The following is a 57671-nucleotide window of genomic DNA, read 5'->3' as shown; positions in this document are numbered from 1 at the left end:
TCCAGGAAAGCGGCGCGTGTTTCGATCGGCAGCTGGCGGTAGCGGTCGAACGCATTCCAGGCGAGGTCGCAGGCGCGGGCGACGTCTTCCTCGGAGGAATTGCGGAATTCGGGCGTAAGGGTTGCCGATGTCGCGGGATTATACGCGATCAGCGTCTTCTGGCCGGGAGCCACGTCGCTATTGCCGATCAAGGCGGCCCCGGTGATGCGATCTGACATGAAATTGTCTCCGTCGATATTCTTCATTCTTGCCGGTAATGCGATCAGGGCTTTTGCGCAATCGCCTGAATGAGGCCGGCCCTGCCTTCGCGCAGATTGCGCCCGAGATTGCGGCCGGCAATGCCGAACTCGCTGCCCATGACGACGTGAAGGCCGAGCGCTGGAGCTTTCGCCGCTGCTGCCTGCGCGCGCTGGCGCGCCTCGAACCAGTCCGCACCGGCTTCCGTGCAATCCGTCCACGACGTGATGCGGAAGCCCTGTGAAACGAGCACGTCTCGCATCTCATCGGCGGTCACGACAAAACTCATCGCCGGTTGCTCGGCCCATGGTACCGGGAAATGCATGGGAGTGACTTCGCCGGCGACGACGTCATAGATCGCCAGCTTCCCGCCGGGTCGCAGGACGCGGAACGCCTCACGGTAGAAGCCGGCGCGATCCGCGATGTTCATCGCGACATGCTGCGTCCAGGCGAGATCGAACATGCCGTCGTCGAACGGCAGGGCAAGCGCATTTGCCTGCTTGTAGGCAACCTTTCCGGAAAGGCCGGTCCGCTCCGCCAGGAAGCTTGCCGCATCGACGAAAGACTGGCTGAGATCGATGCCCGTCACCTTGCAGCCGAACCGCGCCGCTAGATAGCGCGACGGTCCGCCGAGGCCCGAACCGATATCGAGCACCGCTGCCGAGCCGTCGATATCGAGAGCATCGGCAAGCTCGACCGTCGCCGCCAGGCCGCGGGAATGAAACTGGTCGAGCGGCGCGAGATCCTCAGGCGCCAGCACGCGGCGAGCAAGGCCATCGGCCGCAAGCGCTGCTTCCAGACGCTCCCTGAGGCTGCCGCGATCGTAATATTGCTGAATGGATTGGTTTTCGGCCATCGCCTGATCTTCCTGTCGCCATCATGCGGCCGTGCTGGCGAGGAGCCAAACATCGGCCAGGATGCCGATTTATAGCCGGGCGTGAGGCCGAGGCCTATCGGCATAAATGCCAATCTTGAGGTCATTTACGCCAGATGAAAGAGTGGCATATGAAGCGCCGTTGGCGGCAATTGCGGGGAGCGGCCAACGATGGCGCCGGCCGCTCCCTGTCTCCGAGCGACCCGCCGCCTGGCGCTCAAGGAGGAGGACATGATACGCCTCCAAGGCACATGACGGTATCAATCCGATGAAAGTCTGACGGCGCGTGGCCGAAGAGCCGCAGCAAAACGTTCCTGCGGCAACGGAGAATAGCGCTATTTCAAGGGCTTGGCCTGTGGACAAGTGGTGGAAAACCTGTGCAGCCATCAGGCCGGCAAAGCCGAAGTGTTCTCTTCTTGTTCCGTTGCGGCTTGCGCTCGGCCTGCGACTCGGGTCACATTGTCCTCAACCAAGCTTCGGCCTCCGCCGCAACTGACGCCGAAGATTTGGTACGGGCGCTCCCTTCTGGTCGAGCGCCCTCTTTTTTTTCGAAGAGGCTATTCTCTGCGAATGATCGCGCTTCGGATCAGTTGGTCGTGCTGTCGCACATCGGCACGGGGCGCGACGGCTGCGGCGGATGATCGGCCTTGTACTGGGCGATGATCGGCTCGAGCTTTTCCTTCGGCCAGAACTTCGGAGAGCCGATCGCTTTCAGGCAGGAGGCGTTCCAGTAGCTGCCGTTGGTGACCGGCGATTGGCCGGCTGCGACGGCTTGCGCCACGGCTTTGATGTCGCCTGAATCCGGGTAGATGTAGAGCGTCGTCGGGTTGCCATCGACCATGGACAGAACCTTCGGCGCATCGGATGGCGACCAGCTGGTGCAGCCGTCGCTGCGACCGCCCGCATAGGTCACGAGTTTGCCGAGCGGCGTATAGCCCTGGCTGTTGGCATAGGGGCTGTCGGGCTTCTTCTGCATGCAGATGCCGGAAACGAGGGCTGCCGCATGGCCGCCGATCGCCCGCTGTCTGGCATTGGCGGTCTCGCCAATCCCGTCGAACTGCACGAAGGAGCGGATGAAGGCCGCCTGGCGGTCGGCACTGGTGCGGTAATAGCCTTTGAAGGAGGTCTTGATCTCGCTCGTCAGATAGGCGCCCCCCGCGGTCAGGTTGGAATCCAGCGCGTTGCCGAAATTCTTGGCGCATTCCCGGCCATTGGAGAAATTCGCCACACCCTGGAGATTGCGCCCCCCACCGTGACCGGAAGAGATGACGCTGAACGACATGTCGCCCTCGCAGATCACATAGAACCGGCCGCTCGACTGGTCGCCCGGGTCGTTCGGCCGCGTAGCGTCCATCGCGAAATAGCAGCCGTTCCGGACTTTGCCTTCGGCCACCTTCGAGAAATAGAGACTGCGCGCGCGCTGGAGGACGGGCAGGGCGATCTGCCCGTCGTCGACGCCGACATGTACCATCAGCCAGTTCGGGATCGGCATCGTGGAGCCGGACGGCGCCGCCTGTGCGGAAGCCGCGATCGAGAGAAGCGCCAGACCGGAAAACCCAAGGAGTGAAAACCTTCTGGACACGGCGCATTCTCCTGGCAGTTTCGCGGCACTATTCGTTCGGCGCGGGTTGGTCGATCCCACCTAGCTTATAGATGATGGTTTAATAAGTTTTAACAGCCGGGCAACGATCTGCTGGTTGATTGTTACCGCCCGAGCTTCATGTGCCGGTTCACATCCTTGTAGAGGAGGTAGCGGAACTTACCGGGTCCGCCGGCATAGCAGGCCTGCGGGCAGAAGGCGCGCAGCCACATGAAGTCTCCGGCTTCGACCTCCACCCAGTCCTGATTGAGCCGGTAGACCGCCTTGCCTTCAAGCACATAAAGGCCGTGCTCCATGACATGGGTCTCCATGAAGGGAATGATCGCACCCGGCTCGAATGTGACGATCGTCACGTGCATGTCGTGGCGCAGATCGAGCGGATCGACGAAACGCGTGGTCGCCCACCGTCCCTCGGTGCCCGCCATCGGCGAGGGCGCGATATCCTGTTCGTTGGTGAAGATGGGTTCGGGAATGCTGAGACCTTCCACCTTCTCATAGGTTTTGCGGATCCAGTGGAAGCGTGCGGTTTCCTCGCCACGGTTTCGCAGCCGCCAGCCGCAGGAGGGCGGCAGGAAGGCATATCCGCCGGGACGGAGCACATGAGTTGCTCCCGCAAGCTCTACGCTGATCTCCCCCTCGACGACGAACAGCACGCCTTCGGCCATCGGATCGGCCTCTGGCTGGTCGCTGCCGCCTCCGGGGGCGACTTCCATGATATATTGCGAGAAAGTTTCAGCGAAGCCGGAAAGCGGGCGCGCAATCACCCAAAGGCGCGTCTTCTCCCAGAAGGGCAGGTAACTGGTGACGATATCCATCATGACGCCCTTGGGGATGACTGCGTAGGCTTCCGTGAAGACGGCGCGGCCGGACAGGAGCTCTGTCTGGGCAGGGTTGCCGCCACGCGGCGAGAAGTAGGTAGGGTTGGTCACTTTGCACTCCGCGAACTATTGTGCATATATCGATGGGTGCCCGACGATATCGGGGCAGAAACGGGCCGAGCAGCGTTGCAGACGGCCGTTTCAGGCGGTCTGGCCGGCCGCTCTGCGACCTTGAAGAGCAGAATAAAGCGCGCCGAAACAGTTGCTAAAATTTGAAAGTCTTTTGCATTTTTTCGGGGAAATCCTGATCTAGCGCCGCGCTTTCAGGCAAAGCACAATCCCTCTCAGCAGGAAAATTCCGGATTTCGGGTTTCTTGCGCCTGTATCCGGAGGAGATGCAGGCGGCCCCATGACATAGGGCAGCGCCGGGAGCGCTCGCCTCGGGAGGAATTATGTTCGAACGGCTTTTCAAATTGCAGGAGCACGGTACGACCGTGCGCACCGAACTCATCGCGGGCGTCACGACGTTCCTGACGATGTCCTATATCATCTTCGTCAACCCCGATATCCTGTCGAGCACCGGCATGGATCGCGATGCGATCTTCGTTGCCACCTGTCTGGCAGCTGCACTCGGCTCGATCGTCATGGCGCTGGTCGCCAACTGGCCGATCGGTATGGCGCCGGGCATGGGGCTCAACGCCTTCTTCGCCTTCACCGTGGTCGCCGCCCTCGGCTTTACCTGGCAGCAGGCGCTCGGCGCCGTCTTCATCTCGGGCATGATCTTCGTGCTCCTCACCGTCACAGGCGTGCGGCGTTGGCTGATCGATGGCATTCCGCATTCGCTGAGAAGCGCGATCGCCGCCGGTATCGGTCTGTTTCTGGCGATCATTGCGCTGAAGAGCGCCAATATCGTTGTCGATAATCCGGCGACACTCGTTGGCCTCGGCAATCTGCGCGAAACCGGCCCGCTACTGGCGATCTTCGGCTTCTTCGTGATTGCCGTGCTCGATGCGCTGAAGGTGCGCGGCGCAATCCTGATCGGCATTCTCGCCGTCACTGTCCTCTCCTGGATCTTCGGCGTCAGCGAGTTCAAGGGCATCGTCTCGATGCCGCCGTCGATGCTGCCGACATTCATGCAGCTCGATATCGTCGGTGCACTGCATGGTGGCCTGGTGCACGTCATCCTCGTCTTCGTACTCGTAGAGGTGTTCGATGCCACCGGCACGCTGATCGGCGTTGCCAAGCGCGCGAAGCTGATCGAAGAGGGCAGGCCGAACCGCCTGAGCCGGGCGCTGCTCGCCGATAGTGCCGCGATCGTCGCAGGCTCGCTGATGGGCACCAGCAGCACGACTGCCTATGTCGAAAGCGCCTCCGGCGTGCAGGCTGGCGGCCGCACCGGCCTGACGGCATTGGCCATCGCCGTGTTGTTCCTGGCAGCGCTCTTCATCTCGCCGCTCGCCGCTTCGGTGCCGAGCTACGCCACGGCCCCGGCTCTGCTCTATGTCGCCGGCCTGATGATGCGCGAGCTCACCGAGATCGACTGGGACGACCTGACGGAAGCGGCACCGGCAGCCCTGACGGCGCTTGCCATGCCCTTCACCTACTCGATCGCCAATGGTCTCGCTTTCGGCTTCATCAGCTACGTCGTGCTGAAGGTCGGCACCGGCCGCTGGTCGGTCCTGCATCCGGCGACGCAGATCGTCGCGGCGCTCTTCGTGGTGCGCTTCGCCTTCTTCGCTTAGCCGCGAAAGCCGCATGGAACCTGGCCGTTCGAGGGGACGGCCCGGCTTTTTGCGTTCCGGTTTCCCCGATGGCGGCTTTGTAAAGCCCAATCCTGCCCGCCATTCCCCCTCTAAAACTTGAAAGTCTCGAAGGATCTCGCTGCTTTTCAGGGGAATGGCCCTGTCCGATATTGGAGACAGGAGTGCTACGCTCGGGAGAAATCATGCAGTCTCATGCAACAGGAGCCGGCCGGCTCACGACCCATGTTCTGGATACGGTGCGCGGAAAGCCCGCCGACAGGCTGCGCATCGACCTCTACCGCATCGAGGACGAAACGGCGCATCGGTTGAAGTCGGTCAACACCAACGACGATGGGCGCTGCGATCAGCCGCTGCTGTCGGCGGAGGCGATGCGGGCCGGGACCTATGAGCTGAGGTTCCACGCCGGCGATTATTTCCGCGGCACGGATGGAACGGCCGAATTCCTCGACATCATCCCGATCCGCTTTGCCATCGCCGACGAACGCGCCCACTACCATGTGCCGCTGCTCGTCTCGCCCTTCAGCTATTCCACCTACCGCGGGAGCTAGTGATGACCGCTGTCACCATCCGTCAAGAGCTGCGCTTCATTCTTAATGGGCAGGACATTGCCCTCTCCGATGTCGCGCCGGACCAGACGCTGCTCGACTGGCTGCGCCTGTCGCGTTCGCTGAAGGGCACCAAAGAGGGCTGTGCCGAGGGCGATTGCGGCGCATGCACCGTGCTCGTCGGGCGGCTGACGCCCGCGGGCGGGCTTGTCTATGAGAGCGTCAATGCCTGCATCCGCTTCCTCGGATCGCTGGATGGCTGCCATGTGGTGACGGTCGAGCATCTCTCCGGCCGTGACGGACGGCTGCATCCGGTGCAGCAGGCGATGGTGGACTATCACGGCTCGCAATGCGGCTTCTGCACGCCGGGCTTCGTCATGTCGCTCTACGGGCTCTGGATGCAGACGCCGGAGCCATCCGACCGGCAGATCGAGATCGCCCTTCAGGGCAATCTCTGTCGCTGCACCGGCTACGAACCGATCCTGCGTGCCGCGCGCGCCATCTCCAGCTATGGCGGGACTGCCAGGGATCCACTGCTCGTCGAGCGCGCAACGATGATCGACCGCCTGCAGGCGCTGCGGGACGGTGCGCGCGTCGAAATCGAGAATGGCGGCGGAAAGCTGATCGTCCCTGCCGATCTCGACGACTTCGCCACGATTTTCGAAGCGTCTCCTGCTGCTACTGCCGTCGCCGGTTCCACCGATGTCGGCCTCTGGGTCACCAAGCATATGCGCCGGATCTCTCCGGTCATCTTCATTGCCGGGCTTCAGGAACTGAAGGCGGTCGCGGTGAAGGATGGCGTCATCTCGATAGGCGCCGGGGTCACCTATTCCGAGGCGATCGAGACGCTGTTGCAGCACATTCCGGCGCTCGGTGAACTGGTGAACCGCATCGGCGGCCAGCAGGTGCGCAACATGGGAACGATCGGCGGGAACATCGCCAACGGCTCGCCGATCGGCGACACGCCGCCGCCGCTGATCGCGCTGGGTGCGACGCTGACTTTGCGCAAGGGCGCTGAGCGCCGCACGATCTTGCTGCAGGATTTCTTCATCGCCTACGGCAAGCAGGATCGCCAGCCCGGTGAATTCGTCGAAGCGGTGCATGTGCCGGTGCCTGCGGCCGATGAGGCATTCGCGGTCTACAAAGTGACGAAGCGGCGTGACGAGGATATCACGGCGACGCTCGCGGCCTTCTCTCTCAAGCTTTCGAACGATGGCACGGTCGCGGGCATCCGGATCGCCTATGGCGGCATGGCCGCGACGCCGAAACGAGCCTTTGCCGTAGAGGAGGCGCTGCTCGGGCAGCCCTGGACAGAGGCCACCGTCGAACGCGCGATGGAACGCTATGCGGAGGATTATGCGCCGCTGAGCGACATGCGCGCCACCGCCGAATACCGGGCACTGGTCGCAAAAAACCTTCTTCTCAGATTCTACCTGGAAACGACATCGGGCGCCGAACTGGCGCAGGTGTCCAGATATGAGGCTGCGTGAGCCATGAACAAGCACACTGCCGACATCAAAGCCGAAACGATCACCGGCGGCGTCCATACCAGCCCGCGCCATGATTCCGCGCACAAGCACGTTGCCGGTACAGCGATCTACATCGACGACATCGCCGAACCCGCGGGCACGCTGCATGCCGGGCTCGGCCTGTCGAATGCTGCTCATGGCATCCTGAAGGAGGTCGATCTCTCGGCCGTCGCTGCCGCACCCGGCGTCGTCGCGGTGCTGACCCATGAGGATGTGCCGGGGGTCAACGACATCTCGCCGTCCTATATGAGCGACGATCCGGTACTTGCCGTTGGCAAGGTCGAGTTTCACGGCCAGCCGATCTTCTGTGTCATTGCCGAGACGCGCGAGCAGGCGCGCCGGGCAGCACGCCTGGCAAAGATCACCTATGAGGAGCTGCCGGCCGAGATCGACATATGGGACCTCGACGTATCAACCCATCGCCAGGTCGTCACACCGCTGACGCTGAAGCGCGGCGATGCTGCGGCCGGGCTCGAAAGCGCGCCGCGCCGCGTCAAGGGCCGCATGCGCCTTGGCGGGCAGGATCATTTCTATCTCGAGGGGCAGGTGTCGCTGGCGCTGTCCGGCGAGGATGACGAGATCATCGTCTATTGCTCGACACAGGGGCCGAGCGAAACCCAGCACATGGTTGCCCATGCGCTCGGCGTGCCGAGCAACGCCGTGACGATCGAGGTGCGCCGCATGGGCGGCGGCTTCGGCGGCAAGGAAACGCAGGCCAACCAGTGTGCGGCGCTCGCCGCGATCGCGGCGAAGAAGCTCGGCCGTCCGGTCAAGCTCCGCCTCGACCGCGACGAGGACATGACCGCGACGGGAAAGCGGCACGACTTCGCGATCGACTACGATGTCGGCTTCGACGACGAAGGCCGGATCCTGGCGATTGACTATACTTTCGCGCTGCGTGCCGGTTTCTCCGCCGATCTCTCTGGCCCGGTCGGCGACCGCGCGCTGTTCCACTGCGACAACGCCTATTTCTTCCCGGCGGTTCATGCGAAATCCGCGCCGCTCTATACGAATACGGTCTCCAACACCGCCTTCCGCGGCTTCGGCGGACCGCAGGGCATGGTCGGCGCCGAGCGCGTCATCGATGAGGTGGCCTTTGCCGTCGGCAAGGATCCGCTCGACATCCGCAAGCTGAATTTCTACGACGCCATGGGTGTCGAGGGTGAGCGCAATCTCACGCCCTATCACCAGAAGGTCGAGGATTGCATCATCCAGCGGATCGTCGCTGAACTTGAGGAGAGCGCCGACTATGCCGGCCGCCGCCAGGCGATCCAGGAGTTCAATGCCCGGAACCGCGTGGTCAAGCGCGGCATCGCGCTGACGCCCGTCAAGTTCGGTATCTCCTTCACCAAGACGGAATCGAACCAGGCCGGTGCACTGGTGCACGTCTATACCGATGGTTCCGTGCATATGAACCATGGCGGCACGGAGATGGGGCAGGGGCTTCATCTGAAGGTCGCACAGGTCGTGGCCGAGGAGTTCCAAATCGATCTCGACCGGGTGAAGATCACCGCGACAACGACGGCCAAGGTGCCGAACACGTCGCCGACCGCTGCTTCCTCCGGTGCCGACCTGAACGGCATGGCGGCGCAGAATGCGGCACGGCAGATCAAGGACCGGCTGATTGCGTTCGCCGCCGAAACCTACCAAGTGCCAGCCGAACAGGTGATCTTCCTGCCGAACCGGGTGCGCATTGGTGCGAACGAGATCGCCTTCAACGATCTGGTCAAGAAGGCCTATATGGCCCGCGTCCAGCTCTCCGCCGCAGGCTTCTACAAGACCCCGAAAATCCATTGGGACCGCGCCAAGGGCCGCGGCCATGCCTTCTATTACTATGCCTATGGCGCTGCCTGCTCGGAAGTGTCGATCGATACGCTGACCGGCGAATATGTCGTCGAGCGCACCGATATCCTCCACGATACCGGCCGCTCGCTGAACCCGATCATCGATATCGGCCAGATCGAGGGCGGTTTTGTTCAGGGCATGGGCTGGCTGACGACCGAGGAACTGTGGTGGGACGGCAAGGGGCGGCTTCGCACTCACGCGCCATCGACCTACAAGATTCCGCTCGCCTCCGACCGGCCGAAGATTTTCAACGTCGCGCTGACGGACTGGTCGCAGGCCTACGAGCCGACCGTCCATCGCTCGAAGGCCGTCGGCGAACCGCCCCTTCCGCTTGGCCTTTCCGTGCTGCATGCTCTCTCGGACGCGGTTGCGAGCGTTGCGGATCACAGGATCTGCCCGCGCCTCGACGCGCCGGCAACGCCCGAACGGGTGCTGATGGCGATCGAGCGGCTCAAAGCGGCGAACAGGGAGTGAGCGCATGCCTGCCGCGCGTGAAGACATCCGGGATTTCCTGCGCCGCGAACCGGCTTCGATCCTGATCGAGGTCGTTGGGGCCGCGGGTTCGACGCCGCGCGATACCGACGCGTGGATGCTGGTCTCAGAGCGGGCGATCTTCTCGACGATCGGCGGCGGCCAGCTTGAGCACATGGCGATCGACCAGGCGCGCCGGGCGCTGCGGCTGCAGACCGCCGCAGGCACGATGAATGTGCCGCTCGGCCCGGAGATAGGCCAGTGCTGCGGCGGCCGGGTCAACCTTGCGCTGACGGCGGTCGATGCCCGCCTCGCGCGTGATCTCGTTGCGCGCAGCGACCGGGAGATTGCTGCGCGCCCGCACGTCTATGTGTTCGGAGCGGGCCATGTCGGCGATGCGCTGGCTATGGCGCTATCGCTCGCGCCCCTGCGCGTCATTCTCGTCGACACCCGCGAAGATGAGCTGGCGGCCTCCTCCGTGCCGCGGATCGAGACCTGCCTGACGGCGATACCGGAGGCGGTCGTCCATGACGCCCCGGCCGGCAGCAGTTTCGTGATCCTGACCCATGATCATGCGCTGGATTTCCTGATCACCGCCGAAGCGCTCAGCCGCCCGGATGCCGCCTATGTCGGCATGATCGGCTCATCGACCAAGCGGGCGACCTTCCGCAGCTGGCTGTCGCGCGAGGTTGGTCATCCCGAACTGTTCGACAAGCTCGTCTGCCCGATCGGCGGAACCGTCGTTAAGGACAAGCGCCCGGCCGTCATCGCCACACTGGCGGCGGCGGAGATCATGACGGCGGCGCTGAACTGGTCGGCGAAACGCGATCAGTCGGCTTCGGCAACGGCGGGTTCGTCGTCCAGGAGCTTGCCGATCAGCCGCTGACAGCGGTCGGCCATGAAGTCGATCATCAGCCGCACCTTCGGATCCTGGAAGCGCTTGTGCGGATAGAGAGCGGCAAGCTGCACGGAGGCGGGCGGACTGTCCTTCAGGATCTCCACCAGCTTACCTTCTCTCAGATAGGCCTTCACCTCGAAGAGCGGCTTGTTGATGATGCCGCGTCCCTCGAGCGCCCATTGCGTAAGCACGTCGCCATCATCGCTGTCATAAGGGCCGCCGACTTCGAACTTGCGCAGGCCTTCGGCCGTCAGGAGCGTCCAGAAATATTCCTTCGAGCCCGGATAGCGCAGCAGCAGACAGTCGTGTTTGTCCGAGATCAGCGCATCCGCATTCCCGGGCATGCCGCGGCGCTCGATATAGTCGGGCGACGCACAGAGCACGCGCTGGCAATTGAGGATGCCGCGCATGCGCAGGTTCGAATCCTCGAGCACGCCGAGTTTGAAGGCGACATCGACGCCTTCGGCGAGGATGTCGACATTATGGTCCGAGAGGCGCACCCGCACTTCGATATCGGGATATTTGTCGTGGAACTCGGGGATTCCCGAGGCAATCAGCCGGCGGCCGATACCGAGCGGCGCGGTAATGCGCAGCGACCCCTTCGGATTGCGGGACAGGTCGGCAATGGCGCCTTCTGCCTCGTTGACGGCTTCGATGATCTTCACCGCCCCGTCATAGAAGACGCGGCCATGCTCCGTCGGCGACAGCTTTCGTGTCGTCCGGTTGAAGAGCCGGACGCCGAGATGGCTTTCCAGCTCCTTGATGCGGTTGCTGGCGACAGCAGGCGTGACGCGCTGGTCGCGCCCCGCAGCGGAAAGCGTACCGAGTTCGATCACGCGAACGAAGACGCGGATGTTATCGAGATAGGACATAGCGCTTTCTACCACATCATTTCATGGGACAGCGGCCGCGATCTTATAGATTTTTTTGAAAGTGTTCGAGGATTTCACGGGATTTCCGGGGAAGTCGCGCGATGGCAGAACCGTTCCCGATAACTGGGAGGTCTCCATGTACGAATATGCCATCGCCTGGGATTGGGTGACTTTCGCCGTCCGCTGGCTGCATGTGATAACGGCAATCGCCTGGATCGGCTCTTCCTTCTATTTCGTGGCGCTCGATCTCGGCCTGAAGATGCGTCCCGACCTGCCGCCCGGCGCCTTCGGTGAGGAATGGCAGGTCCACGGCGGCGGCTTCTATCACATCCAGAAATACCTGGTGGCGCCGGCCAACATGCCCGACCATCTCGTGTGGTTCAAATGGGAGAGCTACGTCACCTGGCTTTCGGGCTTCGGCATGCTCTGTCTCGTCTATTATGCGGGTGCCGATCTCTACATGATCGATCCCGCCGTGCTCGACGTGTCCAAGCCGGTGGCTATTGCCATCTCGCTTGGAACGATCGCCGGCGGCTGGATCATCTACGACCTGATCTGCAAGTCGCCCTTCGGCAACGACAATACGCGGCTGATGGTGGCGCTCTATTTCATCCTGGTTTTCGTCGCCTGGGGCTACACCCATCTCTTCACCGGCCGTGCCGCCTTCCTGCATCTCGGTGCCTTCACCGCCACGATCATGTCGGCCAACGTCTTCTTCATCATCATCCCGAACCAGAAGATCGTCGTCGCCGACCTGCTGGCCGGGCGCACGCCGGATCCCAAATACGGCAAGATCGCCAAGCAGCGCTCGACGCATAACAACTATCTGACGCTGCCCGTCTTGTTCCTGATGCTGTCGAACCACTATCCGCTGGCCTTCGGCACCGAGTTCAACTGGATCATCGCCTCTCTGGTCTTCCTGATGGGCGTCACCATCCGCCATTACTTCAACACCCGTCACGCCGATGCCGGCAATCCGACATGGACCTGGATCGTCACCGTCATCATCTTCATCTGCATCATGTGGCTGTCGACGGTGCCGAAGATCCTGACCGGCGATGCGGCGGAGGCGAAGATTTCGGCAGCCCAGCAGCCCTTCGTCACCGCCGAGGCCTTTCCGAAGGTGCGCGATACGGTGCTCGGGCGCTGTTCGATGTGCCATGCGCAGGAGCCGGGGTGGGAGGGTATCATCAAGCCGCCGAAGGGCGTGACCCTGGAAACTGACCGCGACATCGCGGCCCATGCCCGCGAGATCTACCTGCAGGCGGGCTGCTCGCATGCCATGCCGCCCGCGAATGTCACTCAGATCACCGACGACGAACGGCGCCTGCTTGTGTCCTGGTACGAGAGCGCCATCAACGGAGAGAAGACCCAATGACCGATATCCTGATCCGCGGCCGCGTGCTGACTTTCATCTCCGAGCCGCAGGGCATCGATGACGATGCCTCCTATCGTTATTTCGAAGATGGTGCGGTTCTGGTGCACGGCGGCAAGATCGTCACTTCGGGCGTCTATGGCGATGTTAAGAAACTCGCCGCTGCCGATATCAAGGTCGAGGATCACCGCCCGAACCTGATCCTGCCCGGTTTCATCGACACCCATCTGCATTTCCCGCAGACGCAGGCGATCGCCTCCTATGGCGCGCAGCTGCTTGAATGGCTGAACACCTATATCTTCGTCGAGGAGCAGAAGTTTGCCCGCCCCGCGCATGCCGCCGAAGTGGCCGGCCGCTTCATGGACGAGCTGCTGTCGAACGGCACGACGACCGCCGTCGCCTATTGCTCGGTCCATCCCGAAAGCGTCGATGCCTATTTCTCCGCCGCCGAACAGCGCGGCATGGGCGTCATCGGCGGCAAGGTGATGATGGACCGCAATGCGCCCGAAGCGCTGCGCGACACGCCTGAGCGTGGATATCACGAGAGCAAGCGGCTGATCGAGAAATGGCATGGGCGCGGTCGCGCCCGCTACGCGATCAGCCCGCGCTTCGCCATCACCTCGACGCCGGAGCAGATGGAGATGAGCAAGGCGCTGGTTTCCGAGCATCCGGATTGCTATGTCCAGACTCATCTCTCCGAAAACCTCGACGAGATCGCCTTCGCCACCTCGCTCTATCCGGCCGCAAAGGACTATACGGATATCTATGCGCGCTACGGCCTGTTGAACGAGCGCACGCTGCTCGGCCATTGCATCCACATGAGCGACAGGGAAATCTCGGTTCTCGCAGAGACCGGTGCCGTCGGCGTCTTCTGCCCGACATCGAACCTCTTCCTCGGATCCGGCCTGTTCGACAGCGCCGGTTTCGACAAGCTCGGCGTCCGCTGGTCGGTCGCGACCGATGTCGGCGCCGGCACCAGCTTCTCGATGCTGGAGACGATGGACGAGGCCTATAAAGTGCTTCACCTGCAGGGCCAGCGGCTGACGCCGCTCAACTCCTTTTACCGGATGACGCGCGGCAATGCCGTGGCGCTTGGTCTCGAGCAGGAGATCGGTTCGCTGGAACCGGGTGTGATGGCCGACATCCTCATCCTCGATTCCCGCGCCAAGTCGGCGATGGAATACCGGATGCGGACAGCGCGGTCGCTGATCGAGGAACTCTTTATCCTGCAGACGATGGGCGACGACCGCTGCGTCGCCGAGGTCTATGTTGCCGGCAAGGCTATGAAGAAGGCCCGTCGCGCGACGGCCGACAGACAGCTCGAAACCGCCTGATCTCTCGATCAGAATCCTGTCGCCGGCCTTCACGAAGGCCGGCGCTTTGCGTTTCGGTTCAGGGCCGTTTCGTGCGCCCGCCCATCGCCTTGGTCAGGCCCTCGGCCACGCTCTGCACCAATGGGCCGATGGCCGCGATCTTCTCATCAGGCAGCCGCACGGCCGGTCCCGAGATGGATATTCCGGCAACGGCCTCGCCATATTCGTCGAAGATCGGCGCGGCGACGCAGCGCATGCCGAGCGTGTGTTCCTCATCGTCGATGGACCAGCCGCGGGCGCGGATTTCCGCGATGTCGCCAAGCAGCTTCGGCAGGCTGTCGCGCGTCTTACCGGTGAAATGCTGCAGCGGCCGGCCGGCCAGCAGCGTCTCGATCCGCTCGTCCGTCCATGTCGAAAGGATTGCCTTGCCGATGCCCGAGGCGTGGATCGGCCCGCGCCGTCCCGGCCGGAAGAAGGCGCGCATCGGCGCGTGGCTTTCCACCTGCGAGATAAAGACCACATCGCCATCATCCTCGATCGCGATATTGGCGGTCTCGCCGCATTCATCCATCAGCTGCTTGAGGAACGGACGGCTGATCGTGCCGAGCTTGCGGAAGCGGAGATAGGCCGTGCCGATCTCGAAAGCCTTGACGCCGATCGTCCAGGCACCGGTCTCGCCATCATGCGTGACCATGCCGTGCTGCGCGAGTGACGTCAGCAGCCGGTGTACGGTAGAGGGCGCCATGCCGGATTGCTCTGCAAGATCGGTGAGGACAGCGCCTTCAGCCTCTGCCACCAGTTCCAGAAGCTTAAGGCTTCGGTCGAGCACCTGGACCGAGGAGGGAGCCGCGTTCTCGGACGGCTTGCGTCCCGGCCTGCCTCGCCCCTTTTCCTGATGCTCCGCCATGCCGTCATCTCCTGTCCCTTAGTGGTCATGACATAGCCGGACGCGATCGATTGTTCCAGATTCATTGAAAATGTTTATTTCCACATGATGGTATTGATTTCCATTTTTGAATTGCGCCGGATGCAGGATGCGTTAGCCTCATTCTCCAGATACGGAGGATTACCCAATGGCAAGAATGCGAGCTGTCGACGCAGCGGTACTGGTTCTGGAGAAGGAAGGCGTCGATTGCGCCTTCGGTGTTCCGGGCGCTGCGATCAACCCATTCTATTCGGCGCTGAAGGCGCGCGGTTCTGTCCGCCACATCCTGGCGCGGCACGTCGAGGGCGCAAGCCATATGGCGGAGGGCTATACCCGCGCCAGCGCCGGCAATATCGGCGTCTGCATCGGTACCTCGGGTCCGGCAGGCACCGACATGATCACCGGCCTCTACTCGGCCTCGGCCGACTCGATCCCGATCCTCTGCATCACCGGCCAGGCGCCGCGCGCCCGCCTCGACAAGGAGGATTTCCAGGCGGTCGATATTTCCAAGATCGCTGCCCCCGTCACCAAATGGGCAGTCACGGTCATGGAGCCGGCGCTGGTTCCCTTCGTCTTCCAGAAGGCGTTTCATATCATGCGCTCCGGCCGCCCCGGGCCTGTTCTGATCGATCTGCCGGTTGACGTTCAGCTGGCCGAGATCGAGTTCGACATCGACACCTATGCCTCGCTCGGCGCCTACAAGCCACAGGCCACCCGCGCCCAGGCCGAGAAGGCCCTGACGATGCTGAACGAGGCCCACCGCCCGCTGATCGTCGCCGGTGGCGGCATCATCAATGCCGATGCCTCCGATCTGCTGATCGAATTCGCGGAGATTACCGGTGTCCCCGTCATCCCGACACTGATGGGCTGGGGCACGATCCCCGACGATCATCCGCTGATGGCCGGCATGTGCGGGCTGCAGACATCGCACCGCTACGGCAACGCCTCGCTGCTCGCCTCCGACTTCGTGCTCGGTATCGGCAACCGCTGGGCTAACCGCCATACCGGCAATGTCGCGACCTACACCAAGGATCGCACCTTCGTGCATGTCGATATCGAGCCGACGCAGATCGGCCGCGTCTTCGCTCCCGATTTCGGCATTGTTTCGGATGCCGGTGCGGCGCTGAAGCTGCTGCTCGATGTTGCCACCGAATGGAAGGCCGCCGGCAAGCTCGCCGACTGGTCGGCATGGGCTGACGAGTGCCGCGACCGCAAGCGCACGATGCTGCGCAAGACGCATTTCGACCAGACGCCGCTGAAGCCGCAGCGCGTCTACGAAGAGATGAACAAGGCCTTCGGCCGCGATACCTGCTACGTCTCGACGATCGGGCTCAGCCAGATCGCCGGCGCCCAGTTCCTGCATGTCTACAAGCCTCGCAACTGGATCAATTGCGGCCAGGCCGGACCGCTCGGCTGGACGCTTCCGGCAGCCCTTGGCGTGCGCGCCGCAGATCCTGACAGGCCGATCGTTGCGCTCTCCGGCGACTACGATTTCCAGTTCATGATCGAGGAACTCGCCGTCGGCGCGCAGCACAAGCTGCCCTATCTGCATGTGGTCGTGAACAATTCCTATCTGGGCCTTATCCGCCAGGCGCAGCGCGGCTTCAATATGGATTTCGAGGTCAGCCTGGCCTTCGAGAATATCAATGCCTCCGGCGCGGCCGAACCCGGTTACGGCGTCGATCATGTCGCTGTTGCCGAAGGCCTCGGCTGCAAGGCGCTCCGCGTCCGCAGTCCCAACGAATTCCAGGAGGCATTCGCGACCGCCAAGCGGCTGATGGATGAGCACCAGGTGCCCGTCGTCATCGAGTTCATCCTCGAGCGCGTCACCAATATTGCCATGGGCGTCGATATCGATGCAGTCATTGAGTTCGAGGACCTTGCCGAGCGCGGCGAGGACGCCCCGACCGCGACGCTGGCGCTGCTGGACTAGGAGGAGAATACCATGCCGAAATTTGCCGCCAATCTGACCATGCTCTTCAACGAGGTGCCCTTCATGGAGCGCTTCGCACTGGCCGCCAAGGCCGGCTTCGAGGGCGTCGAATACCTGTTCCCCTACGAGTTCGACAAAGCCGCACTGCGCGCTGCGCTCGATCTCCACGGCCTGACGCAGGTGCTGCACAATCTGCCGGCCGGCAACTGGGCGGGCGGCGAGCGTGGCATCGCCATTCTGCCTGACAGGATCGACGAGTTCCGCCGCGGCGTTGCCGAAGCCATCGAATATTCCACGACGCTCGGCTGCCCGCAGGTCAATTGCCTCTCCGGCATCGCGCCCGTCGGCCTGCCGCACGAGGTGCTGCGGACGACCTTCGTCGCCAACCTGAAATACGCCGCCGCAGAACTCGGCAAGCACGGGATCCGGCTGCTCATCGAGCCGATCAACCGCTTCGATATTCCAGGCTTCTATCTCAATACGCCGGATCAGGCTGCGTCGTTGATCGCCGAAGTCGGCAGCGACAACCTGTTCATCCAGTACGACCTCTATCATCAGCAGCGGACCCAGGGAGAACTGATCGGCACCTTCACCAAGCATCAGGCGAAGATCGCCCATATTCAGTTGGCCGATAATCCCGGCCGTCATGAGCCGGGCACCGGCGAGATCGCCTATCCCTTCGTTTTCGAACAACTCGACGCCCTCGGCTATGGCGGCTGGATCGGCTGCGAATACAAGCCGCGCACGACGACCGAGGCCGGGCTCGGCTGGTTCACCGCAGCCTCGCGAGCGCCAGCCAGCGCAGACATTCTCAAGATCAGGAGCTAACACCATGGCAACAATCGGATTTATCGGCCTCGGCATCATGGGTACGCCCATGGCGCGCCACCTGCAGAATGCCGGCCACATCATCGTCACCTCGAAATTCGCCATCCCGCCGCGCCAGGAACTGCTCGACAACGGCCTGCAATTCGTCGAGACGCCGAAGGCGCTCGCTGAAAGCGTCGACACCATCATCCTGATGCTGCCCGATACGCCTGAGGTGAAGGACGTTCTTTTCGGCGAGAACGGCGTTTCCTACGGCCTTTCGGCCGGCAAGCTCGTCATCGACATGAGCTCGATCTCGCCGATCGAAACAAAGGAGTTCGCCCGCAAGGTGCGCGAGACCGGCGCCGAATATATCGATGCGCCCGTCTCGGGCGGCGAGGTCGGCGCGCGAAACGCATCGCTGTCGATCATGGCCGGTGGCTCCCAGGAAAGCTTCGACCGCGTGCTGCCGCTCCTGCAGCTGATGGGCAAGAACATCACGCTCGTTGGCGATTGCGGCGACGGCCAGGTGACCAAGGTCGCCAACCAGATCATCGTCGCGCTGACGATCGAGGCGGTCTCCGAAGCCCTGGTCTTCGCTTCGAAAGCCGGCGCCGATCCGGCCCGCGTGCGCTCGGCGCTGATGGGCGGCTTTGCCTCCTCGCGCATCCTCGAGGTCCACGGCGAACGGATGATCAACCGCACCTTCGAGCCGGGTTTCCGCATCTCGCTGCACCAGAAGGACCTGAACCTCGCGCTGCAGGGCGCCAAGACGCTCGGCATCTCGCTGCCCAATACCGCGGCGACGCAGGAACTCTTCAACCAGTGCGCCGCCAATGGCGACAGTGGCCTCGACCATTCCGGTCTGGTCACCGCGCTGGAGCGGATGGCCAACCACGCCGTCGCATGAGAATGGGGCCGGCCGGACGACAATTCCGGCCAGCCCTCCCAACATCAGGAGAGCCCCACATGCCGCCGATCGCTGATCCCCGCGCTTTTCTGGAAGGCCTCTTCCACGCCGCCGTCGCAGCGGCCGATCCGGACAAGGCGCTGGCCGGTTGCCTGCCTGACAAGCCGAAAGGCCGCACTGTGGTCATCGGCGCCGGCAAGGGCGCGGCACAGATGGCCCGCGCCTTCGAACGGCTGTGGGATGGCCCGCTCTCCGGCGTCGTCGTCACCCGCTACGGCTACGCCGTGGACTGTGAACGCATCGAAATCCTCGAAGCCGCCCATCCAGTACCGGACGAGAACGGCCTTGCCGCTTCCGCCAGGCTGATGGCGGCGGTGAGTGACCTGACCGGGGACGATCTCGTCGTCGCCCTCATCTGCGGCGGCGGCTCCGCACTGCTTCCGGCACCTGCCGGCGACCTGACGCTCGCCGACGAAATCGCCGTCAACAAGGCGCTGCTGGCCTCAGGTGCACCGATCGATGCGATGAACGCCGTCCGCAAGCAGGTCTCGCGCATCAAGGGCGGCAGGCTGGCGGCACTTGCCCATCCGGCCCGCGTCGTCTCTCTCGTCGTTTCCGACATTCCCGGCGACAACCTCGCCCTCGTCGCTTCGGGGCCGACCATCCCGGACACGAGCACCGCCGCCGATGCCTTGCGGCTGATCGATCGCTACGGGCTCGATCTCCCCGAAGCGGTGATGCGCCATATCCGCGAGGGCAAGGACCCGGCGCCAGAGCCGGACAGCGCCTGCTTCGCAGGAAGCGAAGTGCATCTGGTAGCGTCCGCCTGCGTTTCCCTGGAAGCGGCAGCAAAGGCTGCCTGCAACGCCGGTATCGAAGCGGTGATCCTCTCCGATGCGATCGAGGGAGAGGCCTCCGAAATCGGCCGCATGCATGCGGCCATTGCCGCCGAAATCGCCCGCCGCGACCGGCCGTTTTCGAAACCCGTCGTGCTGTTCTCGGGCGGCGAGACGACGGTGACGATCAAGGGGACGGGGAGGGGCGGGCGCAACGGCGAATTCCTGCTCTCCGTCGCTCGCGGCATTGCCGGATTGAACGGCATCGCGGCGCTGGCCGCCGATACCGACGGCATCGACGGCTCGGAAGACAATGCGGGTGCCTTCGCGGATGGAACCACCGTCGACCGTCTTCTCCGCAGCCAGATGGATGCCGCCGATCTCCTGGCCGACAACGACAGCTGGTCCGCTTTCAATGTGCTCGGCGATCTCTTCGTCCCCGGACCAACCGGCACCAACGTCAACGACTTCAGGGCGATCCTGATCCAGCCATCCGAATGATCAATATGCGGGAAGGGGAGTGCCATGACGACCGCTCAAAACTCGGCCCGCCTGATCATCGAAATGCGATCGCTGGCGAAGGACCTCTTCGCCACCGGCATCAACGCATTGAGCCTTGCCGGATCGGGCAACGTCCACTTCCACCCCAGAATGGCGCAGCTCGCCTGCCTCGACGCCGTCCGCAGCGCCGCCTTCCAGTATTTCCAGACCGTGCTGGTAACGCATTCGGCCATAGCTGAAGACGCATCATTTTCGGCATCGAAACTGCTCGAACTTGCCGAAGGTGCAGGCACCATCGACGGAGCCGTGGCGATCGTCAACGGACGCATCCAGAAAGGCCCATGCAACAACCGCCTCGCGCTGAGCTTCGCGCTCGCCGCCGCAAAAGCGCGCCTCCACCGCCCCTGGATTTTTCTCAGCGGCACGACAGGCCACCGCGAACACCGCTATCACTCCGCAGGCGCCCTCGTCGACGCCGGCACATGCCCCTGGATCTGGCCGCTCGGAAAGCAGGCCGATGACCTGCCGGTCGATCTTCTGCCACTGCTCGCCGACGCCGGCGGTCTGTTGATGGCCGATGCAGCGGCGTCCTATGCGATGAATATCGATTTGATTCTGTTGGCTTGATGATTGGCCGACCGATCGGCCTCGCGACGCCGATCGGTGCTGCATGAATTTCCGCCATAAAAATGCGATGATAGAGGGCGCTCTTGCATCAACCGCAAGGGTTTCACTCCAGCGTTGACTTTTGTCAGCGCTGATGACTAATGTCAGATGTCGTTTCCTGAGATGAAAAATGCCAGTTCGATCTACCGATCCAATAATCCATAAGGCCGCTTGGCTCTACTATACGCATGGCCTGCGTCAGGACGAGGTTGCCCAGCGCCTGGAAATCTCCCGCGCATCGATCGCTACGTACCTGAGGCGAGCGCGCGAGATGGGGATCGTCACGATCACCACCTCCTCCGAACTCTTTACAGACGACGTGCTTGCGCGGGAACTTGAAGATGCGGTCGGCCTGAATACGGTCTGGATCGTGCCGGAGGACCGGCAGGCCATGAATGCGGAGGCCGAGATGCCGGTCGTCGCGGCATCCGTATTTCTCGAACTGATCAACAAGGGTGACCGCATCGGCGTTGCCTGGGGCCGCACCGTCTATCATATCGCGGACGTCATGCCCTTTGCCGATCTGCGCGGCGTGACCGTCGTTCAGCTCTGCGGCAATCTCGGTGCGCCCTATTCCTATCGGCCCGACCAGTGCACGACGGAAATCGCCCGCAGACTCAATGCCGAAGGGATTAATCTCTATGCACCGCTCGTGCTTTCCTCGGAACGGCTTGCTGAGGAGCTTCGCGCTGAGCCGGTCATTCGTGAGCAGCTCGCGACGATTTCCGATTGCGATCTGGCGCTCTATTCGGTGGGTGGCATCGAGAAGGACAGCCATCTCGTCAAATGCGGCGCGCTTTCGGCTGGGGAGATGGATGAGATGGGCGCAAAGGGGGCGGCCGGGGTCATTGCCGGGCAGCTCATCGATCGGGATGGCCGCTGGATGGATTGCTCCCATAACCGGCGCTGCATGTCCGCCGATCTGACATCCATCCGCTCGATCAAGAAGCGCATGCTCGTCGTTCAGGAAGACAACAAGTTTGAATCGCTGGTCGCGGCCCTGAAGGGCGGCTTCGCCTCGCACCTCATCGTCACGACATCGATGGCGCGTCGCGTGCTGGAGCATTGGAGCCACGAGGGGCTTGGCAAGGGTGGTTCGGGCACGCCTTGACGCCCACAGGTTCGGGTCCGCCGATGCCGGCTGGGCCGGTTTATCGGGAGGATGACATAATGGAAAATCTCTGGCGCGACGATGACGCCGAAAAGGTCGTTGCAGACTATGCGGCCAAGGGCGTGAACCGCGATCTGGCGCTGCGCACCTATACGACACGTCTGCTCGGCGGTGAGCCGCGGCTGGTTCTGCATGGCGGTGGAAACACCTCCGTGAAAACGGAAATGACCGATCTCGTCGGCGACACCCATGCCGTGCTCTGCGTCAAGGGCAGCGGCTGGGACATGGGTACGATCGAGCCGGCTGGCCTGCCGGCCGTCAAGATCGGCGCGCTGCTGAAGAGCCGCAAGCTCGCCAGTCTCGGCGACGAGGACATGGTGACGCTGCTACGCGCCAATCTCATCGATCCCGGTGCGCCCAACCCGTCGGTGGAAGCGCTGCTTCATGCCTTCCTGCCGCACAAGTTCGTCGACCACACCCATTCGACTGCCATCCTCGCTATTGCCGACCAGGCAAGGAGCCGGGAGATGAGCGCTGAGCTCTTCGGCAAGAAGATGGGCTTCGTCCCCTATATCATGCCCGGTTTCGCGCTCGCCAAGGCGGCCGTCGAAGTGTTCGAGCGGGACCCGACGGTCGAAGGCCTGATCCTCGACAAGCACGGCATCTTCACCTTCGGCGAGACCGCGAAGGAAGCCTATGACCGGATGATCCATTACGTCACGGTCGGCGAGGATTACGTGAAGGACAACGGCCGCAATGTCTTCACGCCGGCCGCCCTGCCGTCTTCTCTCGCAAGCCCTGACGACATCGCCCCCATGCTGCGCGGCGCCGTTGCCGTCGACAAGGGCGAGGGGCGCTATGATCGCATGGTGAGCGTCTTCCGCACATCGCCGGCCATTCTCGCTTTCGTCAACGCCGCTGAACTATCCGATATGGCGGCGCGCGGTGTCTCGACCCCCGATCTTTCGATCCGCATCAAGACCGGCCCGATGGTACTGCCGGCGCCTGCCAGGGACGACCTCGCAAGCTATCGCGATGTCATCGACACCCACGTCGCCGCTTTTGCCACCGGCTATACGGAATATTTCCGCAGCAACGATGCACGCGACGACGTCAAGCGCATCATGCTCGACCCGATGCCACGTCTGACGCTGGTGCCAGGCCTAGGCATGTTCGGTCATGGGCGGACCTTCAAGGACGCGACGATCGCTGTTGATGTCGGCGAGATGTGGATCGAGGCTGCGCGCGATGCCGAATCCGTGGGACGCTTCGAACCGGTAAGCCGCCCGGATCTCTTCGATCTCGAATACTGGTCGCTCGAGCAGGCCAAGCTTGCCGGCGCCAAGCCGAAGCCGTTCACGGGACAGGTCGCCATCGTCACCGGCGGGGCGGGGGCTATCGGTGCGGCTGTCGTCAAGGCGTTCGCGGCTGAGGGCGCCCATGTCGTGGCGCTTGATCTCGATGGCGAAAAGGCCGCGGCGGTCGCCAAAGCCGCCGGCAATAATTCGATCGGCATCGCCTGCGATATCACCGATTCCAGTTCCGTGCGGGCAGCCTTCGACAAGGCCGTCGCCACCTTCGGCGGCGTCGATATCGTCGTCTCCAACGCCGGTGCCGCCTGGGAAAGCCCGATTGCCACGATGGACGACGCCGTCCTGCGCAAGAGCTTCGAATTGAACTTCTTCGCCCACCAGACCGTGGCACAGAATGCGGTGCGGATCATGAAGGAGCAGGGAACAGGCGGCGTGCTGTTGTTCAATGCCTCCAAACAGGCGGTCAACCCCGGTGCCAAGTTCGGCGCGTACGGGCTGCCGAAGGCAGCGACGCTGTTCCTCTCCCGGCAATATGCACTGGAGCATGGCGTCGACAACATCCGCGTCAACGCCGTCAATGCCGATCGTATCCGCTCCGGCCTGCTCAACGATGAGATGATCGCCAACCGGGCTGCAGCACGCGGCGTCTCCGTCAAGGACTACATGGGTGGCAACCTGCTCGGCCTCGAAGTGACGGCAGAAGACGTCGCCCGTGCTTTTGTCCATCAGGCACTCGCCGAGCGCACGACCGCCGATGTGACCACTGTCGACGGCGGTAATATCGCTGCGGCGATGCGCTGATCTTTCATATCACCCGCGGCCCCGCTTTCTCTGCGGGGCAAGAAAAAGGGGCGGCTCAGTGAGCCGCCCCTTTCCATTCTACCCTTCAGAAAGTCAGGGCTTCGGCATCCAGGCCGGCATGGCGACATCGGCATGGGCGAACTGGGGCAGTTTAGTGCCGAGCTCTTCCATGTTCTTGATGTCCTGGTCGTTGAGATCCTTCTGGGTGATCAGCGTCGGCGGGACGATGACCTGCTTGCCCGGATCTTCGCCGGCCAGCAGCATGGCGAGCGAGCGCACCGAGACCTGGCCGACCACGGCCGGGTTGGTCGCCGCTGTCGCCGCCCAGGCGGAGCCCGGCTCGCGCATGGCGGCGATGTCGGAGGTTGAGATATCGGCCGAATAGATCTTCACGTTGGAAGAGAGGCCGGCTTCATCGACGGCGATCTTCACGCCCTTGGCGAATTCGTCGTAAGGGGCGAACATCACGGTGATGTCAGGATTGGCAGAAATTACCGAGCGTGCCTGATTGGCGACCGAGTTTGCAATCGGGTTGTCCATCGTGCCGAACTGGGCAGCTTCGTTGATGCCCGAATACTTGCCCTTGAATTCCTTCCAGGTCTCGTCGCGGCGGTCGAGCGGCGCGATGCCGGCGACATAGACGTAACCCGCCTTGAAGCTCTCGCCGTTATCCTTGATCGCCTGCTCAAGCGCGAGGCGGGCGAGGTCACGGTCGGACTGTTCGACCTGCGGGATCTTCGGGTTCTCGACGTTGACGTCAAAGGCGACGACCTTGATGCCGGCGTCGACGGCACGCTGGGCGGCTTCCTTCATGGATTCCGTCAGGCCGTGCTGAATGATGATGCCCTGCACGCCGAGTGCAATCGCCTGGTCGACCATATCGGCCTGGAGGGCAGCATCCTGGCGGCTGTCGAAGACCTGAAGCTGGACGCCGAGCGCCTTGGCCTGCGCTTCGACGCCGGCGAGATAGGACTGGAAGAAGTCGCCGGTCGAGAGATAGCGCACGAGCGCGATCTTCACGTCGCCCGGCTTGTCGAACGGCTTCGGCATGTCAGCTGCAAAGGACGGCGCGGCAAACGAGGCCGCGGCCATCAGCCCGAGCGTCAGCTTGCCCAGGGTTCTGCGTGTAAAATTCATGTCAGTCTCCTCCACTGGTGAACTTTGGTTATCCGCTGAGGCCTCCCGCCTCAGCGTTTGCCTCTTTTCGAGAGCGCAAAGGTGAAAATCAGGGCGATGACGAGGACGGCGCCCTTGACGAAGTCCTGGGTGTAATAGGGGGCATTCATCATCGTCAGGCCCTGCAGCAGGATGCCGACGAAGAGCGCGCCGACGGCAGTGCCGAAGGCATTCGGTTTGGCCGCGCCAAGCACGGCAAAGCCGATCAGGGCTGCGGCGACCGCGTCCAGGAGCAGATTGTTGCCCGAGGCGATGTCGCCGCGGCCGAGGCGGGCTGCAAGCAGGATGCCGCCGATGGAAGCGAAGACGCCGGAGATGATGTAGGCCCAAATCTTGTAGGCATTGACCGGCGCACCGGCGAGGCTTGCGGCGCGCTCGTTGGAACCGACCGCGTACATCATGCGGCCGAAGCGCGTGTATTGAAGAAAGAACCAGATCACGATCGCGAGTACGATCAGCACCACCACGGAGACCGGCACGAGATTGGGCAGGATCAGATCGAAACGGTGGCGGCCGAGCGCCAGGAAGCCGGGGCTGAAAGCGCCGGTCGCCGTCGAGCCGTCCGGCAGCGTCATGCCTGTCGCGATCGAGCGTCCCTCGGTCGGGATTCGCTGGAGGCCGAGCAGCAGGAACATCATGCCGAGCGTCGCGAGAAGATCGGGAACGCGCATGTAGACGATGATGATACCATTGATCAGGCCGACGAGAACGCCGACGGCGAGGCACGCGAGTGTCGCGGTCACCGCATCGCCGCCCATGACGACCATCACGTAGGACGACGCCATCATTGCTGTAGTGGCGACCGAGCCGATCGAGAGGTCGAAGCCGCCGACGACAAGCGTCGCGGTAACGCCCAGCGCCAGGATGCCCGTGATCGACACGGATTGCAGAATGAAGACCGCGCTTTGCGGTGAGGCGAAACCGCCGGTGACCAGCGAGAAATAGAGCACCATGCCGGCGAGCAGCACGAGGAAGCCGTATTTGATTGCGGCCTCACGGATGTTCAGGGCTGGCGGAGCAACGGCGCCGGTGGATTTGCTCTCTTCACTCATCATCATGCGCTGACCTGTTGATAGAATTGCCCGGCGAACTCGGAGAGCAGCCGATCGACATCGATGTCGGCATTGCGATGCTCGCCGACGATGGTTTGTTCCGACATCACGAAAATGCGGTCGGCGACTTCGAAGGCTTCGTCGAGTTCTGTCAGAAAAAGAATGGTGGCCCGTCCGGCTGCCGACGCCCTGAGTTTCTCGCCGATATCGCGGCGAGCTGCGATATCGACCCCCTGGAAAGGCTCGTCGAGAATGAGCAGGCGGGAGGCCTCGGAGAGCCAGCGCCCGACCATCACCTTCTGCTGGTTTCCGCCCGACAGGGTGTGCATCTCGTCACGTTCGCTGCGGCAGACGACACCGAGCGACGAAATCTGCTGGCGTGCCTTCGCCCTTTCCGCCCGCCGGCTGGCGATGCCGAGGAACGAGAGGCGGCGCAGGAAGGGCAGGCTGATATTTTCGTAGATGTTGAAATCCGGCACGATGCCGCTCATCGCGCGGTCCTTGGCGACAAGGAAGACGCCCCGGGCGATCGCCTGTCCCGTCGTCTTCGGCGCATAGCGCACCCCGTCCAGCGTCATTTCACCGGCTGACGGCGCACGCTCGCCAAACAGCGTTTCGGCGAGCGCCGTCTTGCCGACGCCGACAAGGCCGGTGACCGCAACGATCTCGCCATCACCCAGATCGAAGTCGAACGGCCGCGTCTGGTCGGAAAGCTTGAGGCCGCGAGCGCTGAACACCGGCGCGCCGGCATCGCGCACGGCGACGGCGCCGGCGGAAACCTTGCGGCCAAGCATGGCGTTGACCGCGCTTTCATAATCAAGCTCCGGCCCCTCGAAGCGGCCGGTGATGCGGCCATCGCGCAGCGTCACGATGCTGTCTGCTAGGCGGCGGATATCCGACATGCGATGCGAGATGTAGAGAATAGCGACGCCGCGCGCCTTCAGGCGATCGACGAGATCAAACAGCCGGTTCGCCTCAGCGCTGGAGAGTGACGACGTCGGCTCGTCAAGGATCAGCACTTTTGGCTCGTGCGCCATGGCGCGCGCGATTGCCACCATCTGCCGGTCGGCAAGCGTCAGGTCGTTGATATTGGCGCCCAGATCGATCGCGAGCCCCATGCGGGACGCGACCACGGCAGCCTCGCGCCGCACCCTGCGCGGATTGAAGAACAGCCGCGCCCCGCGTCCGTTCAGCCGGTCGAGCGTGAGGTTGGTCGCCACATCGAGATCGGCAACGACGCCGTCATTGATGTTCTGGTGAACGGTGACGACGCCAGCGCGGATCGCTTCAGCCGGCGTCGCCGGATCGAAAGCGGTCGCAGCCAGCGTGATCGTGCCCGCGTCTCGCATGTAGACCCCGGAAAGGATGCGGACGAGCGTGGATTTGCCGGCGCCGTTGGCGCCCATCAATACCGTCACCGCGCCTGCCTTGAGGTCGAAGTCCACACCCTGCAGGACCGGTACCGGACCGAAGGATTTGCGCACGCCCTCAATGCGAAACAATGCCTGTTCGCCCATTTTCTCCTCCCATTGATCCCAAGTTAGGACAGCATCTCGTCAAATGTCAAGGCGGTTGACATTTGACAGAATGATGCCTTAGCTGTGGGCAAAGAGGACATGGCGGCAGGCAGAGGAGGCGGCCCCATGTTGAGGAGGAGAACATATGGATAGCCACGTCTTTGAGGCGTTGAGTATAGAGTCATTGCCGGTACGGCTCGGCGGCAACGCTGCGATCACGCAAAGAATCGGGGACGATTGCGGCCGTTGGCAGGTCCATGAGGTCGGTGACGGCAACCTCAACCTGGTGTTCATCGTCACCGGCGCGAGAGGCACGGTAATCGTCAAGCAGGCGTTGCCCTATGTGCGCCTGGTCGGCGAGAGCTGGCCGCTGCCGCTCAAGCGCTCGTTCTTCGAATATCATGCGCTGAAACGCCAGGGCGCGCGTGATCCCGGCATGGTGCCGGAAGTCCTTCTCTTCGACGAGGCGCAGGCCATCATCGTCATGGAGTTCCTGACGCCCCACGTCATCCTGCGCCGCGCGCTGATCGATGGGCGCGAGCTGCCGAAGATCGGCCGCGATCTCGGGCTGTTCGTCGCCCGCACGCTTTTCCGCGGCTCGGATCTCCATATGCCGACGCGCGACAAGAAGGCTGACGTCGCGCTGTTCAGTGACAATGTCGAGCTTTGCGACATCACGGAGAACCTCGTGTTCTCGGACCCTTACTTCGAGGCGGCGCTCAATCGTCACACGACGCCACAGCTCGATCCCCTTGTTGCCGAGCTTCGCGCCGACCGCGACCTGAAGGTGGAGGCGCAACGCCTGAAGCACATCTTCTCGGCCAAGGCGGAAACGCTCTGCCACGGCGACCTGCATACCGGTTCCGTCATGGTGACCGATGACGAAACACGCGTCATCGATCCGGAATTCGCTTTCTACGGACCGATCAGCTTCGATGTCGGCATGCTGATCGCCAATTTCTGGATGAGCTATTTTTCACAGTCCGGTCATGAGGCCGCGCCGGGCGCGCGTGACGGTATGCGCGCTTACCTGCTCGATACGATCGACACGCTCTGGGAAACATTCCGCGCCGAGTTTTCGAACCTGTGGCGCACCGAGCGCAAGGGTATCCTCTATCAGGCGAGCCTCTTCGAGAGTCGCAACGATGCGCTCGCTTCCGAGCAGGCGTTGAACCTCGTCATCAACGAAATATGGGGTGAGATGCTGGGCTTTGCCGGCATCGAAATCCACCGCCGCATCCTCGGCCTTGCCCACAACGCAGATTTTGAAACCATCGCCGACCCCGACCGCCGCGCGCATTGCGAAAGCAAGGCGCTGACGTTCGGGCGCCACATCGCCGTCAACCGGCAACGTATCCACAGTCTCCGCGACATTCGCGAGACGGTGGAGCGGCTAGAAAAGGAGACTATCGCGTGAAAGTCGGAGAACGCCATTACCACACTATATGGCTCAACGACGACGGCCGCGCCGTCGATATCATCGACCAGCGCTGGCTGCCGCACGAGTTTCGGGTCGTTACGCTGAAGACCGTCGCCGAGGTCGCGGTCGCCATACGCGACATGTGGGTTCGCGGCGCGCCGTTGATCGGCGTGACGGCCGCCTACGGCGTTGCGATCGCCATGGCGGTTGACCCCTCGGACAAGCATCTCGACGCTGTCTGGGAAGAGCTCAACGAAACGCGCCCGACCGCCATAAATCTGCGCTGGGCGCTGAATGCGATGCGCGATCACCTGCGGCCCTTGCCGGAAAGCGAACGGGCCGAGGCCGCCTACAAGCGCGCTGCCGAAATTGCGGAAGAGGATGTTCAGCTCAATCGCGCGATCGGCGCCAATGGCCTGGATATCATTCGGAAGATCGCAGCAGGCAAGAAGCCCGGCGAACCGGTGCGCGTCCTCACCCACTGTAATGCTGGCTGGCTTGCGACCGTCGACTACGGTACAGCGACCGCGCCGATCTATATGGCCGTTGAGGAAGGCATTCCGGTTCACGTCTATGTCGACGAAACCCGGCCGCGGAACCAGGGCGCCTATCTCACGGCCTGGGAAATGAATGGCCATGGCGTGCCGCATACGCTGATCGTCGACAATGCCGGCGGCCATCTGATGCAGCACGGCGATGTCGACATGGTCATCGTCGGCACCGACCGCACGACGGCGAACGGAGATGTCTGCAACAAGGTCGGAACCTACCTCAAGGCGCTTGCGGCGCGCGACAACGGCGTGCCCTTCTATGTCGCCCTGCCGTCGCCGACGATCGATTGGACGGTGCATGACGGCATCAAGGAAATCCCGATCGAGGAGCGCTCTGCCGACGAAGTCAGCTTCGTTCAGGGAAAGGCGGCGGACGGCTCGATCGCGAGCGTGCGCATTTCACCTGAAGGAAGCCCCGCCGCCAATCCGGCCTTCGACGTTACGCCTGCTCGTCTGATCACCGGCCTGATAACCGAGCGCGGCATCGCAACGCCTTCGCCGGAAGGTCTGAAAGAACTTTTCCCCGAACGGAACTGAGACGATGACCCTATCCAACCACAAATCCACGGAAGACATCGCGCTCGGAATCCGGCGCCGGGTATTCTTCCATACGATGGCAAACAATGGCGGCTATCTGAGTCAGGCCTGCTCTGCCGCGGAAAGCCTTGCGCTGCTCTATAACGAATTTCTGACGCTCGGCGCGCCCACGCTTCCCAAGGTGCCACTGCCATTCGCAGGCGTACCATCGGCGCATAATCCCGACGCGTTCACCGGTGCTGGCTACCACGGCCCGTTCGCGCCCGAGTTCGATCGGCTTTTCATTTCGCCCGCGCATTATGCGCTGGTCATCTACTCGGCCCTGATCGAGACAGGCCGCATGGACGAGCATGCGCTCGACCATTTCAACAAGGACGGCGGGTCGGTGGAGATGATCGGCGCCGAACATAGCCCCGGGATGGAAGTAACGACCGGCTCGCTGGCACAGGGGCTTTCCATGGCCTCGGGTGTCGCTTGGGCGCGGTCGAAAAAGGGCGAACCCGGTAAGGTCTGGGTCTATATGTCGGACGGGGAATTCCAGGAGGGACAGACCTGGGAGTGCCTCGCCGCCATGTCTTATCACCAGATCGACAATATCCGGGTGATCGTCGACGTGAACCGGCAGCAATGCGACGGTGCGATGTCCTCCGTGCTCGATCTCGGCGATCTCGCCACGCGAGTGGGCTCCTTCGGCGTCACATGCCGTTCGGTCGATGGCCACGACCTCAATGCGCTTCGGGAAGCGGCGGCCAGTGCCGAAACCGGGAAGCCGCTGGTGATCCTCGCCAACACGTCACCCTATCAGGGCATGAACTTCCTGAAGAAGCGCTTCCCGCGCCTGCATTACGTGCGGTTCAAGAGTGCGGACGAGCGGTTGGAAATGCAGACAGCCCTTGCCGCCGAACTCGGCATCGACATGAACGCAGCAGAGAGGGCCTGACCATGGTCGAGATTGTCAATCGTCCTTATGCCAAGGCGTTCGAGGCCTTCGCCGTCACGCGACCCGAGGTGCTATGCCTTTCGGCGGACCTGACCTCTTCCTGTGAGGTCGATGGTTTCAGAGACCGGCACCCCGAGCAGTTTCTCTCGCTTGGCATGGCCGAACAGAACATGTTGTCGTTCGCCGCCGGCCTCGCCATGCAGGGCCATCGCCCGTTTCTTCATACGTTTTCGGTGTTTCTCTATCGCCGTCCCTACGACCAGCTGATCAATTCCATCGCCTATTCCAATCGCAAGGTGCGCCTCATGGGCTTCCTTCCGGGGATCACGACGCCCGGCGGCATCACCCATCAGGCGATCGAAGACATTTCGGTGATGCGCGCAGTGCCGAACATGACCGTGCTGGAAACTGGCGACGCGACCGAAGTCGAAACCGTGCTCGACGTCGCTGACGCCATCGATGGCCCGGTCTATGTGCGCGTGCTGCGCGGGGAAGTGCCGAGGCTCTTCTCCACGCCGTTCGAATTCAACAAGCTGCGCACGCTTTCCGAGGGAGATGACATTCTCGTGGTGAGCTCCGGTGTCTGCACCGAAGAAGCACTCCGCGCGATTGGACCGCTGACCGATCGCAAGATCGGCGTTCATCATCTGCATGTCTCGACATTGAAACCTTTCGACAGGGCAGGGCTGCTCAAGGCTGCGCGCGGCAAGAAGGGCATCGTCACGCTGGAAAATCACCTGGTGACAGGCGGCCTCGGCTCACTGGTGGCCGAGATCCTCGCCGAGGAAGGACTTGGCATCCGGCTGAGACGGCTTGGTCTGAACGACACCTTTGCGCATGGTGCCTCCAAGCCGTATCTCATGAAGAAATATGGTCTCGACGCCGGCGCCCTCGTCTCCGCCATAGAGGAGCTTCTCGGCAAGACGCTCGATATCGGCGAGGAAGAGTTGATGGAGGTGCGCATCGATCACGTTCATTCGGCGCAGAAGGCCGAGGCGCTTTGATGGCTGAGCGCTTTACCGTCACCTATTTCATCCGTGGGGCAGACGCTGCGGAGGCGAAAGCCCGGGCGCTCGACATCGCGCTTGAGCAAACGGTCGAGATCCCACGCGCTGCTGTCCCGAAGGGCTATGTCGAGGATGTGATCCTCGGCCGCCTGGAGGGCATCGAACAGGTGAGAGACGGTCGGTCGGGCTTTCTGGCGACCATCTCCTATTCCGAGGATGATGTCGGCGGCGATTTCCTGCAGTTCCTCAACATCGTCTTCGGTAACAGCTCCATCAAGCCGGGTCTCAAGGTGGAGGATATCGGTCTCTCATCCGGCATTCTCGATCTCTGCAAGGGGCCGCGCCATGGCGTTGCCGGTTTACGGGTGCGCGCCGGAATAGGCGAGGCGCCTCTGCTCATGTCGGCGATCAAGCCGGTCGGTTTGTCGACAAAGGAGCTCGCCAGTCTGGCCCATGACTTCGCGATTGGCGGTGTGCATTTCGTCAAGGACGATCACGGTCTTGTCGACCAACGGACCTCTCCATTCAGTGAACGCCTGAGGGCCTGTGTCGCGGCTGTCGGCGAGGCGAACGCCAAAACCGGCGGCAGGACGAGCTTCGTGCCGAATATCACGGGACCCGCGACGGCAATCGTCGAGCGAGCCAAAGAGGCGCAGGAAGCGGGGGCGGGCGGCGTCATGATCGCACCCGCTCTCGCCGGCTACGATATCATCCGCACGCTCGCGGACGATCAGGATTTCAAGCTGCCTATCGTCTCTCATCCGGCCTTCTCGGGGGCCAACGTCGTGTCACCCGATTGCGGCTTCACGCATCGTACGTTCTTCGGAACCCTGCACAGGCTGATGGGGGTAGATGCCGTCATCTATCCGAATTTCGGTGGCCGTTTCGGCTTCAGCCGTGAGGAGTGCCTGTCGATCTCGGCTGCCTGCTCGGCAGAAATGGGTGGCCTGAAAGCCATCGCGCCCGCTCCGGGCGGCGGCATGACGCTCGACCGTGTCGCCGAAATGCGCGCTGCCTATGGCAACGACATCATGTATCTTGTCGGCGGTGCGCTGCTTATGGATCCGGACGGTGTCGTTGCTGCGTGCCAACGCCTCGTCAGCAAGATTTATGACTGAATTTGGATCCGTGCGCCTTGATGCAAGCCTGGAGCCCTAGTAGAGCATCCGCAGTTTCACGAACGACCTGGTAGACGGCGTCAGGCTGAGACGGCTGGGCGTGGCTCGTTTGCCGATGGCGGGAACGAGGCTGGCGGAGAAGTCGGTTGATGAGGCCATTGAATGCAGGCTTGAAATCTCAAGCAATGATTGAATTGCGTTTTCCTCGCGGGCTTAGCGGCCTGATGCGCAACCTGTTGATCGATCTGGTTGAGAATGAGGAATCGCGCCAGCGTGAGATTTAGGCCGAGGCGCTTGTGCTTGTTCGGCAGACCCGCAATTCGCCGCATGCAATAAGGGTCGAGAAAGCTTCGATTGATCAAGGGCTTGCCCAGTTGGGGTCACGCTGTTGATTCCTACAAGACGGAAATCTCCCTGTGATCGACGAATACTCCTCGGAAGCACGAAGGCAGCGCTGGAGAGATGCTTGGCGTTCGAATGTCGCGGGATCGGTATCACAATGGCGTCATTGAGCGGCCGTGGCCGCCCCATGCAGAAAGAGACGCGCGCAGACCTTCGCCCGTTCGGCGATTTCCCTTGAGTTCGGTGGATCTCCCTGGCGAAGCATGGCCGTGCGCTGCGGTTCCATGATCATCATCCCGCGTAGCATGCCGGACGCCACGTGGGGGTCTTCAAGCTTCATGCGTCCGTTGCGGCATTGCGCCAGCAGCCATTCTTCCATGATCGCGTTCGTCCTTTGGATAGCTGTCTTGTAAAAGGTCGTCGCCAGTTGCGGGAACCGGTCACTCTCTCCGATGACGAGGCGCGTAATCGCAATGGTGTCTGCGGACATGGTCAGGGTGCCGTAGGCGGTGAGCAGACGCACCAGGCCGTCCTCAAGGCTCATCGTTGCCAAGGCCGCCATATCGAGCTCCAGGAAAAATTTGCTCATCCTGTCCTCGGCGATGCTCGAGAAGAGATCGTCCTTTGCCGGGAACAGGCGATAGATGGTCTTGGTCGAGACACCGGCGGCATCGGCGATCGCCGTCATGCTGACGGAGGCAAAGGTGTTCTCAAGGAACTGACGCGTTCCAACCTCCAAAATCACGGCACGGGTCTCGTCGTCGCACCGCAATTGCGGCCTGCCGCGGGAGCGTGTCTCTTTCGTTTTATTTTGGACCATTGGAATTTTCCAAATTTATGTTGACAGCCAATTTATCAGGCATATTTTGGAAAACGTCAAGTTTCCATATGCCCCCAGATGCCGCCGCGGCACCCGTCAGGTCAGCCCGGCGCAGGAGAAACGATCATGGCTTCCAACCTTCATACCCTCAACCCCGGCAAATCTTCCGGCACTGCGCCGCTGGCCCCTGTCGACGCGGAAGAGCCTACAATCCTCGAAATTGGTCAACCCGACCTGGCAAAAGACAGGCATGAGCCGGCATCCGAGACCGATCGCGACACAACGGGGAGCCCACCCGTCAAACGCCGCCTGTTGAAACGTATGCTCATCAGCGCCACAGCGCTTATCGCGGTCGCGGGCTCCATCTACGAAGGCCGTGAATACTGGACCACAGGCCGGTTTCAGGTCTCGACCGACGACGCCTATGTGAAGGCCGACAACAGCGCCATCGCCCCCAAGATCTCCGGATACATCAGGGAGGTTCTGGTCGCCGATAACCAGGCGGTAAAGGCCGGACAGGCTCTTGCCCGGGTTGATGACCGCGATTTCGCCACGGCGCTCGATCAGGCGAAAGCCGACGTCGCGGCAGCGAAGGCGACCATCGATGGCAAGCGGGCGGCTCTCGATGCGCAACAGGCGGTGATCGACGCGGCACGTGCCACGATCGATGTCGACAAAGCCAACGCCACTTACGCGGAACAGAATGACAAACGCTATGCCAGCCTCGCCACGAACGGCTACGCTGCCGTGCAGACGGCGCAGCTCGCCGCGTCCCAGATCACGGCGACCCGGGCAACGATCGTGCGAGACACCGCCGTTTTGGCGGGCGCCGAAAAGCAGATCGACCTTCTCAAGGCTGAACTGGCACAGGCAGAGGCCACCCTTGCTCACGACATTGCCGTCCAGTCTCAGGCCGAGCTTAACCTCGGCTATGCGACGATCACCGCACCGATCGACGGTGTCGTGGGCAATCGCACATTGCGGGTCGGCCAATACGTACAGGCGGGCACCCAGCTGATGACCGTCGTGCCGACGCAGGCAGCCTATGTGATCGCCAACTACAAGGAAACGCAGTTGACCGATGTGCATCCGGGACAGCAAGTCGATATCGAAGTCGATATGTTCCCGGGCAAGGTCTTTTCTGGCCGCGTCGACAGTCTGTCGCCCGCCAGCGGCCAGGAATTCGCGCTGCTGCCGCCCGACAATGCGACCGGCAATTTCACCAAGGTTGTTCAACGCATTCCTGTGAAGATCACTCTTGATCCCGCCACTGCGACCTCCGGCTATCTGCGGCCGGGCATGTCCGTGCAGCCGAGCATCAACACGAAGGCTGCCAGCGCACAGTAATTGACCACAGGTCCAGGAGGACCACGTCATGTCTTCTCTTACCGCAAATGCCGCGGCCGCCATTCCGGCGCCCGCATCGCTTCAACGCGCCAGTGCGCGCGAATGGATCGCAGTTCTGGCCGGAATGATCGGCGCGTTCATGGCGATCCTGAATATCCAGATCACCAACGCATCCCTTCTCAATATTGAAGGCGGGATCGGAACGGGCGTCGACAACGGCGCCTGGATTTCGACCTCCTACCTGATCGGCGAGATCGTCGTCATTCCCCTGACCGCCTATTTCAGCCAGGTCTTCTCCTTCAGGAACTACATCCTCGCGAACGCCATCCTCTTTCCGCTTTTCTCGATCGGTTGCGCCTTCACCCACGACCTCGGCTCGATGATCGCCATGCGAGGCCTTCAGGGATTTGCCGGCGGGATCCTCATCCCGATGGCATTCACGATGGTGCTTACCAAGTTGCCGAAGCCTCAGCAGCCGATCGGTCTTGCAATCTTTGCTCTCTCCGTGACTTTTGCCCCCGCGATCGGCCCGACGATCGGTGGCTACCTGACCGAAAACTACGGCTGGCAGACCATCTTCTTCATAAACGCCGGTCCAAGCGCGATCATGGTAATCGCGTTGGCGGCCACGCTCGAAAAGCAGCCGATGCAGCTTGGCCTGCTGAGGGAAGGGGACTGGGCCGGCATCATCACGATGGCCATCGGCCTGGCAGCCTTTCAGACGGTGCTGGAAGAGGGCAACAAGGATGACTGGTTTGCCTCGCCGTTCATCGTGCGGCTGAGCGTGATCGCTGCCGTCTTCCTCACGGCCTTCATCGTCATCGAGCTGAAGGTCGACAAGCCTCTGGTCAAGCTCAGTCTGTTCAAGCAGCGCAACTTCTCGATCGGCGTGCTCGCCAACGTGCTGGTCGGCTTCGCCCTTTTCGGATCGGTTTACATCCTCCCGCAATATCTGGGTCAGGTGCAGCACTACAATGCGGAGCAGATCGGCAATGTCCTGGCCTGGACTGGTCTGCCGCAGCTCATCCTCATTCCGCTTATCCCAATGTTGATGAAACGCTTCGACGTCCGCTATATCGGCTTTCTCGGCATCGCCATCTTCTCCGCCAGCTGCTTCATGAATATCACGCTGTCGCTCGATAACGCCGGCGATCAGTTCTGGATCCCGAACATCGTGCGCGCGATCGGCCAGGCGATGGTCATCACGCCGATCACGGCGATCACCACGGGCCTGATCGCTCCGAAGGACGCCGCCGCAGCTTCGGGTCTCACCAACATGCTGCGTAACCTCGGCGGTGCCGTCGGTACCGCTTCGCTATCCACCGTGCTGACGAAGCGCGAGCAGTTCCACTCGAATATCCTTGGACAGTCCGTCACCCTTGCCCGGGACGAGGTGCGCACGCGCATCGCCCAGATGGCCAGCTATTTTCAGGCGCACGGCGTCAGCGATCCGAACCTTGCGACCCAGAAGGCGATCGGAACGATTGGCAGCGTCGTCAAGCGACAGGCCCTGATCATGGGTTTCAGTGACACCTTTGCCGTTATCGGCGTCCTGCTTGCGATTGCGGCTGTCGCCGTTCTCTTCGCCCAGAAACCCAAAGCCGGGGCAGGCGCAGGCGCGCACTGATGATATAGCGCGGTGGCCGGGCCCGAGTTTGGCCACTACGCATCCATCCACGATCTCAGAGCCGAGCTTTCGACACACAAGAGCTTCGCGCCAAGATGTCGTCGTCAATGTCAGCTGCGCCGGAACGTTACTTGCCCGGCAACATCGCCTGCAGAACCCCATCGCGGCGAACCAGCCCATGAAACAGCGCCGCCGCTAGATGCATCACCACCAGCCCAAAGAACGCGAAGGCGAGATAGAAATGCGCGCTCCAGAGGAGAGCGTGCAGGCTCGCGCTCTGAGGCAGGATCGGCGGAAGGTGGATTCCGCCATAAAGCACGATCGGATAGGCCGCCGCGGACATCATCGCCCAGCCGATGAGCGGCATACCGACCATCAGCGCGTAGAGCGCGACATGCGATAGATGCGCGGCGAGCTTCATCGGCTCTGGAAGATCTGGCGGCAGCGCCGGTGCGCCCGAGACGAAGCGAACCACGAGACGAACCAGGGCAAGTGCCAGAATGGCGATACCCAAAGTCTTGTGGGTCACCAGCAAGGGCACGTACTGCCCGCCGATGGTCGAGACCATCCCGACGCCGATGAACAGCATGGCGATAATCCCGATCGCCATCAGCCAGTGCAACAGACGCTGGGCGGCGGAGAAGCGTGTTTTCATCTCTGTCATGGCTTTGCGCTCGCTGCTGTTCGAGGATAGTGGCTCGCCTCGCTGGTTCTGAGATCGTAGGACTTGGCATAGGCCGCCGAGCGGGCTGCCGGGAACGGATCGTCGGATACCGCGATGCCATCAGGCAGGATCGTCGGGTCGAAATTGATATCCCGGCAGGGACCGTCGGCCTCCGGCTCGATCTTCTCCACCACAAGCGTTCCGGCCTCGACCGTGCGGCGCTCGGCCGGCCAGGCCTTTGTCGGATCCGATGTCGGATCGGAGGGATCGGCGACTGTCAGCACCAGCGTCCAGCGCTGCGGCGTCTTGGAGACGCGTTCCGTTATGTCCTCTTCGAGATGATTGGGACCGAGTTTCGCGAAATCCTCGGCTGAGATCGCCACGGGCTGCGCTTCCGGGGGGAGCGACCATCGCACCGCATTCCTGCTGCCGGCGGCGTCGGTGAAGATGAAGGCATTGAGACTGTTGAAGGTCACTTCGGCATAGCTCGCCGTCCAGGGTGCCTTGGTCGCCCATTCGCCGAATGCCGCGAATTCCGGATGTGCGCTGACGAAGCCCTTCATCGCGTCGGGATTCTTGCTCTTCGAAGCTTCGAGCAATTCGTAAAACCCTTGCGGCGTCGAGACCGCGAAGACGGGCGGATCGATCAGCGCCATCCGCCAGACGCCGCCGGGCGCTGCGATCTGCACGCCGATCCCGCGCACCCTGACCGTCGGATCGGCGGCATCAGGATCGGGCGTCGCCAGATTGAAGCGCCCGAGAACCGGATATTGCCCCGCGATGAACAACGGCGCCTTCGAAAGCGCCACAGCGTTTCCATTGGCTTCGAAGCTGCCCGTAAAGCACACGCCCTTCGCATGATTGCGCCGATGTCCAAGGGCGGCTCCGCCAGGAGGCGCGAGAGCGCTGACAAGTTCGGTGGAGGTCAGGCTGCCAGGCTTGAGCCATCCGGCCGTATAGGCGAAAGCGCCGACGCTGAAGCCGACCACGGCGGCAATCAGCACGAGGGATCCGAGGGCGGAACGCTGCGAGCCCGGCATACAAGGCACTCCGTCGTTATCAGTTTCTCTGCGATGCTAGGAAATCAATGGCAGTGCGGCGGCAAGCGATGCGGCGGATTGCTTTATCCGCTCTCTGGTCACGGAAGATGGCATTGTTGCCGGACGTGGTCAAACCCGGTCACGGCAAAGGCTTGATCAAGCGAAGCCTGTTGCCGGGCGCGATCTCAATGATGCGATCCTGCGCCAAAGCGTTGAGCACGGTGGTGATCTCATCCTGTGTGTATCCTGATGCGGTCAAGGGCGTGCTGAACTCAACAAGGTTGATGGTCATCTCGGGCTTGGCTTTCATCGCACGAAGCCGCTGCGCAATCGCAGCTTCGGTGTCCTCAAATCTGCCCATCTGATCTTCCCGTCGCAAAATTCGAATGTGGCTTGCCGGATGCCGAACATCGCCTGTTGCGGCCCGCGAACCTGTCGATGTCGCTAGTCGATCCAGGGCGAGACGTCGAGTGCACAGGGCGTTTCTATGCACAAGCGATGCTCTCTGCGTCTGATGTTCACATGGTTTCTTGGCTGGGCCAAGACCTCACCGGCCACCAAACCGTGCTTTCGCGGCCTCCGTCGCAGGCATGAAGAGCGACACGAGCGTGCCTTCGGGGTCGCGAAGCTGGAAGGTGCGGTTGCCCCAGGGTAGCAGTTTTGGCTCGTGGACCACGTCGGCCTTGTCCTTCAGGCGGGAGAATTCGGCGTCGATATCCTCGACCATGAATTCAAGTATGGCCGAGCGGTTGGTGCCCGGTTCGGCGGTTCCCTCTTTGAAGAGCGCAACGGTTTCGGCTGCGCCGATCGCCAGTGTCGCGCCGGGCGTGACGATTTCGGCGAAGACCGGCGCCAGCCAGTCGGCGGGCGTTTCCGTCACCAGCTCGTAGAATGCGACAGTGGCCTTGATGTCGCGGACGATCAAGCGGGTGGATGCAAGTTTCATGATGTCGTCTCCGTCCAAAATGCTTGGCCGCTTGTGCGGTATCCGGGCCTTGTAAACGGAGGCTCCTGACAGCATGATGGCAGCAGGAGTGACCCCATGCGCCGAGCCGACCGTCTTTTCCAGATCATCCAGATCCTTCGCCGGTCTTCCCGTCCGGTGACGGCAGCGATGCTCGCCGGCGAGCTGGAGATCTCGATCCGCACGGTCTATCGGGATATGGCCGATCTGGTCGGCCAGCGCGTGCCGATCGCCGGCGAAGCAGGCTTGGGCTATATTCTCGATTCAGACTACGACATGCCGCCGCTGATGCTGACGCCTGATGAGATCGAGGCCGCCGTGCTCGGCGCCCAATGGGTTTCCCAGCATTCCGACCCATCGCTTGCCGGTGCGGCCCGCGATCTGATTGCCAAGATCGCCGTCGCCATACCGGAGAGGCTGCGGCCCTATATTGCCGAACCGAGCATTGGCACCAAGCCGGTCGCGGGCGATCCCAAGGAGACCATCGATGCATTGCAGCTTCGCAACGCCATCCGAACCGGTATGAAGATCAGGCTCCGCTATCGCAGCGAACATGGCGAGGAGACCGAGCGGATCGTTTGGCCGATCATTCTCGGCTATGCAGAGGCCTATCGCATGCTGATCGCATGGTGCGAGACGCGGAGCGATTTCCGCCATTTTCGCACCGACAGGATGATCGCTGCCGAGGTGCTTGACGAGCGTATCGGCCTGCGGAAAGGCGAGCTGCGCCGCCGCTGGGAGAGCTGGCGAAATGTCCAGGAGCCCGCAGCTTCAAGGTAACACCGGATCAGGTGTCATCGAGTGACCGACTGGCTCCGCCCGCCCAGCAGATCCAGCCACGGGCCGAGATGGACAATCGCCATCAGCAGATACATCACCGGCATCCCGCTCAGCATCGAGCCGCCGTCGCCGGCGCAGATCATCATCGCCGATTGATCGCCAGCATTCAGGAAAGCCATGATGCCGAAGGCAGGCGCGGCGGCCAGGTGCAGAAGGCGACTGATCACAGTGGCCCTGTAATGGCCGGCGAAAACGCCGGCCATGCCGTTGGGGGTGGAGCGTCCACGCATGGCGCTAGACCCCGTAGCGATCGTGATGGCGCCACCAGACCCCTTCCTCGTTGCGCCCGAGCGGTGCGCGGTCCAGCCACTGGTACATGCCCCAGAGACCATCGAGCCCGCGGGCGTAGGAGGAGTAGGTGTGGTAGATCTCGCCATCCCGCATCGCAAAGGCGCTGACGCCCGGGCGGTCGCGCGTGTAGGTCGCCACATCGGTGCCGGTCATCGAGGCGATCTGCGCGACAGGCCCCTCGCTGCCCTTCAGCTCCCATTGCTGCACCGTCTTGCCGGCGAGCGGCTCGGGCATCGGCGGCTCACGGCGATAGTTGTACTCGATGCCGCCATTGACCTGCTCTTCGGGCGTGAACCAGACATTGAAGTCGTGGTTGAAATCGCTCTCCGCCGAGGACGCCCAGTCGAAGCTCCATCCCATGCGCTTCTTGAACTGCTGCAGCTTGGCGAGCGGCCCGCGCGACACCGCCCAGAAGGCGACGTCGTGGTTTTCCAGATGGACGAAAATGCCGTTGAACCCGTCTGCGATCGACGAGCAGGAGGGGCAGCCCGCCGCATAATCCGTGCCGAACATGAAATGATAGACCAGGAGCTGAGAGCGCCCGCGAAAGAGCGCCGAGAGCGGCACCGTGCCTTGATCCGTCTGCAGCTGGTAGTGTTTGCTGATCTTTACCCAGGGAAGCTGGCGGCGGTGCTCGGCGATTTCATCGCTGCGCCGCGTCAGCTCCTTTTCTTCTTCCAGAAGGGCAAGCCGGGCCGAAAGCCAGTCTTCACGCGTACCTGTCATCGGGGTTGTCATCATCCATCTCCTCATCGACATTCAACAGGCGCTTCACGTTGCCGGCCTGTTGGCATTACCCTAGGTCTGATTGAGCGGAGGGTGGGAGTTACAAGTGTGACGGGATTTCGATGGACTCGATGATCACGGCTGCCGCACAGGCGCTTGCCGCCGGCGATGTGCTCGGCGCAATGAAGCGTGTCGCGCTGCGCGACGACGCTCCGGCGCTCGCCCTCAGAGGCATCGCGCTTGCCCAGCTCGGCGACTTCGAACGCGCCAAGGCGCTTCTGAAAAGCGCTCACCGCGCCTTCACATCCCGCGAAACGCTGGCTCGCGCCCGCTGTACCCTGGCGGAAGCCGAGATCGCCCTTGTCAGCCGCGATCTCGGCTGGCCCGAGAAAGCTCTGAAGATGGCGCGCCAGACGCTCGAGCGGCATGGGGACAGGCTGAACGCCGCCCACGCCCGCAATCTCCAAATCCGCCGCCTGCTGCTGGTCGGCCGGTTCGATGAGGCGGAGAGGCTGCTTGCGATGCTCGACCCATCGCCATTGCCGCCCGCCGCACGCGCAAGCCTGGAGCTGACCGTGGCCGGGATCGCGATCCGCCGATTGAAGACGAAACCCGCTCGCGAGGCTTTGGCGCGCGCGGCTACAGCGGCGGACGATGCGGGTATCCCGGCTCTGGTTGCAGAGGTGCGCAACGCAGCCGGCATCCTCGATGCTCCGGCGGGGAGGGAGGTCGTCCGGGGCCAGGAACGCGCGCTTCACCTTGAGGATGTCGAGGCGCTTCTGTCCTCCGATGCGCTCATTGTCGATGCCTGCCGCTTCGCTGTCCGGCGTGGGTCGCGGATCGTCCATCTGGCAAACCGGCCGGTCTTGTTTTCGCTTGGCCGCGCGCTTGCCGAGGCCGCGCCCGACGACGTGCTGCGCGGCCTGCTGCTCGCCCGCGCCTTCGGCGCGCGCCATGCTGACGAATCCCACCGCGCCCGGCTGCGGGTCGAGATCGGCCGGCTGCGCGCCGAACTCGAAGGGCTTGCGGCCATCGAGGCTACGAAGGGGGGTTTCGTTCTCGTGCCCGCCAATGGTGCCGCTGTTGCGGTGCTGGCGCCACCGATCGAGGATGAGAACGGTGCCGTGCTCGCTCTCCTCGCCGATGGCGAAAGCTGGTCGAGCTCGGCTCTGTCGATCGCGCTCGGCATCAGCGCGCGAACGGTGCAGCGGGCGCTCGAAACGTTAGCGACATCGGGCAAGGTCGAGAGCGTCGGCAATGGCCGGGCGAGACGCTGGATAATCACGCCGGCAATCGGCTTCCCGACAACATTGTTACTCCCGGGACCGCTCCCGAGCGACTAGCGTCACGAAATGACGATGGAGGAAAGACATGAAGCGATCCGCAGCTGAGATCATCCGCGAATACGGCCCCTTCGAGACCGCCCCGCGGGTCAACGGCGTCACGTTCGACGGGCAGCATGTCTGGTTTGCCTCCGGCGAGAAGCTGCACGCGCTGGATCCGGAAACCGGCAGCGAGCTGCGCACGATCGATGTCGCCTCGCATGCGGGAACCGCCTTCGACGGCCGCTACCTCTACCAGATCGCCGAGGACCGGATCATGAAGATCGACCCTCAGAACGGCACTGTTCTCTCGACCATTCCGGCGCCCGGAAACGGCGGCGATTCCGGCCTTGCCTGGTGCGAAGGCAGCCTCTGGGTCGGCCAGCATCGCGGCCGCAAGATCCACGAGATCGATCCGGAAACCGGCGCGATCCGGCGCACGATCGAATCCGACCGCGTCGTAACAGGCGTGACCTGGGTCGATGGCGAACTCTGGCATGGCACATGGGAAGGCGACGAAAGCGACGTCCGCCGTATCGATCCGGCAACCGGCGAGGTTCTGGTCCGTCTCGACATGCCCGAGGGGGTCGGTGTCTCCGGCCTGGAATCCGATGGCAAGGACCGCTTCTTTGCCGGCGGCGGCACGCGCTCTGTGGTGCGTGCGGTAAGAAGGCCGCGGTCCTAGGCAGATCGTTTGCCACTCCGCTATTTTTCCGATCGCCAAGCGCCCGATGGACCTTCCGCTAGCTTTGCTCTAGAGGAGGGCAGGTTCATTTCCCCACCTCCACCAGGATCCGCGCCGCTCCGCCAGGGGCGGTCGGAATCGGAATGAGAATGACAGATCATCTGGACGTTCATGCCGTCACACCGGTAGCGGCTCGCGGGCGCTTGCTTCGCTGGTTCATATCGTCGGCAACGCTGTCCGTCCCGCAAGCGGCAGGGCCGGTGGCTTTTTCGCTGCTTGCGCTGCAGCTTGAAGGCGCGACAAGCGGCGGGGCGGCGATGATCCTGGCTATGACCATTGCACAGGTGGCCGGTGCCGTTCCGCTGACGCGGCTTGGGTCTTCGGTGACGCCGGCAACCGCACTGCGTTTCCTGCTGATCTTCCGGGCGATCGCGCTGGCGCTGATGACGCTGTCGGCGGCTTGGAAGATGCCGCTGGAAGTCCTGGTTGGTCTTGCGGCGGCTGCGGGCTTGGTGAACGGTGCGGCCTTCGGCTATCTGCGCACGGTCCTGAATGAGCTCACGCCCGCCGCCAAGCTGCCGCGCGCGCTTGGGATCGCCGCGACGCTCGGCGAAGCCACGTTCGTTCTTTCGCCGGTGCTTGCCTCCGGGCTCGGCAGCGTCTCGCCGCTCTTTGCGGTTTGCGCGATGGCGGTGCTTGGCACGTTACCGGCGCTGCTCGTTCCTTCGGTTGGGGCGAAGGTCCAGAAAACCGGGGCACGATCCTCGGAGCCGACGATCACGCCTGAGATCATGATCTGGCTCCTCTGTTCCACGGCGGGTGGCGCTGCCGTCGCGGCCATCGAGATCGGCGCCGTCGCGCTGGCACTCGAATTCGGCCATGCGCCGGCCCTGGCGATCATGTTCACCGTGCCGCTATGCCTGGCTTCGGTCGCGGGCGGGGTCTGGGTAAGCGTACGAAACCGGGGCGCCTCGCGCGCCGAGGTCATCCTGAAGCTGCTGTTGATGTCGGCCGGCTCGGCGCTTGTTGCGACCTCCATCTCGGTCGCGACGACGATCGGCGGCGCCGTCCTCATGGGCTTCGTGCTGGCGCCCCTCAGCACGCATTATTCTCTCGAGCTCGACAAGCTCGCTCCACCCTCGAAGAGGGCGGAGATATTTGCGTTGCTACGAACTGCAAACGCCATGGGCGTCATCTTTGCGAGCGCGATGATGACGATGAGTTCGATCACAACGGCGCTCGTTGCGACGACCGGACTGATGGTCTGTGCGACGTTGCTGGTCGCGGTCGCAAGCCGCCGCAAACTGGGAACGCTGAGGCCCTAGCTTTTGGCGATCAGCGGTGTGGAGAAGCGCGGACACGGCAGCATGACGAGGGTGCCTTTATCCCCCAAGACACCAGCTAGTTTTGAAAGTCGCATAACATACGTTATGGAACACTCAGGCATGCCAAGCGTGAGATGAAAGTCTTATTGGTATCGTGGGCTTAGACTCGCACGTTCACCTCATTCGTTAAATGACAAAATCGTCTCGGCTCACCCCTACCAAAGCGGCGCATGCCGGTTGACGTCCTTGTAGAGCAAGTACCTGAACTTGCCCGGGCCGCCGGCGTAGCAGGCTTGCGGGCAGAAGGCGCGCAGCCACATGAAATCGCCTGCTTCGACTTCCACCCAGTCCTGGTTGAGGCGGTAGACGGCGCGGCCTTCGAGGACGTAGAGGCCGTGTTCCATGACGTGGGTTTCCATGAAGGGTATCACGGCGCCCGGCTCGAAGGTCACGATGGTGACATGCATGTCGTAGCGGATATCGGCGGGGTCGATGAAGCGGGTCGTTGCCCACTTGCCTTCGGTGCCCGGCATGGCGCCCGGCGGGTGTTCGTCTTCGTGGGTGAAGATCGCGGGCGGCGGCTCCAATCCCTCGACGGGCTGGAATGCCTTGCGGATCCAGTGGAAGGTCGCGGCGTCGGCGCCGTCGTTCTGCAGCGTCCAGGCGCTTCCGGCAGGCAGGAAGGCGAAGGAGCCGGCGTTGAGGTGATGGACGCGTCCTTCATGGCCGATCGCCAGCGTGCCCGCCACGACGAAGATTGCCGTTTCGGCGCGCGGCTCGGATTCCGGCTTTGTGCTGCCGCCGCCGGGTTCCACTTCCATGATATATTGCGAGAAGGTCTCGGAGAAACCGGTCATCGGGCGGGCGATGATCCAGGCGCGGGTCTTCGTCCAGTGCGGCAGATAGCTGGTGACGATATCGGTCATCACGCCCTTCGGGATAACCGCATATGCCGTCGTGAACACGGCCTTGCCGGAGAGCAGATCGGTCTGCGGCGGAAGTCCGCCTGGCGGGGAATAGTAGGAGCGGTTTTCCATGGGAGATTCTCTCTGCGTCTTGAAGGTCTCGAACGGTAGCCTTTGGTCTCCACCTTCTCAAGAAGCGCCGGCGTGAAAAGAGAGATCGTCTATGCGGCGCCACTATTTTAGACCAAAAATTTGCGCCTCAGGTGCCAAGCTCTTGTCATCGGGTATGGTGCGCGAGGCAGCGCAACGGCAGGCATAGAGAGGGGCAAGAATGATCCAGCTACCGTTCGAACGGCAGGAATACCAGGAGCGGCTCACAAAGATCCGCGCCGAGATGCGCAGGCACGAGCTTGAGCTTCTGGTGATCAACGACGTCGCGAACCAGCATTACATAACCGGTTACGACGGCTGGTCTTTCTATACGCCGCAGACGGTGCTGGTGCCGGTCGAAGACGGCGCCGAGCCGGTCTGGCTGGGGCGTGCCATGGATGCGGCGGGCGGCTTGCTGACGGCGTGGATGAAGCCGGAGAACGTCGTCGGCTTCCCGGAGCCTTACGTGCAGCAGGCCGATCGCCATCCGATGGACTGGATCGCCCAATGGATCGTCTCGAAAGGCTGGGGCGGACGCCGGATCGGTATCGAGCTGGAGGCCTATTACTATTCGCCGAAGGCGCATGCGCGCCTTGTCGCCGGGTTGCCGAACGCGACGTTCGTGGACGCCGATCTCCTCGTCAACTGGATACGCTCGGTGAAGAGCCCGGCCGAAATCGGCTATCTCAGGAAGGCATCGCGCCTGGCGGAAGCGGCTGTGACGGCCGCCTATGATGCGATTGCGCCGGGTGTGCGCGAATGCGATGCAATCGCCAAAATCCAGGCCGCGCAGGTGGCCGGAAGTCCCGACTATGCAGGCGATATCACTGCCCTGCCCCCGACCATCCTCGGCGGTGAGAACGCCTCGGCGCCGCACATCATGTGGAGCGACCGCCGTTTCGGCAAGGACGAGACGATTGCGCTGGAGCTCGCCGGTGTCTGCCGCCGTTATACGGCGGGTCTGGCGCGCACCATGCAGCTCGGCAAGGCGTCTCCTCAGGTGACCGAGACGGCAAAGGCGGTGCTGGAGGGCATGGAGGCGGTCCTGTCGTCGATCCGGCCGGGTGTGCTGGCCGAAGATGTCGAGCTCGCCTGGCGCAAGGTCATCGAGCGCTATGGTTTGAAGAAGGAGTCGCGCATCGGCTATTCGATTGGCGTCGCCTACCCGCCGGATTGGGGTGAGCACACGATCAGCCTTCGCCCCGGCGACAAGAGCGTGCTGCAGCCCGGCAATGTCATCCACTCCATTCTCGGAATGTGGATGGACGGATGGGGTCTCGAGGTCAGCGAGACGATTCTGGTAACCGGGACCGGCGCGGAGACGCTGACCAACCTGCCGAGAGAAATCCATGCCAAGGCCTGATCAGCTGCCTGCCGAGCTTGTCGCGCGGATGATTGCCGTGCGCCGGCACCTCCACGTCCATCCCGAGCTTTCCAACGAGGAGGCCGAAACGCAGGCCTATCTTCGTGCGCAGCTGGAGGCCGAGGGACTGGCTGAGATCCGTGATGTCGCAGGCTATGGCATCTCGGTCGACATTACAGGTACCGGCGGCTTCTCCAACCGCAAGGTCGCGGTGCGCGCCGATATCGATGCGCTGCCGATCGAGGAGCGCTCGGGTGTTGCGTTTTCCTCGGTGAAACCCGGTGTTATGCATGCCTGCGGGCACGATGCGCATGCGGCGATGGTCTTTGCCGCGGCCACTCACCTGCACCGGCATCGCGACAGCTTTGCCGGGACGGTCCGTTTCATCTTCCAGCCGGCCGAAGAGGCAGAGCCGCTCGGCGGGCGGCGTGTCGTCGAGGAAGGCCTGCTTGACGATATCGACGCGGCGATCGGCATCCATGTCGACCCCTATACTGAGACCGGGAAGATCTCGGTCTCAGGCGGACCCTATACGCTGGCGAGTGATATTTTCGATGTCATCGTCAGGGGAACCTCCGCCCATGCAGCGAAACCGGCGGAAGGCGTAGATGCGATTGCCGCGGCCTGCGCCATGGTCTCGGAATTGCAGAAGATCGTCGCTCGCGAGACCGATGCCTATGATCCGCTGGTGCTGTCGATCACCGGTATCGAGGGTGGTGGCGCCTATAACGTCATTGCCGACACCGTGCGGCTGAAGGGAACGATCCGCAGCGGCAGCCCGGCGACCCGGCTTCGGGCCCGCGAGCGGGTTCATGAAATCCTGCAGGGGCTTGCCGCCGCCCACCGCGCAATGGTCGAGTTCAAGCTGATCGAGGGAGAGCCGCCGGTCGTCAATGACGCGGCGCTGGCGCAGATCGTTTCGTCGGCAGCGGATCAGCTCTTTGGGAACGGCACTTCGATTGCGGCGCCCGGCTGGACTGCGGCGGATGATTTCGGCTTCTACAGCGAGAAGCGGCCATCGGTCTATTTCAGGCTCGGCATTCGCAACGAGGCCGAGGGCTCGATCTACCCGCTGCACCATCCGCAATTCCGGGTCGATGAAGCCGCGCTGAAAATCGGCGCCGAGACGATTGCCAAGGTGGCGTGCGAGGCGCTCGGCGTCTGAGTTGGAAGCGGCGCCGGTGGCTTTCCACCGGCGCCGTTTCATTTACTTCTGAGCGGCCTTCGGCGACGCCTGCAGCAGATCCGCTTCGTCGGAGACGATGGCGGCAGCTTCGGTCAAGAGCACGTCCTTTGCCTTCTTGCGGGCATTTTCGATCGCGAGATCGGCGCTCAGACTGCGTTCGTTCGACTGCAGGCCGTCATCTGCATCGGGATCGTCGCCACCGGTCACCGCTGCGCGGGACTTCAGCCGGGCCTCACGGGCTGCCAGCTCCTTGCGGCGCTCGGCCTCGTTCAGCGAAATGGTACCCTTCTCGCGCTGCGCCTTCAGGTCGGCAATGTCTTCCAGCAGGCTCTTGTAATCAGGATCGTTCTTCACCCGCGCGTCGTGGCGGCTCAGCAATTCCGGCAGCATCGCCGTGACGTCGCCTTCCGGCGAATATTTCGCGGCCTTGATCTGCGTCCAGGGCAGCGCGTTGTCGTAGCTCGTCTCGCCGAATGTCGACGGGTCCGAAAGGCCGGGCAGGCTGATATCGGGGGTTACGCCACGCAGCTGCGTCGTGCCGCCATTGATGCGGAAGAACTGCGCGATGGTGACCTTCAGTTCGCCGAACTTCGGCTTGCTGTTATTGGCCATCTCGTCGAGGTCCACCACGGTCTGCACCGTGCCCTTGCCGAAGCTCTGCTCGCCGATGATCACGCCACGGCCGTAGTCCTGAATGGCTGCAGCAAAGATTTCGGAAGCCGAAGCCGAGCCGCGATTGATCAGCACGCCAAGTGGACCGCTCCAGACCGGAGCCTTGAAGTCCGCCTTCTGCACGGCCACCTTGCCGTCGCTGCCGCGCTGCTGCACGACCGGGCCGTTGCCGATGAAGAGGCCCGTCAGGTCGATCGCTTCGCTGAGCGAGCCGCCACCATTGTTGCGGATGTCGAGCAGGACGCTATCGACGCCCTCCTGCTTCAGCTCAAGCAGAAGCTTCGCGACATCGCGGCTGGCGCTCTTGTAATCCTTGTCGCCCTTCCGGCGCGCCTCGAAATCCTCGTAGAAGGCCGGCAGCGTGATGACCCCGACCTTGCGCGTGGCGTCGCCGTCCTTGACCGTGAGAATGTCCTTGCGGGCAGCCTGCTTTTCGAGACTGATCTTGTCGCGCACCAGGCTGATGATGTGATGGCTGCCCTCCGCACCGGCTTCGGCCGGCAGGATATCGAGCCGAACGACGGAATCCTTCTCGCCGCGGATCATCTGCACGACCTCGTCGAGGCGCGTGCCCATCACGTCCTTGATCGGACCCTTTTCCCCCTGCCCTACGCCGACGATACGGTCGCCGACGGCAAGCTTGCCGGACAGTTGTGCCGGACCGCCGGGAACGAGCTCGCGGATCGTCGTATAGTCGTCGCGCTCCTGCAGCACGGCGCCGATGCCGACCAGGGAGAGCTTCATCGAAATATCGAAATCGGCGGAAGCCGCTGCGCCGAAATAATCGGTGTGCGGATCGACCGAGGTCGCATAGGCGTCCATGAACGTCTGGAAGACGTCTTCGCTCTTGTATTTGTAAGCGCGCTCCAGCGTATTCTCGTAGCGCTTGTCGAGCGTATCGCGGATCGCCGCGTCATCCTTGCCGCCGAGCTTCAGGCGCAGCCAGTCGCTCTTGACGCGCTTGCGCCAGAGATCATCGGCCTCCGCCTCGGATTTCGGCCACGGCGCCTTGTCGCGCAGCACGGCGAAATCCTCGCGCGCGTTGAAATCGAAATTCTGCTTGAGGAGGCCGCGCGCATAATTCATGCGGTCGACGACCCGCTTCTCATAGGTATTGAAGATCGAGAACGGGATCTGCAGGTTCTGCTGGGCGATCGCATCATCGATCTTGCCCTTGTCGGCCATGAACTTATCGATGTCCGTCTGCAGGAAAATCGTCCGGTCGGGATCGAGCGCCTTGATGTAGCTATCCATGATCTTGGCCGAGAGATCATCGTCGAGCGGAACCGGCCGGTAGCTGTAGCGCGTCAGAAATTGCGCGCTCATCTGGGCTGCCTGGCCCTGCTGCTTCAGCGGCTCAAGGACAGGCGGGGCAGCTTCCAGGGCATACGCGGACGGCGCAACTGCAAGGAAAAGACCGAATAATCCGTAGTGTATGCGCATTCCGCTCTGATCCAACTCTGGGTGCCGCGTTTCGAAACAATGATGTAGGTGGAACAATTATGGCTTTTTCGCAACCGGGCGGGCGCATCTTTGCCGATAAGCATTTCGTGATTGTTGAGCTGGGCTCATTAACTCTTCAAATTTTCTACCGCTAATTTTTGGTAATCCCCCGCGCTAAATCTTCCCTGCGATCAATCACGCAAGACAAAAGCAAAGGGAAGACAATTGAAAGCCTCCGGATACGCGGCAATGGACGCCAATACGCCATTGCAACCCTTCACCTTCGAGCGCCGTGACCTTCGCCCCGAGGACGTCGCCATCGATATTCTCTACAGTGGTGTCTGCCACTCCGACCTTCACATGGCGCGTAGCGCCTGGGGACCCGCGCTCTACCCGCTCGTGCCGGGTCATGAAATCATCGGCAAGGTTTCGGCGATCGGCAGCGGTGTTTCCCGCTACAAGGTGGGCGATATCGTCGGTGTCGGCACGGCTGTCGACAGCTGCATGGAATGCACCCAATGCCGCCGCAACGAACAGCACATGTGCTACAAGGGTGCGACCCTGACCTATGGTTCGAAAGACAGGATTTCAGGCGAACCGACCTATGGCGGCTACTCTAACCGTATCGTCACGCGCGAGGAATTCGTCCTGCGCATTCCGGACGGACTGGATCTGAAGCGTGCAGCTCCGCTGCTCTGCGCCGGCATCACGACCTATTCGCCGCTTCGAACCTGGAATGCCGGTCCAGGTACGCGCGTTGCTGTCATCGGTCTCGGCGGCCTCGGCCATATGGCCGTGAAGTTCTCTTCCGCGCTGGGAGCACATACGACCGTTATCACGCGCTCCGAAGGCAAGGCGGCGACGGCTCATGCACTTGGCGCCGATAAGGTGTTGCTGTCGACCGACGCCGAACAGATGGCTGCGTCGGCTTATGCCATCGACCTCATCATCGATACCGTGCCCTATGAACACGACATTTCACCCTATATCGACCTTCTCGATGTGGATGGTACGCTTGTTATCGTCGGATCGCTTCTCGATACGCCGAAGTTCGCAAACCTGCCGCTTCTCATGGGACGGCGACGGATCGCGGCAAGCCCGAGCGGCGCCCCTGCTCAGACGCAGGAAATGCTCGACCTCTGTGGCCGCAAGAACATTCTGCCCGAATGCGAGATGATCGATATTCAGGACATCGAGAAGGCTTTCGAGCGCATGGAAAAGGGCGATGTTCGCTATCGCTTCGTCATCGACATGGCGTCGCTCCCAGAAGCTGCGTAAAACGATGAAATAGCCCCTGGATACGCGGGTCAGAGCCCCAGAATGCTGTACGATGCTGTATGCCTTCGCTTCGCATCGTGCAGCATTTGGTGAGGGGTTTGGGCCGCGTCTCGCGACCGCCACGATTGTGAAATTTTGCTCACAGCCCCGTGAAAATTTCTTCCGCTAATCATTCTGGATTTATACCGCTAAGGTTGTCCGGGTCTCGGTTTTTCCGCATCGAATCCGCAACCGAAAATGCACGGCTCGCATCGGTGCGAAGTGCTGTTTCATCTTGGGCCGCTATCCCCACGTATTCCCTTTCAAACTTGTCGAACGACCGCTTGACAACAAAAAGAACCTTGGGCTAATGGTCTGATTGTTGGTCCATTAACATGGGCGACGTGAGGAGGCCACGGCACATTCGAAGCTTTAACGTACGCGACCGCCAAGCGGCCGTCGCGGCGACGGGGATCTGTGCGCCCAAGGTTTCCAGGATATTTTGGAGGAGGAGAATACCATGTTCAGTCATCCTGGACGGGCTGGGCTCGCGTTTGCGGCTGCTCTGTCTGTCAGTCTATCTCAAGTCTACCCGGTGCAGGCCGCATCCCGCGCGCCGGTCGAAGCCGAACACGGCATGGTGGTCACAGCGCATCACCTTGCGACGGAGGCCGGCGTTCAGGTCCTGAAGAACGGCGGCAACGCTGTCGATGCGGCAGTTGCCGTTGGATACGCGCTTGCGGTCGTCTACCCCGAGGCCGGCAATATTGGCGGCGGCGGGTTCATGACGATCCGTCTCAAGGACGGAAAGTCGACATTCATAGACTTCAGAGAGCATGCGCCGCTCGCCGCGACGCGCACGATGTATCTCGACAAGGATGGCAATCCGGTCGCGGGTGCCAGCCTGGATGGATATCTTGCAGTTGGCGTGCCCGGTTCCGTCGCTGGCTTCGAACTTGCCCGCGAAAAATACGGGAAGAAGTCCCGGCAGGATCTGCTTGCCCCTGCTATCGATCTCGCGAAGAACGGCTTTGCACTCGATCAGTATGGCGCGGCTTCTCTGAACCACGATCGTGATCGCCTGGCGAAAGATCCTGCAGCCAAGGCAATTTTCGTAAAGGCTGATGGGACGCCCTTCTCCAGTGGCGATCAGCTGGTTCAGTCCGATCTTGCCGGTTCGCTGGAAGCGATCTCAAAGGATGGTGCAGACGCCTTCTACAAGGGCAAGATCGCCGATCAGATCGTCAAGGCGAGTGGCAACAAGAAGGGCATTCTGACGAAGGCAGACTTCGAGCAGTATGCGGTACGCGAGCACAAGCCGGTCGAATGCAGCTATCGCGGCTACGATATCGTATCGTCGCCTCCGCCGAGCTCCGGCGGCGTCATCATCTGCGAGATCCTCAACATTCTCGAGGGCTACCCGATTTCCTATCTTGGCTCGGGCTCGGCTGAAACCGTCCACCTGATGGTCGAGGCGATGCGTTATGCTTACGTCGACCGCAACACTGCCCTTGGCGATCCGGACTTCGTCCAGAACCCGATCTCCAAGCTCGTCGACAAGAATTACGCGGCTGATATTCGCAAGAAGATCGAGCCGAACCGAGCCGGCGTTTCCGCGGCGCTGATGCCGAAGGGCATGGGCGAACATACTGAAACCACGCATTACTCGATCATCGATGATGAAGGAAATGCCGTTGCGGTAACCTACACGCTCAATGGCGGCTATGGCGCCGGCGTTGTCGCCGACGGTACCGGTATCCTTCTCAACAACGAGATGGACGACTTCACCTCCAAGCCGGGTACGCCGAACATGTTCGGTCTGGTTCAGGGCGAAGCCAATGCCATCGAGCCGAAGAAGGCCCCGCTGTCGTCGATGAGCCCGACCGTCATTTCGAAGGACGGCAAGCCGTTCATGGTGATTGGTAGCCCCGGTGGTTCGCGCATCATCACGATCACTCTCGAAGCGATCATGAATGTCATCGACCACGGCATGGACATTCAGGAAGCGATCGACGCACCGCGTATCCATCACCAGTGGCTGCCGGATCACGTTTCGGTCGAACCCTATGGCCTGTCGCCCGATACGATGAAGATCCTGGCCGGTATGGGCTACAAGCTCCAGACCGATGAGGATTGGCCGCAATGGGGTCAGGCAGCCGGCATCATCGTCGGCGGCAAGAACCTCGCCGAAATCCAATCCGGCAAGGGCGCCCGCTACAACGGCGCCGTGGACAGCCGCGCAGGCGCTGGCCTCGCACAGGGTTACTGATCCTCCCGCATAACAGGCAGCCGGCCAAACGGCCGGCTGCATTCTCATCGAAAGGTTTCCAATGAAGACGCTATTTGTTTCGGCCGCCATCGGCGCGGCAATGCTTTCTCTCGGTACCTCGGCGGCCTCCGCCGGCACATTGCAGGATGTCAAAGCCAAGGGCTTCATCCAGTGCGGCGTGAACAACGGCCTGCTCGGCTTCTCGCAGCCCGACGCTTCCGGCAACTGGGCCGGTTTCGACGTTGATTTCTGCAAGGCCGTCGCTTCCGCCGTCTTCGGCGACCCGACCAAGGTCAAGTACACGCCCCTCTCCGCCAAGGACCGCTTCCCTGCCCTGCAGTCGGGCGAAGTCGATATCCTGTCGCGCAACACGACATGGACCATCAATCGCGACACCGCTCTCGGCTTCAACTTCCGTCCGGTCACCTACTATGACGGCCAGGGCTTCATGGTTCGCAAGAACATGAACGTGAAGTCTGCGCTGGAGCTTTCTGGCGCATCGATCTGCGTTCAGGCGGGCACGACGACCGAGCTCAACCTCGCCGACTACTTCAAGACCAACAACCTCCAGTACAACCCGGTCGTTTTCGAGAAACTCGAAGAAGTCAACGCCGCCTATGATTCCGGCCGTTGCGACGTCTTCACAACCGATCAGTCTCAGCTTTACGCTGTTCGTCTGACGCTGAAGAACCCGGACGAGCACATGATCCTTCCGGAGATCATCTCCAAGGAGCCGCTCAGCCCGGCCGTTCGCCAGGGTGACGACCAGTGGTTCGATATCGTGTCCTGGACGGCTTACGCCCTGATCAATGCCGAGGAGTTCGGCATCACCCAGGCGAATGTCGACGAGATGAAGAACTCGCCGAACCCGGACATCAAGCGCTTCCTCGGCACCGAAGCCGATACCAAGATCGGTACCGACCTCGGCCTGACCAACGAGTGGGCCTATAACGTCATCAAGGGCGTCGGCAACTACGGCGAAGTCTTCGAGCGCAACATCGGTCAGGGCAGCACCCTGAAGATCGCACGCGGTCTCAACGCCCTGTGGAACAAGGGCGGCATCCAGTATGCGCCTCCGGTGCGCTGACCGGCCGCCGGCGTGCGGGAAAGGCGGCTCGCCGCCTTTCCTTTGAACACATGTTTACGGATCCCGGCATGAGACTATCATCGGCCGGGATCCGCCCAACATCCTTGTCTGCTCTAAAGGTGTCCGATGAAAACTGCGCTGAATTTGGCCGCCGCCTCCGGCGCCGCAGTTTTCGCTTTCAGCGCCTGCCCGGCTTCGGCAACCACGCTTGAAACGGTAAAGGTTAAGGGTTTCGTTCAGTGCGGCGTGACCGATGGCATGCTCGGCTTCTCGCAGCCTGACGCTTCTGGCAATTGGGCCGGCTTCGACGTTGATTTCTGCAAGGCCGTCGCTTCCGCCGTCTTCGGCGACCCGACCAAGGTGAAGTACACGCCGCTCTCTCCGAAGGATCGCTTCCTGGCGCTTCAGTCAGGCGAGGTCGACATCCTTTCGCGGATCACGACCTGGACGATCAACCGTGACACCGCCCTCGGTCTGAATTTCCGTCCGGTCACCTATTACGACGGCCAGGGCTTCATCGTTCGCAAGAGCCTGAACGTCAAATCGGCTCTTGAGCTTTCCGGCGCGGCAATCTGCGTACAGGCGGGAACGACGACGACGGAACTCAACCTCGCCGACTATTTCAAGACTAACAATATCAAGTACAACCCGGTCGTCTTTGAGAGATCGGAAGAGGTTTACAGCGGTTACGATTCCGGCCGCTGTGACGCCTATACGGCCGATCGGTCGGGCCTCTACTCGCTGCGTCTCGGACTCAAGAACCCGGATGAACACATGATCCTGCCGGAAGTGATTTCCAAGGAGCCGCTCGGCCCGGCCGTTCGCCAGGGTGACGACCAGTGGTTCGACATCGTTTCCTGGACGGCTTACGCGCTCGTGAACGCGGAAGAATTTGGGATCACGCAGGCCAATGTCGACGAGATGCGAAACTCGCCGAACCCGGATATCAAGCGCTTCCTTGGCACCGAAGCCGATACCAAGATCGGGACGGATCTCGGCCTGACCAACGACTGGGCCTACAACGTCATCAAGGGCGTCGGCAATTACGGAGAGGTCTTCGAACGCAATGTCGGCCAGGGCAGCCCGCTGAAGATCGAACGCGGTCTCAATGCCCTGTGGAACAAGGGCGGCATCCAATACGCGCCACCGGTTGGCTAGCACACAAGTCAGTATGAAAATCAGAGAGGCGTCTGGCGCCTTTCTATTGTTTAGACGCATGAGGGAGGGATAGGCTCGGCATGACGCAAGAAGCCATACATCGAAAATCAATGGCGACGGAGCGCTGGACGCTGCAGTCGGCACTTTATGATCCGAAGTTCAGGGGAGTTTTCTATCAAGCTTTGACCGTCATTCTGCTCGCTGCGTTTCTTCTCTGGGTGGCACACAATACCGTCCTGAATCTGCAGCGCAGCAACACGGCCTCTGGTTTCGCATTTCTCAATGGGCGCGCAGGCTTCGAAATCGGCCAGTCGCTGATCTCCTACTCCAGCGATTCCACCTATGGCCGTGCTCTGCTCGTCGGCATCCTGAACACAATTCTCGTTGCGGTAACGGGGATTATCACGGCAACTGTGGTTGGCTTTATCGTCGGCATCGGGCGCCTGTCGCGCAATTGGCTGGTTGCCAAGCTCTGCACCGTCTATGTCGAGGTGTTCCGCAACATCCCGCCGCTGCTCGTCATCTTCTTCTGGTATTCCGGCGTTCTCGCCGTGCTGCCGCAGCCGCGCGAATCCCTGCACCTGCCCTTCAGCATGTTCCTGAACAATCGCGGCCTCGCCTTCCCCAAGCCAGTTTTCGGCGAGAATTTCTGGCTTGTCGCGGTGGCGCTCGCCGTAGCAATCGTGGTCGTCTATTTCCTTGCGCGCTGGGCGCATAAGCGCCAGGCCGCAACCGGCAAGCAGTTCCATACGATCTGGGTGTCGGTCGCAATCCTGCTCGGCCTTCCGCTACTGACATTTTTGGCCGTGGGCGCTCCCCTAAGCTTCGACGTGCCGATCGCCGGGAAATTCAACCTCGCGGGTGGCGGACTGGTCGGCCCGGAATTCATGTCGCTGTTTTTGGCATTGTCCTTCTACACCGCCGCCT

51 protein-coding genes (1 of these 51 running past the window's edge) are annotated in these 57671 nt (G+C 62.2%); 33 read left to right on the top strand and 18 right to left on the bottom strand.

What is annotated here, in order from left to right; all coding sequences use genetic code 11:
* The 4 genes from ACODR6_RS18795 to ACODR6_RS18780 all read right to left on the bottom strand — a co-directional run.
* Window positions 1–218, bottom strand: the 5' portion of a protein-coding gene (locus ACODR6_RS18795) for an aldehyde dehydrogenase (NADP(+)) (protein ID WP_203430901.1). The gene continues 1369 nt to the left of window position 1, outside the view; 218 of the gene's 1587 nt are visible here — the first part of the coding sequence; it begins with the start codon at window positions 216–218; its stop codon lies off the left edge, out of view.
* Window positions 219–262: 44 nt separating this feature from the next.
* Window positions 263–1093, bottom strand: a complete 831-nt coding sequence (locus ACODR6_RS18790) for a class I SAM-dependent methyltransferase (RefSeq protein WP_203430900.1) — start codon at window positions 1091–1093, stop codon at window positions 263–265.
* 604 nt (window positions 1094–1697) lie between these two features.
* Window positions 1698–2693 (bottom strand): hypothetical protein, encoded by a 996-nt coding sequence (locus ACODR6_RS18785; protein WP_203430899.1) that lies wholly within the window; start codon window positions 2691–2693, stop codon window positions 1698–1700.
* Between the two features lie 122 nt (window positions 2694–2815).
* Entirely contained in the window at window positions 2816–3640 is an 825-nt protein-coding gene (locus ACODR6_RS18780) for a bifunctional allantoicase/(S)-ureidoglycine aminohydrolase (RefSeq protein WP_203430898.1), read from the bottom strand.
* Window positions 3641–3981: 341 nt separating this feature from the next.
* Between ACODR6_RS18780 and ACODR6_RS18775 the strand changes: the two genes are divergently transcribed.
* The 5 genes from ACODR6_RS18775 (at window position 3982) to xdhC (ending at window position 10568) form a co-directional block, all read left to right on the top strand.
* Window positions 3982–5271, top strand: a complete 1290-nt coding sequence (locus ACODR6_RS18775) for an NCS2 family permease (RefSeq protein WP_130281086.1) — start codon at window positions 3982–3984, stop codon at window positions 5269–5271.
* A 203-nt stretch (window positions 5272–5474) separates the two neighbouring features.
* Entirely contained in the window at window positions 5475–5840 is a 366-nt protein-coding gene (uraH, locus tag ACODR6_RS18770) for a hydroxyisourate hydrolase (RefSeq protein WP_199625214.1), read from the top strand.
* Between the two features lie 2 nt (window positions 5841–5842).
* Window positions 5843–7327 carry a xanthine dehydrogenase small subunit gene (gene xdhA, locus ACODR6_RS18765; protein WP_489023563.1) on the top strand — a complete coding sequence of 495 codons (1485 nt, stop codon included), beginning with the start codon at window positions 5843–5845 and terminating at the stop codon, window positions 7325–7327.
* Between the two features lie 3 nt (window positions 7328–7330).
* On the top strand, window positions 7331–9685 hold the full coding sequence (xdhB, locus tag ACODR6_RS18760) for a xanthine dehydrogenase molybdopterin binding subunit (RefSeq protein ID WP_489023561.1): 2355 nt from the start codon (window positions 7331–7333) through the stop codon (window positions 9683–9685).
* Window positions 9686–9689: 4 nt separating this feature from the next.
* The gene (gene xdhC, locus ACODR6_RS18755; protein WP_203430894.1) at window positions 9690–10568 is read left to right on the top strand and encodes a xanthine dehydrogenase accessory protein XdhC; all 879 of its coding nucleotides are present in this window, start codon (window positions 9690–9692) and stop codon (window positions 10566–10568) included.
* On the opposite strand, the gene ACODR6_RS18750 is transcribed toward xdhC, so the two are convergent.
* Window positions 10511–11452: a LysR family transcriptional regulator gene (locus ACODR6_RS18750; RefSeq protein WP_489023559.1), complete on the bottom strand. Its 942-nt coding sequence runs from the start codon at window positions 11450–11452 to the stop codon at window positions 10511–10513. The two genes, xdhC and ACODR6_RS18750, sit on opposite strands and share 58 nt — an antisense overlap.
* 136 nt (window positions 11453–11588) lie before the next feature.
* Between ACODR6_RS18750 and ACODR6_RS18745 the strand changes: the two genes are divergently transcribed.
* On the top strand, window positions 11589–12830 hold the full coding sequence (locus ACODR6_RS18745) for a urate hydroxylase PuuD (protein ID WP_489023557.1): 1242 nt from the start codon (window positions 11589–11591) through the stop codon (window positions 12828–12830).
* Window positions 12827–14161, top strand: coding sequence for a guanine deaminase (gene guaD, locus ACODR6_RS18740; protein ID WP_489023555.1), 1335 nt, complete (start codon window positions 12827–12829; stop codon window positions 14159–14161). Before ACODR6_RS18745 ends, guaD begins: the two co-directional genes overlap by 4 nt.
* A gap of 58 nt (window positions 14162–14219) precedes the next feature.
* Here guaD and bhcR read toward each other — a convergent pair whose 3' ends face one another.
* Window positions 14220–15047, bottom strand: coding sequence for an HTH-type transcriptional regulator BhcR (gene bhcR / locus ACODR6_RS18735; protein WP_489023553.1), 828 nt, complete (start codon window positions 15045–15047; stop codon window positions 14220–14222).
* Between the two features lie 166 nt (window positions 15048–15213).
* Between bhcR and gcl the strand changes: the two genes are divergently transcribed.
* The 7 genes from gcl to ACODR6_RS18700 all read left to right on the top strand — a co-directional run bounded on the left by gcl (window position 15214) and on the right by ACODR6_RS18700 (window position 23943).
* On the top strand, window positions 15214–16998 hold the full coding sequence (gene gcl, locus ACODR6_RS18730) for a glyoxylate carboligase (protein ID WP_489023551.1): 1785 nt from the start codon (window positions 15214–15216) through the stop codon (window positions 16996–16998).
* Window positions 16999–17010: 12 nt separating this feature from the next.
* A complete protein-coding gene (gene hyi / locus ACODR6_RS18725; protein ID WP_489023549.1) occupies window positions 17011–17826 on the top strand; it encodes a hydroxypyruvate isomerase in 816 nt (271 codons plus the stop codon).
* A gap of 4 nt (window positions 17827–17830) precedes the next feature.
* Window positions 17831–18715 carry a 2-hydroxy-3-oxopropionate reductase gene (locus ACODR6_RS18720; RefSeq protein WP_130281107.1) on the top strand — a complete coding sequence of 295 codons (885 nt, stop codon included), beginning with the start codon at window positions 17831–17833 and terminating at the stop codon, window positions 18713–18715.
* 59 nt (window positions 18716–18774) lie between these two features.
* Window positions 18775–20052, top strand: a complete 1278-nt coding sequence (locus ACODR6_RS18715; RefSeq protein WP_489023546.1) for a glycerate kinase type-2 family protein — start codon at window positions 18775–18777, stop codon at window positions 20050–20052.
* 24 nt (window positions 20053–20076) lie between these two features.
* A complete protein-coding gene (locus ACODR6_RS18710) occupies window positions 20077–20679 on the top strand; it encodes a hypothetical protein (protein WP_130281111.1) in 603 nt (200 codons plus the stop codon).
* A gap of 169 nt (window positions 20680–20848) precedes the next feature.
* A complete protein-coding gene (locus ACODR6_RS18705) occupies window positions 20849–21829 on the top strand; it encodes a sugar-binding transcriptional regulator (RefSeq protein WP_489023544.1) in 981 nt (326 codons plus the stop codon).
* Between the two features lie 59 nt (window positions 21830–21888).
* Entirely contained in the window at window positions 21889–23943 is a 2055-nt protein-coding gene (locus ACODR6_RS18700; RefSeq protein ID WP_489023542.1) for a bifunctional aldolase/short-chain dehydrogenase, read from the top strand.
* 93 nt (window positions 23944–24036) lie between these two features.
* On the opposite strand, the gene ACODR6_RS18695 is transcribed toward ACODR6_RS18700, so the two are convergent.
* Genes ACODR6_RS18695 through ACODR6_RS18685 form a run of 3 tightly spaced genes read right to left on the bottom strand, consistent with a single transcriptional unit; the run spans window position 24037 to window position 27688 of the window.
* Complete coding sequence (locus ACODR6_RS18695) at window positions 24037–25080, bottom strand: substrate-binding domain-containing protein (RefSeq protein ID WP_112717802.1); 1044 nt, start codon at window positions 25078–25080, stop codon at window positions 24037–24039.
* 50 nt (window positions 25081–25130) lie between these two features.
* Entirely contained in the window at window positions 25131–26174 is a 1044-nt protein-coding gene (locus ACODR6_RS18690; protein ID WP_203431150.1) for an ABC transporter permease, read from the bottom strand.
* Complete coding sequence (locus tag ACODR6_RS18685) at window positions 26174–27688, bottom strand: sugar ABC transporter ATP-binding protein (protein WP_203430884.1); 1515 nt, start codon at window positions 27686–27688, stop codon at window positions 26174–26176. The genes ACODR6_RS18690 and ACODR6_RS18685 overlap by 1 nt, the downstream gene beginning before the upstream one ends.
* A gap of 145 nt (window positions 27689–27833) precedes the next feature.
* On the opposite strand from ACODR6_RS18685, the gene mtnK reads away from it, so the two are divergent.
* From mtnK to ACODR6_RS18655, 6 genes are all read left to right on the top strand, one after another.
* A complete protein-coding gene (gene mtnK / locus ACODR6_RS18680) occupies window positions 27834–29105 on the top strand; it encodes an S-methyl-5-thioribose kinase (protein ID WP_489023539.1) in 1272 nt (423 codons plus the stop codon).
* Window positions 29102–30196, top strand: a complete 1095-nt coding sequence (gene mtnA, locus ACODR6_RS18675; RefSeq protein WP_203430882.1) for an S-methyl-5-thioribose-1-phosphate isomerase — start codon at window positions 29102–29104, stop codon at window positions 30194–30196. The genes mtnK and mtnA overlap by 4 nt, the downstream gene beginning before the upstream one ends.
* 4 nt (window positions 30197–30200) lie before the next feature.
* Window positions 30201–31136, top strand: a complete 936-nt coding sequence (locus tag ACODR6_RS18670; protein ID WP_203430881.1) for a transketolase — start codon at window positions 30201–30203, stop codon at window positions 31134–31136.
* Between the two features lie 2 nt (window positions 31137–31138).
* Window positions 31139–32140 (top strand): transketolase family protein, encoded by a 1002-nt coding sequence (locus ACODR6_RS18665; RefSeq protein ID WP_489023536.1) that lies wholly within the window; start codon window positions 31139–31141, stop codon window positions 32138–32140.
* The gene (locus ACODR6_RS18660; RefSeq protein ID WP_489023534.1) at window positions 32140–33261 is read left to right on the top strand and encodes a RuBisCO large subunit C-terminal-like domain-containing protein; all 1122 of its coding nucleotides are present in this window, start codon (window positions 32140–32142) and stop codon (window positions 33259–33261) included. Before ACODR6_RS18665 ends, ACODR6_RS18660 begins: the two co-directional genes overlap by 1 nt.
* Window positions 33262–33410: 149 nt before the next feature.
* Complete coding sequence (locus ACODR6_RS18655) at window positions 33411–33545, top strand: hypothetical protein (RefSeq protein ID WP_489023532.1); 135 nt, start codon at window positions 33411–33413, stop codon at window positions 33543–33545.
* A 221-nt stretch (window positions 33546–33766) separates the two neighbouring features.
* Here the strand turns inward: ACODR6_RS18655 and ACODR6_RS18650 are convergent, their stop codons facing one another.
* Entirely contained in the window at window positions 33767–34423 is a 657-nt protein-coding gene (locus tag ACODR6_RS18650; protein ID WP_489023530.1) for a TetR/AcrR family transcriptional regulator, read from the bottom strand.
* A 126-nt stretch (window positions 34424–34549) separates the two neighbouring features.
* Between ACODR6_RS18650 and ACODR6_RS18645 the strand changes: the two genes are divergently transcribed.
* Together ACODR6_RS18645 and ACODR6_RS18640 are read left to right on the top strand one after the other, a co-directional pair.
* Complete coding sequence (locus ACODR6_RS18645) at window positions 34550–35770, top strand: HlyD family secretion protein (protein ID WP_489023528.1); 1221 nt, start codon at window positions 34550–34552, stop codon at window positions 35768–35770.
* 28 nt (window positions 35771–35798) lie between these two features.
* Window positions 35799–37397 (top strand): DHA2 family efflux MFS transporter permease subunit, encoded by a 1599-nt coding sequence (locus ACODR6_RS18640; RefSeq protein ID WP_489023526.1) that lies wholly within the window; start codon window positions 35799–35801, stop codon window positions 37395–37397.
* A 127-nt stretch (window positions 37398–37524) separates the two neighbouring features.
* Here ACODR6_RS18640 and ACODR6_RS18635 read toward each other — a convergent pair whose 3' ends face one another.
* From ACODR6_RS18635 to ACODR6_RS18620, 4 genes are all read right to left on the bottom strand, one after another.
* Entirely contained in the window at window positions 37525–38061 is a 537-nt protein-coding gene (locus ACODR6_RS18635; RefSeq protein WP_489023524.1) for a cytochrome b, read from the bottom strand.
* Window positions 38058–39101, bottom strand: a complete 1044-nt coding sequence (locus ACODR6_RS18630) for a catalase family peroxidase (RefSeq protein WP_489023522.1) — start codon at window positions 39099–39101, stop codon at window positions 38058–38060. Before ACODR6_RS18630 ends, ACODR6_RS18635 begins: the two co-directional genes overlap by 4 nt.
* A 139-nt stretch (window positions 39102–39240) precedes the next feature.
* The gene (locus ACODR6_RS18625; protein WP_112712510.1) at window positions 39241–39462 is read right to left on the bottom strand and encodes a hypothetical protein; all 222 of its coding nucleotides are present in this window, start codon (window positions 39460–39462) and stop codon (window positions 39241–39243) included.
* A gap of 186 nt (window positions 39463–39648) precedes the next feature.
* Window positions 39649–40047, bottom strand: a complete 399-nt coding sequence (locus ACODR6_RS18620; protein WP_489023519.1) for a VOC family protein — start codon at window positions 40045–40047, stop codon at window positions 39649–39651.
* A gap of 96 nt (window positions 40048–40143) precedes the next feature.
* Between ACODR6_RS18620 and ACODR6_RS18615 the strand changes: the two genes are divergently transcribed.
* Window positions 40144–40845 (top strand): helix-turn-helix transcriptional regulator, encoded by a 702-nt coding sequence (locus ACODR6_RS18615; protein WP_489023517.1) that lies wholly within the window; start codon window positions 40144–40146, stop codon window positions 40843–40845.
* Between the two features lie 14 nt (window positions 40846–40859).
* Here ACODR6_RS18615 and ACODR6_RS18610 read toward each other — a convergent pair whose 3' ends face one another.
* Both ACODR6_RS18610 and ACODR6_RS18605 read right to left on the bottom strand, forming a co-directional pair.
* On the bottom strand, window positions 40860–41135 hold the full coding sequence (locus tag ACODR6_RS18610) for a hypothetical protein (RefSeq protein WP_489023515.1): 276 nt from the start codon (window positions 41133–41135) through the stop codon (window positions 40860–40862).
* A gap of 4 nt (window positions 41136–41139) precedes the next feature.
* Window positions 41140–41934, bottom strand: coding sequence for a DUF899 domain-containing protein (locus ACODR6_RS18605; RefSeq protein ID WP_489023513.1), 795 nt, complete (start codon window positions 41932–41934; stop codon window positions 41140–41142).
* A 110-nt stretch (window positions 41935–42044) separates the two neighbouring features.
* Here ACODR6_RS18605 and ACODR6_RS18600 point away from each other — a divergent pair, with 110 nt between their 5' ends.
* From ACODR6_RS18600 to ACODR6_RS18590, 3 genes are all read left to right on the top strand, one after another.
* Window positions 42045–43265, top strand: coding sequence for a helix-turn-helix domain-containing protein (locus tag ACODR6_RS18600; protein ID WP_489023511.1), 1221 nt, complete (start codon window positions 42045–42047; stop codon window positions 43263–43265).
* Between the two features lie 28 nt (window positions 43266–43293).
* Window positions 43294–43929, top strand: coding sequence for a Vgb family protein (locus ACODR6_RS18595; protein WP_489023509.1), 636 nt, complete (start codon window positions 43294–43296; stop codon window positions 43927–43929).
* A 149-nt stretch (window positions 43930–44078) separates the two neighbouring features.
* Window positions 44079–45254, top strand: a complete 1176-nt coding sequence (locus ACODR6_RS18590; RefSeq protein ID WP_489023507.1) for an MFS transporter — start codon at window positions 44079–44081, stop codon at window positions 45252–45254.
* A 215-nt stretch (window positions 45255–45469) separates the two neighbouring features.
* Here the strand turns inward: ACODR6_RS18590 and ACODR6_RS18585 are convergent, their stop codons facing one another.
* Complete coding sequence (locus tag ACODR6_RS18585) at window positions 45470–46291, bottom strand: bifunctional allantoicase/(S)-ureidoglycine aminohydrolase (protein WP_489023505.1); 822 nt, start codon at window positions 46289–46291, stop codon at window positions 45470–45472.
* 199 nt (window positions 46292–46490) lie between these two features.
* Between ACODR6_RS18585 and ACODR6_RS18580 the strand changes: the two genes are divergently transcribed.
* On the top strand, window positions 46491–47672 hold the full coding sequence (locus tag ACODR6_RS18580) for a M24 family metallopeptidase (protein ID WP_489023503.1): 1182 nt from the start codon (window positions 46491–46493) through the stop codon (window positions 47670–47672).
* Window positions 47659–48837: a M20 metallopeptidase family protein gene (locus tag ACODR6_RS18575; protein WP_489023501.1), complete on the top strand. Its 1179-nt coding sequence runs from the start codon at window positions 47659–47661 to the stop codon at window positions 48835–48837. Before ACODR6_RS18580 ends, ACODR6_RS18575 begins: the two co-directional genes overlap by 14 nt.
* Window positions 48838–48879: 42 nt before the next feature.
* Here ACODR6_RS18575 and ACODR6_RS18570 read toward each other — a convergent pair whose 3' ends face one another.
* Entirely contained in the window at window positions 48880–50973 is a 2094-nt protein-coding gene (locus ACODR6_RS18570; protein ID WP_489023499.1) for a carboxy terminal-processing peptidase, read from the bottom strand.
* A 249-nt stretch (window positions 50974–51222) separates the two neighbouring features.
* On the opposite strand from ACODR6_RS18570, the gene ACODR6_RS18565 reads away from it, so the two are divergent.
* From ACODR6_RS18565 to ACODR6_RS18545, 5 genes are all read left to right on the top strand, one after another.
* Entirely contained in the window at window positions 51223–52251 is a 1029-nt protein-coding gene (locus tag ACODR6_RS18565; protein WP_489023497.1) for an NAD(P)-dependent alcohol dehydrogenase, read from the top strand.
* Window positions 52252–52750: 499 nt separating this feature from the next.
* Window positions 52751–54499 carry a gamma-glutamyltransferase gene (ggt, locus tag ACODR6_RS18560; protein ID WP_489023495.1) on the top strand — a complete coding sequence of 583 codons (1749 nt, stop codon included), beginning with the start codon at window positions 52751–52753 and terminating at the stop codon, window positions 54497–54499.
* A 61-nt stretch (window positions 54500–54560) separates the two neighbouring features.
* The gene (locus ACODR6_RS18555; RefSeq protein WP_489023493.1) at window positions 54561–55586 is read left to right on the top strand and encodes an amino acid ABC transporter substrate-binding protein; all 1026 of its coding nucleotides are present in this window, start codon (window positions 54561–54563) and stop codon (window positions 55584–55586) included.
* 126 nt (window positions 55587–55712) lie between these two features.
* Window positions 55713–56744, top strand: a complete 1032-nt coding sequence (locus ACODR6_RS18550) for an amino acid ABC transporter substrate-binding protein (RefSeq protein ID WP_489023491.1) — start codon at window positions 55713–55715, stop codon at window positions 56742–56744.
* An 80-nt stretch (window positions 56745–56824) separates the two neighbouring features.
* The coding region (locus ACODR6_RS18545) for an amino acid ABC transporter permease (RefSeq protein ID WP_489023489.1) at window positions 56825–57671 on the top strand (847 nt) is incomplete at its 3' end.

Source organism: Rhizobium sp. FG96 (assembly GCF_057808655.1).
Note: the sequence above shows the minus strand (reverse complement) of the source record. Positions and strands in the feature narration are given on the sequence as shown.

Bases quoted from the DNA above. Each gene is read 5' to 3' on its own strand.
- ACODR6_RS18640 (WP_489023526.1), top strand. From the start codon at position 35,799: ATGTCTTCTCTTACCGCAAATGCCGCGGCCGCCATTCCGGCGCCCGCA.
- ACODR6_RS18625 (WP_112712510.1), bottom strand. From the start codon at position 39,462: ATGGGCAGATTTGAGGACACCGAAGCTGCGATTGCGCAGCGGCTTCGT.
- ACODR6_RS18595 (WP_489023509.1), top strand. From the start codon at position 43,294: ATGAAGCGATCCGCAGCTGAGATCATCCGCGAATACGGCCCCTTCGAG.
- ACODR6_RS18750 (WP_489023559.1), bottom strand. From the start codon at position 11,452: ATGTCCTATCTCGATAACATCCGCGTCTTCGTTCGCGTGATCGAACTC.
- ggt (WP_489023495.1), top strand. From the start codon at position 52,751: ATGTTCAGTCATCCTGGACGGGCTGGGCTCGCGTTTGCGGCTGCTCTG.
- ACODR6_RS18745 (WP_489023557.1), top strand. From the start codon at position 11,589: ATGTACGAATATGCCATCGCCTGGGATTGGGTGACTTTCGCCGTCCGC.
- uraH (WP_199625214.1), top strand. From the start codon at position 5,475: ATGCAGTCTCATGCAACAGGAGCCGGCCGGCTCACGACCCATGTTCTG.
- bhcR (WP_489023553.1), bottom strand. From the start codon at position 15,047: ATGGCGGAGCATCAGGAAAAGGGGCGAGGCAGGCCGGGACGCAAGCCG.
- ACODR6_RS18700 (WP_489023542.1), top strand. From the start codon at position 21,889: ATGGAAAATCTCTGGCGCGACGATGACGCCGAAAAGGTCGTTGCAGAC.
- ACODR6_RS18650 (WP_489023530.1), bottom strand. From the start codon at position 34,423: ATGGTCCAAAATAAAACGAAAGAGACACGCTCCCGCGGCAGGCCGCAA.
- ACODR6_RS18690 (WP_203431150.1), bottom strand. From the start codon at position 26,174: ATGATGAGTGAAGAGAGCAAATCCACCGGCGCCGTTGCTCCGCCAGCC.
- ACODR6_RS18665 (WP_489023536.1), top strand. From the start codon at position 31,139: ATGGTCGAGATTGTCAATCGTCCTTATGCCAAGGCGTTCGAGGCCTTC.
- ACODR6_RS18575 (WP_489023501.1), top strand. From the start codon at position 47,659: ATGCCAAGGCCTGATCAGCTGCCTGCCGAGCTTGTCGCGCGGATGATT.
- gcl (WP_489023551.1), top strand. From the start codon at position 15,214: ATGGCAAGAATGCGAGCTGTCGACGCAGCGGTACTGGTTCTGGAGAAG.
- ACODR6_RS18590 (WP_489023507.1), top strand. From the start codon at position 44,079: ATGACAGATCATCTGGACGTTCATGCCGTCACACCGGTAGCGGCTCGC.
- ACODR6_RS18695 (WP_112717802.1), bottom strand. From the start codon at position 25,080: ATGAATTTTACACGCAGAACCCTGGGCAAGCTGACGCTCGGGCTGATG.
- ACODR6_RS18585 (WP_489023505.1), bottom strand. From the start codon at position 46,291: ATGGAAAACCGCTCCTACTATTCCCCGCCAGGCGGACTTCCGCCGCAG.
- ACODR6_RS18720 (WP_130281107.1), top strand. From the start codon at position 17,831: ATGGCAACAATCGGATTTATCGGCCTCGGCATCATGGGTACGCCCATG.
- ACODR6_RS18555 (WP_489023493.1), top strand. From the start codon at position 54,561: ATGAAGACGCTATTTGTTTCGGCCGCCATCGGCGCGGCAATGCTTTCT.
- hyi (WP_489023549.1), top strand. From the start codon at position 17,011: ATGCCGAAATTTGCCGCCAATCTGACCATGCTCTTCAACGAGGTGCCC.
- ACODR6_RS18645 (WP_489023528.1), top strand. From the start codon at position 34,550: ATGGCTTCCAACCTTCATACCCTCAACCCCGGCAAATCTTCCGGCACT.
- ACODR6_RS18635 (WP_489023524.1), bottom strand. From the start codon at position 38,061: ATGACAGAGATGAAAACACGCTTCTCCGCCGCCCAGCGTCTGTTGCAC.
- xdhC (WP_203430894.1), top strand. From the start codon at position 9,690: ATGCCTGCCGCGCGTGAAGACATCCGGGATTTCCTGCGCCGCGAACCG.
- ACODR6_RS18565 (WP_489023497.1), top strand. From the start codon at position 51,223: ATGGACGCCAATACGCCATTGCAACCCTTCACCTTCGAGCGCCGTGAC.
- guaD (WP_489023555.1), top strand. From the start codon at position 12,827: ATGACCGATATCCTGATCCGCGGCCGCGTGCTGACTTTCATCTCCGAG.
- ACODR6_RS18775 (WP_130281086.1), top strand. From the start codon at position 3,982: ATGTTCGAACGGCTTTTCAAATTGCAGGAGCACGGTACGACCGTGCGC.
- ACODR6_RS18630 (WP_489023522.1), bottom strand. From the start codon at position 39,101: ATGCCGGGCTCGCAGCGTTCCGCCCTCGGATCCCTCGTGCTGATTGCC.
- ACODR6_RS18710 (WP_130281111.1), top strand. From the start codon at position 20,077: ATGACGACCGCTCAAAACTCGGCCCGCCTGATCATCGAAATGCGATCG.
- ACODR6_RS18620 (WP_489023519.1), bottom strand. From the start codon at position 40,047: ATGAAACTTGCATCCACCCGCTTGATCGTCCGCGACATCAAGGCCACT.
- ACODR6_RS18660 (WP_489023534.1), top strand. From the start codon at position 32,140: ATGGCTGAGCGCTTTACCGTCACCTATTTCATCCGTGGGGCAGACGCT.
- ACODR6_RS18605 (WP_489023513.1), bottom strand. From the start codon at position 41,934: ATGACAACCCCGATGACAGGTACGCGTGAAGACTGGCTTTCGGCCCGG.
- ACODR6_RS18610 (WP_489023515.1), bottom strand. From the start codon at position 41,135: ATGCGTGGACGCTCCACCCCCAACGGCATGGCCGGCGTTTTCGCCGGC.
- xdhB (WP_489023561.1), top strand. From the start codon at position 7,331: ATGAACAAGCACACTGCCGACATCAAAGCCGAAACGATCACCGGCGGC.
- ACODR6_RS18600 (WP_489023511.1), top strand. From the start codon at position 42,045: ATGGACTCGATGATCACGGCTGCCGCACAGGCGCTTGCCGCCGGCGAT.
- ACODR6_RS18570 (WP_489023499.1), bottom strand. From the start codon at position 50,973: ATGCGCATACACTACGGATTATTCGGTCTTTTCCTTGCAGTTGCGCCG.
- ACODR6_RS18705 (WP_489023544.1), top strand. From the start codon at position 20,849: ATGCCAGTTCGATCTACCGATCCAATAATCCATAAGGCCGCTTGGCTC.
- ACODR6_RS18670 (WP_203430881.1), top strand. From the start codon at position 30,201: ATGACCCTATCCAACCACAAATCCACGGAAGACATCGCGCTCGGAATC.
- ACODR6_RS18615 (WP_489023517.1), top strand. From the start codon at position 40,144: ATGCGCCGAGCCGACCGTCTTTTCCAGATCATCCAGATCCTTCGCCGG.
- ACODR6_RS18655 (WP_489023532.1), top strand. From the start codon at position 33,411: ATGAGGCCATTGAATGCAGGCTTGAAATCTCAAGCAATGATTGAATTG.
- ACODR6_RS18715 (WP_489023546.1), top strand. From the start codon at position 18,775: ATGCCGCCGATCGCTGATCCCCGCGCTTTTCTGGAAGGCCTCTTCCAC.
- ACODR6_RS18550 (WP_489023491.1), top strand. From the start codon at position 55,713: ATGAAAACTGCGCTGAATTTGGCCGCCGCCTCCGGCGCCGCAGTTTTC.
- ACODR6_RS18790 (WP_203430900.1), bottom strand. From the start codon at position 1,093: ATGGCCGAAAACCAATCCATTCAGCAATATTACGATCGCGGCAGCCTC.
- mtnK (WP_489023539.1), top strand. From the start codon at position 27,834: ATGGATAGCCACGTCTTTGAGGCGTTGAGTATAGAGTCATTGCCGGTA.
- ACODR6_RS18580 (WP_489023503.1), top strand. From the start codon at position 46,491: ATGATCCAGCTACCGTTCGAACGGCAGGAATACCAGGAGCGGCTCACA.
- ACODR6_RS18685 (WP_203430884.1), bottom strand. From the start codon at position 27,688: ATGGGCGAACAGGCATTGTTTCGCATTGAGGGCGTGCGCAAATCCTTC.
- xdhA (WP_489023563.1), top strand. From the start codon at position 5,843: ATGACCGCTGTCACCATCCGTCAAGAGCTGCGCTTCATTCTTAATGGG.